This window comes from Anaerocolumna sp. (assembly GCF_032079385.1).
Lineage (GTDB): Bacteria > Bacillota > Clostridia > Lachnospirales > Lachnospiraceae > Anaerocolumna.
This window is the reverse complement of record NZ_DAMAUC010000031.1, coordinates 1-52,361: the sequence shown is the minus strand read 5'-3', so window position 1 is coordinate 52,361 and position 52,361 is coordinate 1. Positions and strand designations below refer to the sequence as shown.

Annotated in this window: 45 protein-coding genes, 1 other RNA gene and 1 riboswitch; of the genes, 33 read left to right on the top strand and 13 right to left on the bottom strand. The window is 36.4% G+C overall.

The window, feature by feature from the left end:
- Positions 1 to 7: 7 nt before the first annotated feature.
- From RT261_RS18540 to RT261_RS18530, 3 genes are all read right to left on the bottom strand, one after another.
- On the bottom strand, positions 8 to 730 hold the full coding sequence (locus RT261_RS18540) for an NUDIX hydrolase (protein WP_313134605.1): 723 nt from the start codon (positions 728 to 730) through the stop codon (positions 8 to 10).
- Positions 731 to 1,336: 606 nt separating this feature from the next.
- Positions 1,337 to 2,011 (bottom strand): peptidoglycan recognition protein family protein, encoded by a 675-nt coding sequence (locus tag RT261_RS18535; protein WP_313134604.1) that lies wholly within the window; start codon positions 2,009 to 2,011, stop codon positions 1,337 to 1,339.
- Between the two features lie 140 nt (positions 2,012 to 2,151).
- Positions 2,152 to 2,631 carry a deoxycytidylate deaminase gene (locus RT261_RS18530; protein ID WP_313134603.1) on the bottom strand — a complete coding sequence of 160 codons (480 nt, stop codon included), beginning with the start codon at positions 2,629 to 2,631 and terminating at the stop codon, positions 2,152 to 2,154.
- 269 nt (positions 2,632 to 2,900) lie between these two features.
- On the opposite strand from RT261_RS18530, the gene RT261_RS18525 reads away from it, so the two are divergent.
- From RT261_RS18525 to pnpS, 7 genes are all read left to right on the top strand, one after another.
- Positions 2,901 to 3,824, top strand: a complete 924-nt coding sequence (locus tag RT261_RS18525; RefSeq protein WP_313134602.1) for a phosphate ABC transporter substrate-binding protein — start codon at positions 2,901 to 2,903, stop codon at positions 3,822 to 3,824.
- Positions 3,824 to 4,744, top strand: a complete 921-nt coding sequence (gene pstC / locus RT261_RS18520) for a phosphate ABC transporter permease subunit PstC (RefSeq protein WP_331665532.1) — start codon at positions 3,824 to 3,826, stop codon at positions 4,742 to 4,744. Before RT261_RS18525 ends, pstC begins: the two co-directional genes overlap by 1 nt.
- Positions 4,745 to 4,826: 82 nt before the next feature.
- Entirely contained in the window at positions 4,827 to 5,972 is a 1,146-nt protein-coding gene (pstA, locus tag RT261_RS18515) for a phosphate ABC transporter permease PstA (RefSeq protein ID WP_313134601.1), read from the top strand.
- 129 nt (positions 5,973 to 6,101) lie between these two features.
- Positions 6,102 to 6,860: a phosphate ABC transporter ATP-binding protein PstB gene (pstB, locus tag RT261_RS18510; RefSeq protein ID WP_313134600.1), complete on the top strand. Its 759-nt coding sequence runs from the start codon at positions 6,102 to 6,104 to the stop codon at positions 6,858 to 6,860.
- 214 nt (positions 6,861 to 7,074) lie between these two features.
- A complete protein-coding gene (phoU, locus tag RT261_RS18505; protein ID WP_313134599.1) occupies positions 7,075 to 7,734 on the top strand; it encodes a phosphate signaling complex protein PhoU in 660 nt (219 codons plus the stop codon).
- A 52-nt stretch (positions 7,735 to 7,786) separates the two neighbouring features.
- Entirely contained in the window at positions 7,787 to 8,485 is a 699-nt protein-coding gene (locus RT261_RS18500) for a response regulator transcription factor (protein WP_313134598.1), read from the top strand.
- Positions 8,486 to 8,517: 32 nt separating this feature from the next.
- Positions 8,518 to 10,269, top strand: a complete 1,752-nt coding sequence (gene pnpS, locus RT261_RS18495) for a two-component system histidine kinase PnpS (RefSeq protein ID WP_313134597.1) — start codon at positions 8,518 to 8,520, stop codon at positions 10,267 to 10,269.
- Between the two features lie 110 nt (positions 10,270 to 10,379).
- Here pnpS and RT261_RS18490 read toward each other — a convergent pair whose 3' ends face one another.
- Positions 10,380 to 11,048, bottom strand: coding sequence for a TIGR01906 family membrane protein (locus tag RT261_RS18490; RefSeq protein WP_313134596.1), 669 nt, complete (start codon positions 11,046 to 11,048; stop codon positions 10,380 to 10,382).
- Positions 11,049 to 11,311: 263 nt separating this feature from the next.
- On the opposite strand from RT261_RS18490, the gene RT261_RS18485 reads away from it, so the two are divergent.
- The 6 genes from RT261_RS18485 to purH all read left to right on the top strand — a co-directional run bounded on the left by RT261_RS18485 (position 11,312) and on the right by purH (position 18,535).
- Positions 11,312 to 12,007 (top strand): response regulator transcription factor, encoded by a 696-nt coding sequence (locus tag RT261_RS18485; protein ID WP_313134595.1) that lies wholly within the window; start codon positions 11,312 to 11,314, stop codon positions 12,005 to 12,007.
- A 31-nt stretch (positions 12,008 to 12,038) separates the two neighbouring features.
- Entirely contained in the window at positions 12,039 to 13,283 is a 1,245-nt protein-coding gene (locus tag RT261_RS18480) for a sensor histidine kinase (protein WP_313134594.1), read from the top strand.
- Positions 13,284 to 13,365: 82 nt separating this feature from the next.
- Positions 13,366 to 14,040, top strand: coding sequence for a polyphosphate polymerase domain-containing protein (locus tag RT261_RS18475; RefSeq protein WP_313134593.1), 675 nt, complete (start codon positions 13,366 to 13,368; stop codon positions 14,038 to 14,040).
- Complete coding sequence (locus RT261_RS18470) at positions 14,022 to 14,735, top strand: DUF4956 domain-containing protein (RefSeq protein ID WP_331665531.1); 714 nt, start codon at positions 14,022 to 14,024, stop codon at positions 14,733 to 14,735. The genes RT261_RS18475 and RT261_RS18470 overlap by 19 nt, the downstream gene beginning before the upstream one ends.
- A 36-nt stretch (positions 14,736 to 14,771) precedes the next feature.
- Complete coding sequence (locus tag RT261_RS18465; protein WP_313134592.1) at positions 14,772 to 16,625, top strand: CotH kinase family protein; 1,854 nt, start codon at positions 14,772 to 14,774, stop codon at positions 16,623 to 16,625.
- Positions 16,626 to 16,740: 115 nt separating this feature from the next.
- Positions 16,741 to 16,825, top strand: a riboswitch (ZMP/ZTP riboswitch).
- Between the two features lie 156 nt (positions 16,826 to 16,981).
- Positions 16,982 to 18,535: a bifunctional phosphoribosylaminoimidazolecarboxamide formyltransferase/IMP cyclohydrolase gene (gene purH, locus RT261_RS18460; protein WP_313134591.1), complete on the top strand. Its 1,554-nt coding sequence runs from the start codon at positions 16,982 to 16,984 to the stop codon at positions 18,533 to 18,535.
- Positions 18,536 to 18,599: 64 nt separating this feature from the next.
- Here the strand turns inward: purH and RT261_RS18455 are convergent, their stop codons facing one another.
- A complete protein-coding gene (locus RT261_RS18455) occupies positions 18,600 to 19,469 on the bottom strand; it encodes an acyltransferase domain-containing protein (protein WP_313134590.1) in 870 nt (289 codons plus the stop codon).
- Positions 19,470 to 19,727: 258 nt separating this feature from the next.
- Here RT261_RS18455 and RT261_RS18450 point away from each other — a divergent pair, with 258 nt between their 5' ends.
- The 6 genes from RT261_RS18450 to RT261_RS18425 all read left to right on the top strand — a co-directional run bounded on the left by RT261_RS18450 (position 19,728) and on the right by RT261_RS18425 (position 27,603).
- Positions 19,728 to 20,951 (top strand): Gfo/Idh/MocA family protein, encoded by a 1,224-nt coding sequence (locus RT261_RS18450; RefSeq protein ID WP_313134589.1) that lies wholly within the window; start codon positions 19,728 to 19,730, stop codon positions 20,949 to 20,951.
- Between the two features lie 17 nt (positions 20,952 to 20,968).
- Positions 20,969 to 22,957: an alpha/beta hydrolase family protein gene (locus RT261_RS18445; protein WP_313134588.1), complete on the top strand. Its 1,989-nt coding sequence runs from the start codon at positions 20,969 to 20,971 to the stop codon at positions 22,955 to 22,957.
- Between the two features lie 115 nt (positions 22,958 to 23,072).
- Positions 23,073 to 24,299 carry a Gfo/Idh/MocA family oxidoreductase gene (locus tag RT261_RS18440; protein ID WP_313134587.1) on the top strand — a complete coding sequence of 409 codons (1,227 nt, stop codon included), beginning with the start codon at positions 23,073 to 23,075 and terminating at the stop codon, positions 24,297 to 24,299.
- A gap of 48 nt (positions 24,300 to 24,347) precedes the next feature.
- Positions 24,348 to 25,721 (top strand): ABC transporter substrate-binding protein, encoded by a 1,374-nt coding sequence (locus RT261_RS18435; protein ID WP_313134586.1) that lies wholly within the window; start codon positions 24,348 to 24,350, stop codon positions 25,719 to 25,721.
- A 180-nt stretch (positions 25,722 to 25,901) separates the two neighbouring features.
- A complete protein-coding gene (locus tag RT261_RS18430) occupies positions 25,902 to 26,780 on the top strand; it encodes a carbohydrate ABC transporter permease (RefSeq protein ID WP_313134585.1) in 879 nt (292 codons plus the stop codon).
- Positions 26,770 to 27,603, top strand: coding sequence for a carbohydrate ABC transporter permease (locus tag RT261_RS18425; protein WP_313134584.1), 834 nt, complete (start codon positions 26,770 to 26,772; stop codon positions 27,601 to 27,603). The genes RT261_RS18430 and RT261_RS18425 overlap by 11 nt, the downstream gene beginning before the upstream one ends.
- Here the strand turns inward: RT261_RS18425 and RT261_RS18420 are convergent, their stop codons facing one another.
- Positions 27,604 to 28,482 carry an AraC family transcriptional regulator gene (locus RT261_RS18420; protein ID WP_313134583.1) on the bottom strand — a complete coding sequence of 293 codons (879 nt, stop codon included), beginning with the start codon at positions 28,480 to 28,482 and terminating at the stop codon, positions 27,604 to 27,606.
- 246 nt (positions 28,483 to 28,728) lie between these two features.
- Here RT261_RS18420 and RT261_RS18415 point away from each other — a divergent pair, with 246 nt between their 5' ends.
- A complete protein-coding gene (locus RT261_RS18415; protein WP_313134582.1) occupies positions 28,729 to 29,454 on the top strand; it encodes a glucosamine-6-phosphate deaminase in 726 nt (241 codons plus the stop codon).
- Positions 29,455 to 29,579: 125 nt separating this feature from the next.
- Positions 29,580 to 30,758 carry an N-acetylglucosamine-6-phosphate deacetylase gene (gene nagA, locus RT261_RS18410; protein WP_313134581.1) on the top strand — a complete coding sequence of 393 codons (1,179 nt, stop codon included), beginning with the start codon at positions 29,580 to 29,582 and terminating at the stop codon, positions 30,756 to 30,758.
- Between the two features lie 200 nt (positions 30,759 to 30,958).
- Here nagA and RT261_RS18405 read toward each other — a convergent pair whose 3' ends face one another.
- Entirely contained in the window at positions 30,959 to 31,816 is an 858-nt protein-coding gene (locus tag RT261_RS18405; protein WP_313134579.1) for a metallophosphoesterase family protein, read from the bottom strand.
- Positions 31,817 to 32,012: 196 nt separating this feature from the next.
- The gene (locus tag RT261_RS18400) at positions 32,013 to 32,213 is read right to left on the bottom strand and encodes a cold-shock protein (protein ID WP_313134577.1); all 201 of its coding nucleotides are present in this window, start codon (positions 32,211 to 32,213) and stop codon (positions 32,013 to 32,015) included.
- A gap of 322 nt (positions 32,214 to 32,535) precedes the next feature.
- Between RT261_RS18400 and RT261_RS18395 the strand changes: the two genes are divergently transcribed.
- Both RT261_RS18395 and RT261_RS18390 read left to right on the top strand, forming a co-directional pair.
- Complete coding sequence (locus RT261_RS18395; protein ID WP_313134575.1) at positions 32,536 to 33,075, top strand: hypothetical protein; 540 nt, start codon at positions 32,536 to 32,538, stop codon at positions 33,073 to 33,075.
- A 55-nt stretch (positions 33,076 to 33,130) separates the two neighbouring features.
- A complete protein-coding gene (locus RT261_RS18390) occupies positions 33,131 to 34,633 on the top strand; it encodes a flotillin family protein (protein WP_313134573.1) in 1,503 nt (500 codons plus the stop codon).
- 131 nt (positions 34,634 to 34,764) lie between these two features.
- On the opposite strand, the gene RT261_RS18385 is transcribed toward RT261_RS18390, so the two are convergent.
- Positions 34,765 to 35,469 (bottom strand): Ig-like domain-containing protein, encoded by a 705-nt coding sequence (locus RT261_RS18385; RefSeq protein ID WP_313134571.1) that lies wholly within the window; start codon positions 35,467 to 35,469, stop codon positions 34,765 to 34,767.
- Positions 35,470 to 35,851: 382 nt separating this feature from the next.
- Here RT261_RS18385 and RT261_RS18380 point away from each other — a divergent pair, with 382 nt between their 5' ends.
- The 4 genes from RT261_RS18380 to RT261_RS18365 all read left to right on the top strand — a co-directional run bounded on the left by RT261_RS18380 (position 35,852) and on the right by RT261_RS18365 (position 40,440).
- Positions 35,852 to 36,544, top strand: a complete 693-nt coding sequence (locus tag RT261_RS18380) for a response regulator transcription factor (RefSeq protein WP_313134569.1) — start codon at positions 35,852 to 35,854, stop codon at positions 36,542 to 36,544.
- Positions 36,545 to 36,556: 12 nt separating this feature from the next.
- On the top strand, positions 36,557 to 38,065 hold the full coding sequence (locus tag RT261_RS18375; RefSeq protein WP_313134567.1) for a sensor histidine kinase: 1,509 nt from the start codon (positions 36,557 to 36,559) through the stop codon (positions 38,063 to 38,065).
- A 185-nt stretch (positions 38,066 to 38,250) separates the two neighbouring features.
- A non-coding RNA gene (gene ssrS, locus RT261_RS18370) (6S RNA) lies at positions 38,251 to 38,430 on the top strand.
- 69 nt (positions 38,431 to 38,499) lie between these two features.
- Complete coding sequence (locus RT261_RS18365; RefSeq protein ID WP_313134565.1) at positions 38,500 to 40,440, top strand: NAD(+) synthase; 1,941 nt, start codon at positions 38,500 to 38,502, stop codon at positions 40,438 to 40,440.
- Positions 40,441 to 40,586: 146 nt separating this feature from the next.
- Here the strand turns inward: RT261_RS18365 and RT261_RS18360 are convergent, their stop codons facing one another.
- From RT261_RS18360 to RT261_RS18350, 3 genes are all read right to left on the bottom strand, one after another.
- On the bottom strand, positions 40,587 to 41,033 hold the full coding sequence (locus tag RT261_RS18360) for a hypothetical protein (RefSeq protein ID WP_313134563.1): 447 nt from the start codon (positions 41,031 to 41,033) through the stop codon (positions 40,587 to 40,589).
- Between the two features lie 257 nt (positions 41,034 to 41,290).
- On the bottom strand, positions 41,291 to 42,637 hold the full coding sequence (locus RT261_RS18355) for an MATE family efflux transporter (RefSeq protein ID WP_313134560.1): 1,347 nt from the start codon (positions 42,635 to 42,637) through the stop codon (positions 41,291 to 41,293).
- A 15-nt stretch (positions 42,638 to 42,652) separates the two neighbouring features.
- Complete coding sequence (locus RT261_RS18350) at positions 42,653 to 43,075, bottom strand: MarR family winged helix-turn-helix transcriptional regulator (RefSeq protein WP_313134558.1); 423 nt, start codon at positions 43,073 to 43,075, stop codon at positions 42,653 to 42,655.
- A gap of 302 nt (positions 43,076 to 43,377) precedes the next feature.
- Between RT261_RS18350 and RT261_RS18345 the strand changes: the two genes are divergently transcribed.
- From RT261_RS18345 to RT261_RS18330, 4 genes are all read left to right on the top strand, one after another.
- A complete protein-coding gene (locus RT261_RS18345; RefSeq protein WP_313134557.1) occupies positions 43,378 to 44,073 on the top strand; it encodes an MBL fold metallo-hydrolase in 696 nt (231 codons plus the stop codon).
- A gap of 70 nt (positions 44,074 to 44,143) precedes the next feature.
- Positions 44,144 to 44,926 (top strand): hypothetical protein, encoded by a 783-nt coding sequence (locus RT261_RS18340; protein WP_313134556.1) that lies wholly within the window; start codon positions 44,144 to 44,146, stop codon positions 44,924 to 44,926.
- 165 nt (positions 44,927 to 45,091) lie between these two features.
- Positions 45,092 to 45,874 carry a PHP domain-containing protein gene (locus RT261_RS18335; RefSeq protein WP_313134555.1) on the top strand — a complete coding sequence of 261 codons (783 nt, stop codon included), beginning with the start codon at positions 45,092 to 45,094 and terminating at the stop codon, positions 45,872 to 45,874.
- Positions 45,875 to 46,094: 220 nt separating this feature from the next.
- Positions 46,095 to 46,556, top strand: a complete 462-nt coding sequence (locus RT261_RS18330; RefSeq protein WP_313134554.1) for a hypothetical protein — start codon at positions 46,095 to 46,097, stop codon at positions 46,554 to 46,556.
- Positions 46,557 to 46,683: 127 nt separating this feature from the next.
- Here RT261_RS18330 and RT261_RS18325 read toward each other — a convergent pair whose 3' ends face one another.
- The gene (locus RT261_RS18325) at positions 46,684 to 46,875 is read right to left on the bottom strand and encodes a hypothetical protein (protein ID WP_313134553.1); all 192 of its coding nucleotides are present in this window, start codon (positions 46,873 to 46,875) and stop codon (positions 46,684 to 46,686) included.
- A gap of 304 nt (positions 46,876 to 47,179) precedes the next feature.
- Here RT261_RS18325 and addB point away from each other — a divergent pair, with 304 nt between their 5' ends.
- Complete coding sequence (addB, locus tag RT261_RS18320; protein ID WP_313134552.1) at positions 47,180 to 50,656, top strand: helicase-exonuclease AddAB subunit AddB; 3,477 nt, start codon at positions 47,180 to 47,182, stop codon at positions 50,654 to 50,656.
- On the top strand, positions 50,613 to 52,361 hold a 1,749-nt coding region (locus tag RT261_RS18315; protein WP_313134551.1), incomplete at its 3' end, for a UvrD-helicase domain-containing protein. The genes addB and RT261_RS18315, both read left to right, overlap by 44 nt.

The following is a 52,361-nucleotide window of genomic DNA, read 5'->3' as shown; positions in this document are numbered from 1 at the left end:
TGTAGTTTTATTTTACATCAGTTTGAAGGTTTACACAAACTTTGGGATACTCCCGCCCCTGCTTCTGATACTTTGTTAAAATAATTAAATCCTGTATGTAAATAATAGAATGACCGTCACCAACCACACGAATAATACCGATTAACTTATTATTATCCCAAAGAGATACTACTCTAAGAGAATTATCATAAGCAAGTTTTAGCATGTCAATATTATTAGTATAATTACTCCAGCCTGCATCCTTATATAAATCAATTAAATCAGAAATATCAGGAATAATATTATCCTTGATTTCTATATTATTTGCAAAGTCTTTTGACTTAATAAAAGATTCAATCTTGCCTAATAACATCGGCTGAATATTTGGATAAGTCCATTTATCCGGCAATTGCTCAAACAATTCGACTCTTTCTATCTCTGATTCAGGTAACTGACCAAACTCTGTTATATCTGCATAAAATAACATACCAAAAGATTCAGTGATTCCGTCAAAAAAAGAATAAACACATACTTCTTCTAAAGTATATGTAACTGCCCCGGTTTCTTCATATAATTCTCTTCTGGCTGTGGTTACAATATCCTCATTCAATTCTCTATGCCCACCAGGACATTCATATGTTGTACGTTCCCTATGTTTACAAAATACCCATTTACCATCCGATTTGGATACGATTACAGCAAACTTTAACAGTGAATCCTCTATATGATCATAAAAATTAACTTTTACCATCTTTTTCTCTCCTAACATTATTTTATAATTAAAAACGTTTAGAAGGAATCGAACTTTATCCTTCTATTATAAAGAAGAACATCGCAATTTTCCCATTATTTATACCCCCATGCTTATTCATGAATATATCATTTTACCATATATCTTAAAATGATATGAGCCACTAGTATTATACAATAAACGAGATAATATATACAATTAGCTCAGCAAACCTAGCTAATTTTCCAATTATCATTAAATTCCTATAAAAGAAAACATTAACCCATTTCATCACACAGCTTTGCCCCCATAAAATTAAATTGACCTTAGAGAGCAGGGGCGGCTAACTATTTATAGTGACTTTGCGAAATTCGTTATGGTTCTTATACTATAGGAATCGCGCCAATATTTAAAAATTGTGATGTTTGAGCCGGGAGAAGCCCGGCGAGTTCGCAATTTTTAAATATGCTTTAAGCGATTACTATAGTATTAGAACCATCGAATTTCACTACGGAACAATAAATAGTTAGCCGCCCCTGCTCTCTAAGGTCTGACTAACCTGAATTAGGCAAAGCGTCCTAAAGCGTCCTAAAGCGTCCTAAAGCGTCCTAAAGCGTCCTAAAATCTTTATTTACGCTTCATATAATCAGCAACATCCGTCTTTAATTTCTCCCAGGCATCCTCATGATCTACATAGTACAGCGGACAAAGCTTTCCGGAAACATCATAGTGCCGGATAATATCATCCGTCTTTAAGCGATATTCCGTACATATCCAACTCAGCAAAGCAACAAGAGATTTGTAAGTCTTATCATTGAATTTACCAGTTTCATCCGGATGGCAGCATTCAATGGAGATGGTATCTACATTTCTGTCGTTAGAGGCATAAGATATTTCATCTAAGGGTATACATTGAATGATTTCCCCTTCTAAGCCAATTACAAAGTGGCTGCTGGCAGAAGTGGTTTTATTAATTCTAAGATTTTCAAAGTAATTTCGGTTTGCTTCTCCCGATGTAGCAGGATTAGCTGTATAATGTACCACTACGCTATTGACTTCCTTTAAAGGAATTTGTGGTCTGGAATATTCATTTGGTGTTAATAACATTTGTTCCACTTTCCTATTGCCTATACTGGTTAATGTCTTTGGAATTTTTTTATAGTGAGCAAGATTTTGAAGTTTAATTCCATATAAAATGCCGATTCCCAATAGAAGCATTATTATAGAAGTAGTAAATACTAATTTTACTTTTCTACGGAGCCGTTTTCTCCGTAATGATTTTTTACTATATAATTTATTCATTGAAAAGATAACCTTTCTTTTGGAATATTAACTATGAAAATTCCATGAGTATACTTATTTTATATAAATATTAAAGTAAACTCATGGAATATGTATTCATTATACTTCTTTAAAGCTTATAAGCAATTACTAATTATGTTTTATAAAGATAATACAATATCCTGATTCAACGGTTCATATTGTCGATAACGAACTCCAGTAGAATTCAACATTCGTTTTGCAGCTTTTACTGCATCTGTTTCAGCATATTTATCACTCATGTATATAATTTCCGTAATTCCTTTTTGAATTAATGCCTTGGTACATTCGTTACAAGGAAACAAAGTAACATATATTTTGGCGCCTTTCATATGAATGCCTGTATAATTAAGAATTGCATTCATTTCTGCATGGCAGACATAAAAATATTTAGTATCTAATGCAGAGCCTTCTCGTTCCCAAGGGTACTCATCATCAGAACAACCGATGGGCATTCCGTTATAACCTACAGAAAGTATTTTATTATCTTCGCTGACAATACAAGCACCAACACAGGTACTGGGGTCTTTACTCCGTTTTGCAGATAACAGGGCAATGCCCATAAAATATTCATCCCATTTTAAGTAATTTGATCGTTTCATTTCTTCCTCTTTTCTGCAGTTGTAGTTAAAAACTATATAAAACATATTTTAACATAGGTATTGATAAATGTAAATTATTTATGCTATCAGAGCAGAACATGAATAGAATCCTGTCAATTCAAAGAATAATACCAATAAATATAATTTTACAAAAACTTTACATTACAAAAATAACATTATAACAATTCGGGTATAAAATTCGAATTGTAAGTTAGGAAAAGAAAATGAAATTAAAAAGAAATCAGGGGGAATCCCTAAGGAGGAAGAAAATGAAAAAATTCTTTAATATGAAAAAAATTATAAGTTTTATGTTAGTATTCACTATGATGTTTGTTCTGTCGGCTTGCGGTAAAAAAGAAAAACCGGATGAAAATAAAAATAATACAGAAGAACAAACGCCTGAAGCAACAGAAACACCTACTGCAACAGAGACACCGAAAGAAACAGAGACGGCAGCACTTGCAGGAACCGTTAGTATTACAGGTTCCACTTCAGTAGAAAAAATTCTCATGGATATGATTAATGATTTTACAGCATTTAATCCTGATGTGAAAATCAATTATACAGGAACAGGTTCTTCTGCCGGTATTACAGATGCTATGAATGGAGCAAACGACATTGGAGCATCTTCCAGAAACTTAAAAGATGAAGAAAAAGGATTGGAACAAGTAGTATTTGCATATGACGGAATTGCAGTAGTTTTACATCCTTCCAATAAAATAGCGGATTTATCCATTGATCAGATACTTAAAATCTATAGTGGCGAGATCACTAACTGGAGTGAATTAGGCGGTAATGATGCAGATATTATCGTAGTATCCAGAGAAGGTGCATCCGGTACCAAAGGAGCATTTGAAGAATTAATTAAACTTGAAGATGCCGGTGGCCTGGTAGAAAGTACCACAGTAGTAGAAGGTAATGGTAACGTACAGGCAACAGTAGCAGGAAATGAGAATGCAATCGGTTATGTTTCCTTCTCCTTCATTGATGAAACAGTAAAAGCAGTTACGGTAGATGGTGTAGCAGCTACACCGGAAAATGCAAAATCCGGAACCTATGTATTATCAAGACCATTTATACTGGTATATAATAAAGATACCGTATCATCGGAGGCAGCAGCATTCCTTGAATATGTAGTAGGAGCAGATGCACAGGAATTTGTAGAAGATCACGGAGGCATAAGAATAGACTAATGAAACAGGAAGGCAAAAAAGAGATGGTAGCAAAACAGCAAAAAGATTATAAAGAAAAAGTATTTCAATTTATATTCTTGTTCAGTGCGCTGATTAGTGTAGTAAGTGTTATAGCCATTATTGCCTTTGTATTCTCAAAAGGTTTAAAACCTTTCTTTGGAGAAAATGCATACAGTTTCTTAGATTTTATAACCGGATTAAAATGGGATCCCGGTGCAGAAAATTACGGAATATTTTATATGATCGTGGGATCAGTATTAGCAACCCTGGGTGCAATTGTACTCGGGGTTCCCATTGGTTTATTAACGGCTGTATTTATTGCTGAAATTGCTCCAAAGAAAATAGTGGCTATTATCAGACCGGCTATTGAATTGTTAGCCGGAATTCCTTCCGTTATATACGGAGCATTTGGACTTGGCGTCATTGTACAGCTAATTAAAAAAGTTTCCCCTACCGGTCAGGGTGAGTCTTTATTAGCTGTTATTTGTGTATTAACCATAATGATTTTACCAACTATAATTACCCTTAGTGAAAGTAGTCTGCGTGCAGTGCCTAAATCTTACAGAGAGGCCTCCTACGGACTTGGTGCCTCAAAGATTCAGACCATATTTAAAACAGTGGTACCTGCAGCCCGTTCCGGTATACTTTCTGCAACAGTACTTGGAATTGGCAGGGCTATGGGTGAGACGATGGCTGTTATGATGATTGCCGGTAATAATATCGGTGGGCTGCCAAATAGTATTTGGTCAAAAATCAGACCTTTAACTTCCAATATTTCTATGGAAATGAGCTATGCCTCCGGAAGACATCAGGATATGTTATTTGCGACAGGCGTTATATTATTCCTATTTATATTAGTAATAAATACAGTCTTAATTAAAATAACCAGCAAAATGGGTAATGCAAATTCAAAGAAATAAAAGAATTTGAATAGGTAATTAGTACTTTGTACAATTGCCATTAGTATTAAAAAGGTGCTAAAGCACCGGAATTGAGGATACTATGATGAAAAATAATAATACAAAATTAAAGGACGGCATATTGCAAGGCTTGATTTACCTTTCGGCTGCTGTTACAGTTACCATTCTTGTAGTTATTATAGGATTTGTTTTTTATAAAGGTCTGCCGGGTGTAAATCTTAAGTTTATGACCAGAATGTGGGATGATGAAACTACAGTTGTAGATGTTAATAGAAGAAAAAACAGTGACAGTGACGGGGAATCAGATTATGTGAAATCTCTGGGGATTCATATTGGGCTGGAGGATAAAAATATTGTAATTAAGTCCATCGACAGTAATTCTCCTGTAAAAGATGCCGTTAATATGAAAAAAGTTCCTTACAAACTGAAAACCGGGGATGTGATTGGAAAAGCGGGAAATACTAATTTTAAAAACATAACTTTAGAGGAAGCTAAGAAAGCTTTAGACGAAGGAACAGAGTCCATAAGAATGAAGGTAACAAGAACCGGCGGAGGCATACTTCCTATGCTGGTGTCTACGATTTATATTATAAGTTTGACCTTAGTAATTGCTGCACCTATTGGTATTTGTGCGGCTATTTATCTTAACGAATATGCCAAACCGGGAACAATGTTAAATATGATAAGATTTGCCATTCAGAATCTGGCAGGTATTCCTTCTATTGTATACGGATTATTTGGTATGCTTGTTTTTGTACAAACTTTAAAATTATCTTATTCCGTATTAGCTGGTGCATTAACATTAAGTATTATGTTACTGCCAACTATTATCTCAACAACTGAAGAAACCTTAAAAGAAGTTCCTATGACATACCGGGAATCCTCTATGGGGCTGGGTGCAACTAAATTGCAGACAATAAGTAAAATCATTATTCCCAGTGCTCTTCCGGGCATATTGGTAGCTATTATATTAAGTATCGGCAGAATTGTAGGTGAGTCAGCTGCATTAATATGGACAGCAGGAACTATTGCCCAGATTCCAAAATCCTTAGTAGGAAATGAGGCGTCAGCTGCAACATTAACGACAAAAATGTATTGGCTCATTAAAGAAACAGCAGATTTGGAACAGGCATCTTCTATCGCAGTAGTACTTATTGTTTTGGTAATTGCTCTGAATATGCTTTCTAAATTAATAACAAGAAAATTCCTGAAGAAGCGTACCAGTTAATAATAGATTGGAAAAATTAATTTTATAAAAGTATTGGATGTGATATGCAAATATATTCAAACAGACAATCATTCTATTTGAAAAAATAAAATAATTTTAATTGAGGATAAGTAAACAGGAGGAAACAAGGTGAAAGACGAAACTAAATTCTCAGTAAAGGATTTGAATTTGTATTATGGCAATTTTCAAGCCTTGAAGAATATAAATATGGATTTATACAAAGGCCAAATTACTGCCTTTATCGGACCATCCGGTTGTGGTAAATCTACATTTTTAAAAACAATTAACAGAATGAATGACTTAGTGGAGGGGGTCAAAATAACAGGCAATATTACTATGGATGGTGTTGATATCTATCAGGATATGGATGCCATTACGCTAAGAACCCGCGTGGGAATGGTATTTCAACAACCTAATCCATTTCCTATGAGTATTTATGACAATGTTGCTTATGGACCAAGAATTCATGGAATTCATAAAAAGAGTGTATTAGATGAAATAGTGGAAAAATCATTAAAGCAGGCTGCAATTTGGGATGAGGTAAAAGATAAATTAAAGAAAAGTGCTCTGGCTGTGTCCGGCGGACAGCAGCAAAGAATTTGTATTGCTAGAACTTTAGCTATTGAACCGGAAGTTATATTAATGGACGAACCTACTTCAGCACTGGATCCTATTTCAACTTTAAAAATAGAAGATTTGGCTACAGAATTAAAAAAGAATTATACAATTATTATTGTAACCCACAATATGCAGCAGGCCGGCAGAATATCTGATAAAACTGCCTTCTTCCTAACCGGTGAAGTTATTGAATACGATAGTACGGAACAAATTTTTAATTACCCTAAGAACAAAAAAACAGAAGATTATATTACTGGAAGATTTGGTTAAAATGTCTTTAAAACATATGTAGAAGATGGTAAAATATAAATAAGAAATAGTATTATCCATTATTGAGATGCCTATTAGCGGCATTATGATTGGAAGGCTGAAAGAAAATATAGATATAGAAAGGTTGCCACAAATTCATTCTTTCAACCGTTTATATGTGGCGGTATCGTATCTGTAAGACAGAGTATCACATCTGCAGACAGATGGATATGAAATGGGTATAAAAATGAGACAAAGCTTTATTGCACAACTAGAGGAATTAAATAATAAAGTAATAAAGATGGGAAGCATATTAGAATTATCCACTAATGAGATGATTGATGCTTTAGATGCTATAGATGTTGAAAAAGCAAAAAAAATCATTGCAAGGGATGATGAAATCGATTTATTAGAGCAACAAATCGAAAGGGAATGCATTAATATACTTGCGAAGCAACAACCCCTGGCAACGGATTTAAGAAAAATAACATCCATTATGAAAATCATTACGGATGTGGAACGAATTGCCGACCAATGTGCGGATATATCAGAATATATAATAAAATTAAGCAAAATGCCCAAGACAAAAGCCCCGGCAGATTTAGGGAAAATGATTGAAGCAATGAAGAAGATGGTTATCGATACCATTGACAGTTTTGTAGAAGCGGATATAGAAAAAGCATCAGCTGTTATGGAAGCAGACGATGAAGTGGATAAATATTTTGATAATATCTGTAAAGAGTTATCTGAAATAATGCAAAAAGACCCAAGTGTTGTTCCTCAAAGTATCTGTTACTTAATGGTAATAAAATATTTAGAAAGAATGGCTGACCATGCTACGAATATTGCTGAATGGATAACTTTTATTGTAACAGGTGATTTGGTGCTTGGCTGATTGTTAAATAAAAGGCCTAATGAGAAAATATTAGGCAGAGGAGATGGAACGAATGAAAACAATTTTAGCTGTGGATGACGAAGAACATATCTTAGAATTAGTTTCTTACAATTTAGAGCAGGAAGGTTATCACGTATTAAAGGCTGAAACCGGTGAAGATGCTCTTGCAATATTAGAGAATCAAAAAGTGGATCTGGTATTATTAGACTGGATGTTACCGGGAATTGACGGAATTGAAGTATTAAGAAGGATTCGAGGCAATAAACAGTTTCGTAAACTGCCGGTTATTCTTCTTACAGCAAAAAGTGATGAAATAAGCAAAGTAGTAGGCTTAGAAGTAGGTTCCGATGACTATTTGGTAAAGCCTTTTGGTGTTCACGAATTAAATGCAAGAATAAAAGCAGTTATGCGAAGAAGCGAAGGTAGTTTTGAGGAAGATGAAACCGGAAAAGAAGATAAAATAATCATTGATTATTTGGAGATTAACCGAACCAGAAGAAGCGTTATGGTGAATGGTAATTTGGTGGAACTATCTTATAAAGAATTTGAACTATTATATCTATTGGCAAAAAATCGTGGAATTGTATTTACAAGGGACAATCTTTTAGAAAAAGTATGGGGTTATGATTATATTGGTGAGACAAGAACCGTTGATGTTCATATCAGTAATTTACGTAAAAAGATAGAATTAGATGAAAGTCAGCCTGTATTCATAAAAACGGTTAGAGGCATGGGATATAAATTTGCTTAGAAAGGCACCAAAGTGCCGGAATCGAGGATATCATGCAGAGAAAGTTATTGGTTAGCTTTGTGGCTATTATATTTATTGCAATAGGTATCTCTATTGGTTCTTTTTGGATCAAGGGTTATCAGTTTATTGATATGCAGAGCCAGGAATTTCACCTGACACAGGCACAATTAATCGGAGACATATTTTCGAAAGAGCCCTTTGCTTCAACCAAAGATTTTCATGCCTTTGTAGAAGAATACAGTGAAAAATACAGTATAAGAATTACAATTATCTCAAAATCAGGCGAAGTACTTGCAGATTCCAGCACATCTGAACATTTGGAAAATCATAAGGACAGAGAAGAAATTATAGGGGCTCTAAAGGGAGAAAGTGTAACGGTAAACCGGTATTCTCAAACCATGAAAAAGGGCTATTCCTATAGTGCGGTACCTGTCTCTAATGGAGAGTTTAATGGAGTACTGCGTGTGTCTTTGCCTTTATCTGCCTTATCTAAATTCGATAATGAGCTGTTTCAAGCGACAATCTATTCAATTATTATATGTTTCCTGATTGCTACTTTTGCAGCACTTGTGTTTACTAATTTTTTGTTAAAGCCTATAGATGAAGTAACCAAAGCGGCTGTAAGGATTTCAGAAGGAAATTATAAAACAAAAATCTATACAAGGGAAAAGCACCAGATTGGAAGATTGGCCGGTGCTTTTAATACTATGACAACCAACTTAAAAGAAACCATTGACAGTCTTACTCAAAGAAATATTGAGCTGGAGGCTATGTTAACTAGTATGGCAGGTGGTGTTGTCGCCATTGATGACTCCAATGAGATCTTATTTTTTAATAAAGCATTTGATGATATTGTAAAACCCATAAATAATAAAATGAAAGGGCAGTCTTTATATAATGTATTAAGAAATGCTGCTATATTTGATGCCATAGATGAGGTACGAAAAACCAATGCCAATGTTACCATGGAAGGAATGCTGCTGTCCGATACCAATAAGAACATACGGGTTACAGCAACGCCACTGGGAAGAGAAGATAAAAAGTGGTTTGGAGTATTGCTTATTATTGAGGATATAACACAGATCAAGAAGTTAGAACGTATGCGAAGCGACTTTGTTTCCAATGTAACCCACGAATTAAAGACACCCCTTACTTCCATTCGGGGATTTATCGATACCTTAAAAAATGGTGCAATCAAAGATGAAAAGGTTGCAACTAAATTTATTGATATTATAGATATTGAAGCGGAACGTTTGTCTGGTTTGATACAGGACATTTTACTGCTATCAGAGATTGAATCTAAAAAAGATTATGATACGGAACCAGTTGATATAAACCAATGTGCTTTAGCCGTTATTGATCTATTGGAACCAAAACTTAACGGTAAAGTTGAAATCATATTTGAACCACAATCAAAATTAAGACCATTTATTTGTAACCCGGGACGAATGAAACAATTGCTTATTAATTTATTGGATAATGCAATCAAGTATACGGAAAAAGGTACGGTTTCCTTAAGCTGTAAAGACGAGGCGGGCAAACTTTTAATTAAGGTTAAAGATACAGGAATCGGTATGGAAAAAGAACATTTATCCAGAATATTTGAAAGATTCTACAGAGTAGATAAAGGAAGAGCCAGAAAACAGGGTGGAACCGGTTTGGGCTTATCTATTGTAAAACATATTGTAGAATTATATAACGGAACTATTTATGTAGACAGCCAATTAGGCGAGGGAACGGAATTTGTGATTTTATTACCTTATAGTTCCGAGAATGAATCATAACTGTATAAAATTAAAGAACTGGCATGTGACAAAACTGTCATTTCGGGTATAGAAATCAGTCGGGCTGATTTTATACTCAAAATGACAGTTTTTATGGAAGCTCATTTTAGTTATCTGTAATGAACCGTTCTGCGTCTGCGGTATTGAATTTTACTGTTTGTCCAAAAGTAGGATAGAAGTAATAGGATACTGCCCAGAAGAACAATGGCAACAATTACCAGTAAACTGTGTAAAAAGAATGTTTCCGGCAGGAGGGTAATTACCGGATCTTTGGCGGGATCAAAAATCCAGAAATTATTTCGGAAAAATATTTTATGGAATAATAGGAATATGGCATCAAAGTTTATCATACTTCCTAAGACCGCTATAAAAGGTATTACTAAAACAGTAATGGAAGACACTAAAAGGTAGCTGTTCTCTTTTTTTCGATGTTTATAAAATATAATCAGTAAACTGATTACAAGGGATATGGCAGCGATATAATAAAAAGCAGTAAATATAGTTTTAACCTCTGCAAAATGCTGTAATCCACCAGGAGAAGAAGGAAGATTGGGAAGTTCTAAGTTCCCTTTATAAAAGGGAGAGTTATAGCGGATTAAAGCATCATAATTTTTAATGATCACTTCTTTTTCCAACCCGGATGTTTGGCTGATATTCAAATGATCTATATCCCGATAATATATAAATCTGAAATTAACAGCTGCTATAACACCTAAGGATATTAATAATAAGGTGAAAACGAAACCGATTAATATATCTGTGAGTTTAAACTTTTTCATAAACGCTCCTATCTGCAGTTTTATATACCTGTAATTCTACATAATAAATTTTACATATAATCTGAGTAGAATTATACAACATTATTTTTACAAATTCAATGAAGTTATATGTTAAAATATATGTTATAACCCAGATATCTCATTGGTACAAAGCACAAGGGAAATAGATTATAAAAGTATAAAATTAAAGGCAAATTAAAGGTTCATAGTTTAGTTTTACTATTAAAAGCACCGCTATGCATGCTTTCGGAAAGGAGCGGCATATGAAAATTCTTTATGTTGAAGATGAAAAATATATGGCCCGTGCTGTAGCGCAAGTATTACGAAAAAATAATTACAGCGTGGATTTAGCTTATGACGGGGAGAGTGGACTTGATTTAGCTGTTTCCGGCATATACGATATTGTAATACTAGACATTATGCTTCCCAAACTGGACGGAATCGGCGTCCTCCGTGAAATGAGGAAGCGCAGTGTTCTGATTCCTGTAATACTGTTAACTGCAAAAGGTGAAACGGAAGATAAAGTAAAAGGTCTTGACAGCGGAGCAGACGATTATTTAGCAAAGCCATTTCAGACAGAGGAATTAATGGCTAGGCTTCGGGCACTGGGACGGCGTCGGGGACAGTTTACCGCTGACAATGTTCTTTGTTACGGAGATATTGAACTAAACTACAATACCCTGGATTTATTTGGGAATGGGCAGACGTTTCATCTGACACTGAAAGAAAGCCAGCTTCTCGAATTGCTGATTACCAACAAGGGACAAGCAATTACCACCGAAACAATTATTGAAAAATTATGGGGCTGGAATTCTGATACGGAAGACAGTCACGTTCAGGTACAGGTGGCGTTTTTACGTAAGAAATTGTCTCTGATAACGAAGCGGGTAAAAATCAAAACAGTGCGGGGAATCGGATATATGCTCACACTGGACGAGGAAGTGATTATTGATGTTTAAGAAGCTTCGCAACAATATGATGTTATTCAATATGCTGACGGCTTCACTTGTTATGTTAGCCGCATTTACTGTGATTTACCTTGTAACCTACGGTAATATTGAACGGGAGAACCAGCAGCGGTTGAAATCTGTATCGGCTATGTTCTTCGTACCCAACCACATACCTCCCGCTGGTGCAATGAACGGAGATTTCCAACCGCCTACTATACCGGAGCGTTTTTCTGTAGACTACGGTGTTTCTTTTGTACTATTTGTTAAAGATGGCAGACTTGAAAACGTTAATAGCCAGCTTAATTTTGAATACAGTGTCTATAGGGAAGCTTTTGAAAAAGTAGGGACGGCAGATAAGGGAAAAATAATCCTTGCGGATAGAAAGTGGCTCTTCACGGTTGTGCCCACACCCCCCAAGGTGGAAAGTTTAAACAGGCAGCCAATTGATATGCAATACACCCGTATTGTTTTTCTTGACATAACAAATGGTATTAAGATTTTACAGACCCTTATGCTCACCCTTACCGGTGTGGGGGCTGGGGTACTGTTAGCTTTGTTTTGGCTTTCTTACCATTTCGCCCTTCGGGCAGTCCGACCTATTGAGGAAAGCTATAATAAACAAAAGCGTTTTATTGCGGATGCCTCCCATGAACTGCGGACTCCCCTTGCTATTATCGGTGCAAATGTGGAAGCCATCGAAACAAATGGTGAGGAATCGGTTGAAAGTCAAAAGGAGTGGTTTGGTTATATTCATGCTGCGCTCAATCGAACAGGCAAATTATTAGAAGACTTATTATATCTGGCGAAGTCTGAGGGACTAAAAAACGAGGACAATCTGCCATTTGACTTGAGTGTGATTTGTGAAAGGGTCTGCGCCTCTATGGAGGCTGTACTCTATGATAACGGTGTATCTATGGAAACGGATCTTGAGAAAAACGTAATCGCCATTGGGGATAGTGAAAAAATCGCGCAAGTCTTCTATATCCTGCTGGACAATGCCGGTAAGTACACGCCTCAGGGTGGTAAAATCCAGTTTACCCTTAGCCGTGCAAATGACAGGGCCATTGCTCGTGTAACAAATTCCGGTGATGGCATTGGGGCGGAAGATTTAGCGAAAATCTTTGACCGGTTTTATCGTACCGATGCTTCCCGTTCCACTGAAACAGGAGGGTTTGGATTGGGTCTGTCTATTGCCAAGACCATTGTTGACCGTTCCGGCGGAATAATAACTGCCGAGAGTACAGGCGGCTTGACCACCTTTACTGTAAAATTGAAACCAGGCTAAAAAGTTTTCGCCCATTAAAGGTAAATTAAAGAACCAAATATTATAATCGCTCTCAGATAAAGCAAAGGGGGCGATTTTTATTATGCAATGGCGGCATGAATATAAACACAGCCTAAACTATGGTGATTATATTATCCTAAGGGATAGATTGAGGCATGTTATGCTTCGGGATGCACATGTGGATGAAAACGGCGAATACAAAGTCCGAAGCTTATACTTCGATACACCAGGTGATAAGGCTCTGCGAGAGAAAATCGACGGTGTGGACAGACGGGAAAAATTCAGGATACGCCGCTATCTTGGTAATGCAGATTACATAAGAGTCGAAAAGAAGAGTAAAGTGCACGGAATGTGCTACAAGCAGTCAGAAAGGATTCTTGCTGAGGAAGTTACTGCGCTGCAAAACGGAGATTTGACGTGGATGGCAGAGGATCAACGGGAACTTATCCGGGAGCTGTACTCCAAAATACGGAGCCAACAATTAAAGCCAAAAACGGTAATTGATTATATTAGAGAGCCGTTCATCTGTATGGCGGGAAACGTACGTATTACCTTTGACAGGGACATTCGGACGGGATTGTTTTCTACAGATTTTATGAAAGATGATTTACCTACCATAAAGGCAGGAGATGAGATCGTTCTGTTGGAAGTAAAGTACGATCAGTTTATTCCAGAACATATCGTAAAAGTACTTCAACTGGAAGCCAGACGTGCTTCAGCTGTTTCAAAATACGCGCTGTGCAGAATGTACGGCTAATAAATTATAAGGAGAAAATCACAATGACTTTTAAAGATATTTTCAAATCCAGCTTTCTGGAGAACATCAACAGCGTAACTATATTGGATATGGTACTTGCACTGACCCTGGCCTTTGGTATCGGAGTTTTTATCTTTCTGGTTTATAAAAAGACCTTTAAGGGCGTGATGTACTCCTCCAGTTTTGGTGTAACTCTTATCGCTTTAACAATGATAAGCACACTAGTAATTCTTGCGGTGACCAGCAACGTGGTACTTTCCCTTGGTATGGTGGGAGCACTGTCAATCGTGCGTTTCCGTACGGCAATAAAGGAACCCCTTGATATAGCATTTCTGTTCTGGTCAATTGCTGTAGGAATTGTTCTGGCGGCGGGAATGATTCCCCTTGCTGTGTTTGGCAGTGTTGTAATCGGCATAATGCTGATAGTGTTCGTTAACAAAAAACCACACGACAATCCGTACATTGTTGTGATCCATTGCTCCGATGGAGAAGCAGAGGGAAAAGTTATATCTTCACTAAAAGAATATGTACAAAAATATGTAGTCAAAAGTAAAACAGTCACTGCTGATTCCGTTGAACTTCACTATGAGGTACGGCTGAAATCTGAGGATACGTCCTTTGTAAATGCATTATCTTCAACACAGGGTGTTTCCGACGTCGTACTGGTAAGCTACAACGGCGATTATATGGGGTAACGCAAGAGGAGCTAAAACGCTAGAATCGAGGATACTATGTCAAAACATAAATTCACTACAAGTTTTTGCGTTGCGATTGTTATCGCGATGCTTGCTATTACTATAACATTTATGGCAAGTCCGAATTTCGGCGTAGCCATAGCCCATATACAGCCTGCCTATGCTGAAAAATTATTTAGTACGGACAGGGTTCATACAATTGATATTGTGGTAAAAGAATCCGATTGGGAGGACATGATTGCAAATGCAATAAAAGAGGAGTACATACAGTGCTCCGTTGTGATTGACAATGAATCCGTCAAAAACATAGGAATACGTCCCAAAGGCAATTCATCTCTGTCTATGATAGCAAATTCGGATTCGGACAGGTATAGTTTCAAACTCGAGTTCGACCACTATGAGAAAGGCAAAAATTATTTCGGTTTAGACAAACTGGCATTAAATAATATCGCTCAGGACAACACCTATATGAAAGATTATGTGACTTATCAGATGATGAACGCTATGGGTGCAGATGCGCCCCTTTCCAGCTTCATATGGGTGACGGTCAATGGTGAGGACTGGGGACTATATCTGGCCGCCGAGGGTGTTGAAGAATCTTTCGCACAGCGTGTGTATGGTAACAATTACGGTGAAATTTACAAACCCGACAGTATGGATATGGGTGATAAGTTAGGTGGTGAAGTCGGTGAGGGCTTCCCTGGGAGGGGACAAATGCCTGAATGGAGCGGTGAAATGCCTCAATTGCCGGAGACCACCAATGGGCAGGAGGGAAACCCGATGCAACAAAGAAGTCAAATGCCTAATTTCAGAGGTAATGGTTTTGGAACGGACAGTGCAACTTCCCTAATCTATTCGGATGATGATCCGGACAGTTACGCTGCTATTTTCGATAATGCTGTATTTGATACGTCAAGTGCAGACAAAGCACGTTTGATTTCCTCATTAAAACAGTTAAATGCTGGTGAGAATATTGACCAGATCGTTGATGTAGACGAAGTTATCCGCTATTTTGTGGTACATAATTTCGTACTGAACTCCGACAGTTATACAGGCAGTATGATCCATAACTATTATCTTGCTGAAAATGACGGTAAACTTAGTATGATTGCATGGGACTACAATCTTGCGTTTGGAGGAATGGGAGGCTTCGGAGGTGGAATGGGCGGAAGGTTCGGAAATACCAATAATGAGAAAACAGATGCAGCCGCAGATAGTGTCACCTCCCTTGTTAATTATCCGATAGATTCACCTATGCTTTCCGGTTCTACCGAGGATAAGCCCATGATTGGGTGGATTTTTGACAACGAGGAATACCGGGCTAAGTATCATGAAGTTTTCGCTGAATATATGGAGTATTTCAACAGCGGTAAATTTTCCAAAATGTATGATAATGCCATTGCACTTATTTCTCCTTACATAGAAAAAGACCCGTCCGCTTTTTGCACCTATGAGGAATTTCAGAAAGGCAGTACTGCTTTACGGGAATTTTGCCTGCGTAGATCCGAGAGCATAAACGGCCAGCTAAACGGTACAATCGCCGCGACAAGCCAGGAACAGACGGCCACAGCAAAGGCCGGATTCATCGATGCTTCGGATATTGATATGGAAAGTATGGGGTCAAATTCCATGGGATTTGGCGGTGCCCGGGGAGGAGAATTTTTTGGTGGCAGTCTCCCTGCTGCAATTGAAAGTACTGGGCAGGAGACACCAGACACAGCACCACAGAACAAGGGGGACATTAAAGGACGTAAAATGGCCAATACGGGTATACCCTTAGAATCTTCGGTACTTCCCATATCCGCAAATGAAGGGATGCTAATGCTGATATGTATGGTATTGCTGATTGCCGGTATACTATTTGTAAAAAGATGGAGGCGCAATCTGTGATACATTTTTCCATGATTATCTTTAAGGAGTGTTAGAACTTACATAAGCTGTTATTATATTGTTTATTAATAAATAATAATTGAAAATTATTAAATTATCAGTTACACTTAATTAAGATGAATTGTATGACTGGCGGAAGTGAGAATGAACTCACGGGGAGTACAATGTTTAAAAATATGCCGACCGCCTGGGCAACCTAAGATAACCTGACATATAAAGTGGTTTATATACATTCTATATGTAGGATTACTGGGTTACCTGGGTGGTTATTTTTATTGATTAGAAAAGTGTGAAGAAAAGCTTAACACTTGAAAGAATTTATTCTTTTAACCTATGAAAGGAGCATAGTTATAAAAATGAGAGCATTGGTTAGTGTATCAGACAAAACCGGCATTGTAGAATTTGCAAAGGAATTAGTGGGACTTGGAATTGAGATTATATCAACCGGAGGAACCTATAACAAATTAAAAGAAGAAGGTGTGCCTGCCATTGAAATTTCTGAATTAACAGGATTCCCAGAATGTTTGGACGGTCGTGTGAAAACACTGCATCCTATAGTTCATGCAGGTTTATTAGCTATGAGAAGTAAACCAGAACACATGAAACAACTGGCTGATCTAGAGATTCAAACTATTGATATGGTAGTTGTTAATTTGTATCCCTTTAAAGCAACCATTCTAAAAGAAGGTGTCACTAGAGAGGAAGCTGTTGAAAATATTGATATAGGAGGTCCGACTATGCTTCGTTCTGCGGCGAAGAATTATCAGGACGTAGCAGTTGTGGTAGATCCAAGAGATTACGAAACGGTACTGAAGGAACTTAAAGAGAAGAAAGAGGTATCTTTGGATACCAAGTTCTATTTGATGCAAAAAGTATTTATGCACACTTCCCATTATGACACTATGATTGCGGATTATTTAAAGAAGCAAAGAGATGACCATGAACTTCCGGAAACCTTAACTATGACCTTTGAGAAAGTTCAGGATATGCGCTATGGTGAAAACCCTCACCAAAAAGCGGCATTTTATAGAGAGATTGGAAAGAAACGAGGTTCTATTACTGATGCAGTACAACTAAATGGTAAAGAGTTATCTTTCAATAATATAAATGATACAAACGGTGCTCTTGAACTATTAAAAGAATTCACAGAACCTACCATTGTAGCCTGTAAACATGGAAATCCATGCGGTGTAGGCAGCGGGGATACTATATTAGATGCCTGGAAGAAAGCTTTTGAGGCAGATAAAGTATCCATATATGGCGGAATTGTAGTGGTAAACCGGGAAGTTACCCTTGCACTTGCAGAAGAAATGAAAAAAGTATTCTTAGAAGTAGTAGTGGCACCTAAGTTTGAAAGAGAAGCTTTGGAATTATTACAAACAAAAAAGAATGTACGTTTATTGGAATTAAAAGACATTGATGTACCACAAGATGAAAATGCTTATGATTTAAAGAAAGTAAATGGGGGATTAATCGTTCAGACCATAGACAGCAAATTGCTAGTGGAAGAGGAATTAAAAGTAGTAACCCACCGGACTCCTACGGACAAAGAAATGGAGGATTTAAGATTTGCCTGGAAGGTTGTTAAATTCGTTAAGTCCAATGGTATTGCTCTGGCAAAAGACAAACAGACAGTTGGAATCGGACCGGGTCAGGTAAATCGTGTATGGGCAGCCAAACAAAGCATAGAACATGCAGAAGAATTAATGAATCCGGATGCAACAAAAGGTGCAGTACTTGCTTCCGACGCGTTCTTCCCGTTTGATGACTGTGTTGAAGCAGCACATGAGGCGGGTATTACGGCAATTATCCAGCCGGGAGGTTCTATTCGTGATGAAGATTCAATTAAAAAATGCAACGAATATGGAATCGCCATGGTATTTACCGGAATGAGACATTTTAAACATTAAAAAATAAATAGGCGTACTATACTATAACTTAAAAGTTATTTTATGGTACGCCTTTGTTGCAAATTTACGTTATAATCCCAGTTTCATCTAATAAGAATACACCATATCCTTTTCCAGGTTTTCTGCCTTTCTCCAGATATTCTGCAAATATCTTCTGCAATGAGGTATCTCTTGGCAGGTCTTTCGGAGGTTTACTGGCATCCTTGCCAAAGATGCGCCAGGCATCATGGAATTCTTCTTCTGTGTATGCACGTATATATGTGAAGTCGTTCATAAAACCCCGTATGTTGGAATGTGCCGGAAGTATATCTTTAAGTGCAGGATCTAAAAGCCAGGAACTGCAAACTACAGGTATTGGTCTGCCTTCAAAGTCCTTTTTGTAAAATTCATAAGCCTTATGATAGGAATCCATACGCTTTTCCACTGTAAAGGAGCCGGAAGCAGGAATATGCATATTGATTACCTTATCACCTTTTTTTACAGTAAATCCGCCTATGGAATATTCCTCTAATTTAAATATAGAATATTCGTATTGCATACGACCTAAAGCGAACCGGGCCATCTGATAAAACCGGGGAAACCATTCCCGCACAAAGGTTCCCCAGATACCGTATAACTGGTAACATTCCTTTAATTTACAGGTAAGATCTTCCGCTGTATTCCAGTAAATCTCTTCCGATATATTTCTTTCATGGTAAAGCTTTAATAATGGCTTACTGCTTAATACTAGTAATAGCATGGATATCATGTAACTGTGAATATTCATGTCTTTTGCTAATATATCTATTTGTTCGAAGGCTTGTGTAGTAAAATTACTCATAAACATACTGATTAGGGAGTCCATTCGGTTCTTATAATCAGAATTCATTAATATTTTCCCATACAGTTCTTGAAAGATTTCTTGTGCTTCTTTCGGAAAATTATCTTTTTTCATAAAGTATATTAAAAATTCCTGTTCATTCATCTGATATTCACACATCCTATCCTATTTGTCTGACAATTGAATTGTACAATCTGTCTTCACATTATTTTATATAGAACCAGTGAATTGTCAATATTTATTTATGAAATAGCAATATTGAGTAATTTTTTATCTCTTTTTCGACAAGATTGCGTTAGTAATAGTGATAGATATTTGTTAAAATCAAAATAGATTTAATACATTATTGCTAAAAGGAAAGGAGACGGTGTTATGAAAGTAATTATTTTAGGAGCCGGAGGCAGAGGAAGAAATTATACAAGATTCTGCAGGCAATATGGTGCTGAAATTGTTGGTATTGCTGATCCGGATACCAAAAAGTTAGAAAAACTGGCGCTAGATTTTAATGTAAGTGAAGATAGACTGTATCACGATTGGGCAGAAGTTTTGGACAGAGAGAAATTTGCAGATGCCGTTATTAATGCTACACCTGACAAGGTTCATTATGCATCTACAATGGAGGCTTTGGAGAAAGGATATCATGTTTTATTAGAAAAGCCTATGTCCGATAATGAGCAGGAATGTATCAATATGGTTGAAAAGGCAGAAGAGAAAAATTTAATTCTCATGGTATGTCATGTATTACGTTATGCTCCTTTTTTTGAAAAATTAAAGGAAATTATTGATGAAGAGCGAATCGGACAGCTTGTTAACATAGAAATGACTGAAAATTGTGCTTATTGGCATTTTGTACATTCTTATGTAAGAGGAGTTTTTCGGAACGAAACAATATCAAGTCCTTTTATATTGGCAAAATCATGCCATGATTTAGATTTAATCGGTTACCTGACCGGTAAGAAATGTTTGTCCGTAGTCTCTGAAGGAAATCTGAAGTATTACAGGAAAGAGAATGCACCGGAAGGTTCACCTGATTATTGCCTTGATGGATGTCCTCATGAAACTACATGCCCCTATTTTGCACCAAGGCTGTATTTGAAACAGATATCTTTGGTTGGCTGGCCAACCCAAAGTATATCCCCGGATACTTCCTTTGCAGCCAGATATGAGGCATTAAAAAAGGGACAATATGGGCGTTGTGTATTTCATTGCGATAATGATGTGTGTGATCATCAAAGTGCAATTTTTAATATGGAGGATGGATTAACAGCTACTTTTCATATGACAGGCTTTTCAAGTGAAAATACCAGGACATTACGGTTTTATGGCACCAAAGGAGATATTCGGGGACATTTGGAACGGGGAGAGTTGGAAGTATTTGACTTCTTAACAAAAGAAAAAGAGGTGATTCAAATCCAGTATGAAACCATTCAATCAGGCCACGGTGGGGGAGATTCAAGACTTTTATATGACTTCCTTGATGGAGTAGACAAAAAAGGAGGAAATTTAAAAACTCTGGCCCGTCTATCCCTGCAAAGCCATTTAATGGCATTTGCCGCTGAAAAATCGAGAAAAGAAGGCAAACGGATTTATTTATAAGAAGAAAGGGTTTCGCTATGACTATAAGAAAACTTGAAGACTATGATCCCTCTCATTTTTATGATATGAAAAGCCAGCTTAAGGATTTTATCTATGAGAGAACCCGTAAGGCTTTGGAAAAGGGAAAAACGGACCGTTCTCAGATAAACACAAAAGAACAGCTTAAAAAGCGGCAAACCTATATCAGAAGATTGTTTTTAGATTCCCTGGGAGGCCTTCCATCCTGTGAAACACCTTTGGAGCCTCAAATTACGGGCATTATTAAAGGCCATGGATTTCATATTGAAAAAGTGATTTACCAGTCAAGGCCGGATTGTTTTGTAACAGCTAACCTGTACATACCTAACGGATTGCAAAAGCCTTCCGGGGCAGTTTTATTCCTTTGCGGCCATGACCCGTTGGCTAAACATAGTGAGGAGTATCAGATGGTATGCCAATGCCTTACTAAAAGAGGACTCATTGTGTTAGCTTTGGACCCTATTGGACAGGGGGAACGGCTTAGCTATTATGACAATGGAATGGAAGTAATAAGCAGGGGAACTACAGAGCATACCCATGCAGGCTTTCAATGCCTCATGACAGGATATCCTTCTGCCAGATATTTTCTCCATGATGCTTTGCGGGGAATTGATTATCTGCTGACCCGCCCTGAAGTAGATCCGGAAAATATCGGAGTAACTGGCAATTCAGGAGGAGGAACCCAGACCAGTATGCTTATGCTGTATGATGACAGAATTAAAGCATTTGCTCCCGGAACATTTGTTACAGGTTATGAAGAAAATATGCTGACAGGAGTACCTCAGGATTCCGAGCAAAATTGGCCGGGATTAATTCAACATGGTTTTGATCATGAAGATATATTATTAAGTGCTGCACCAAAGCCTGTTGCAGTTTTGGCTGCATCCTATGATTTCTTCCCGGTAGAAGGAGCCAGAAAAACCCTGGAATCGGCGAAGAAATACTGGGAGATATGGGGTAAGGAAGAAGATTTGTACTATATAGAAGATGCTTCAAAACATAGCTATTCTTTTCGGCTTGCACAGGCAGCTGGGGAATTTTTTGCAAAGACATTGGGAGTTACTGACAGGGAGGCAATTTCTTTTGAAGATATAAAACTTTTTAAACCGTCAGAACTGTGGTGTACCGTTAAGGGGCAAATCAGAGAGGAAAGAAAGAATACAAGGTTCATTTTTGAAGAAAATCTAACATTGTTAACCCGGCTTAAAGCGGAAAGAGATATTCAGGGGGATGATAGAAAAAAGGACAGCGTATATAACTGGATAAAAGAACAAGTTTTTTATCAGCGTGTCCCATGTCCCGTAAATTTAAGAGATATTGCGGAATTTGACTATTATGATCTGTCGGTAAAGTCTTATATATGGAGATCTCAGGAAAAAGTAATGAATCATTGCCTTGCTTTTAAAGATCATACCTTTCATAATACGGCCACCTCTCCCGTGATTGCTGTTTGGGACGGAGGAACCGGCAGATTAGAGGAGCATATAGAATGGATTAAAGAACAGTGCCAAAAAGGGAAAACTGTATTTGTTTTAAATACTTCCGGTGTTGGAGGCATTTCGCCATATCCTATAGGAATCCGCGATATGGGGGACATGTTTGGGACCATGTATAAACTTGCAGATGATCTGATCCGGTATGGAGATAGTTTATGTGCACTGCGTATATATGATGTAATTCGAATGGTGGATATGCTGCAGGAGTTTGAAGGTACGGATCATGGGAACATCCATGTATATGCCCATGGCAAACAAGGGGTATATGGTGTTTTGGCAGCTTTTATTGACAAAAGAATAAAAACCCTGTCCGTAGAACAGCCTATGCCAAGTTATGCAAGCTGGGCAGGTGACCGTTATTATACTATGGAAGAGGCTATGAGTATTATTTTACCTCAGGCTCTTAAAATATTTGACCTGGATGAAATATATGAATGGCTGATAAAAGAAAAACGACTGAAACAGACTGTTAAGAAAAGAATGAGGCGCTAAAGCGCCGGAATAGAGGTTAGGTCGAAAAACAAAGTTTTTTCAACCGGCAATTTGTGCAAGGCACAAAATTGCTATTATTATTAAAAGGTGCTAAAGCGCCGGAATAGAGGTTAAAATGAAAAAGTATGTTATAGCAGGTGCAGGTATGAGAGGCTATTACATGTTTGGAAAGCGTATTGTGGCAGAAGAATATAAGGATTATGCTTCTATCGAAGGAATCTATGATATAAATCCTGTACGAGCACGTGAGTTTGCAAAGGATTGCGGAGGCATTCCGGTATATGATGATTTTGACAAAATGCTGAAAGAAGCGAAGCCGGACTATGTAATTGTAACGACGGTAGATTGTTATCACCATGAATACATTATAAAGGCTTTGGAAGCGGGATGTAATGTGATTTCAGAAAAACCCATGACCATTGACCATGAAAAATGCAATGCAATATTAGAAGCAGAGAAAAGAACAGGAATGCATGTACAAGTTACATTTAATATGCGTTTTATGCCATATATGCAAAAGATTAAGGAACTGATACAAAGTGGGATTATTGGTAAAGTTCTTACCGTTGATCTGGAATGGCATCTGGATACCAGACATGGTGCGGATTACTTTAGAAGATGGCACAGATATATTGAAAAAAGCGGCGGACTGCTATTGCATAAATCAACACACCATTTTGACATTATTAATTGGTGGCTGAATTCTTATCCGGAGCAAGTAAGTGCAATGGGAACAAGGAACTTTTATGGGCCTGTCCGGGAGGAAAGGGGTACCAGATGTTTGACCTGCCAGTATAAAGATACCTGTGAATTTTACTGGAATATAGAAGACGGGGGGGATCCTTTTTACAAGAGATTCTATCTAGAAGCAGAACATGAGGATGGGTACATCCGAGATTCCTGTGTTTTTGATGAAAGCATTAATATTTATGATAATATGGCAGTGAACGTAAAGTATGAATCAGGAGCATTATTAGCCTATTCCTTAATCGCTCACAGTCCCTATGAGGGATGGAATGCTTCCATTAATGGAACAGGGGGAAGGCTTGAGGTTGGAGAAATCTATTCCGGACATGGTGAGGAAGACAGCTGCAATCATATAAAGTTTTACAATAGAAAAGGGGAACTAATTACCTATGATATTCCCAAATTAAAAGGCAGCCACGGCGGAGGAGATGATAAACTGATACAAATGCTGATTAAGAATGACATTAAGGATGAACTGGGTGTTTTTGCTGCTTCTATGGATGGGGCAATGTCCTTGCTTATAGGTGCTGCAGCAAATATCTCCATTACGAAAAAGCAAGTTGTTAGCATTGAAGATTTGTTGAAACACCCATGATAAATATTAGGGTTTTCATATATGAATATTTTAAAAGGAGAGGTAAACATGAAGAAAAGATTAATTAGTGTAATACTTATTATGGTGATGGCAATATCACTATTAAGTGGATGTGGTTCTTCATCCGAGAAAGAAGAGACGAAAACCACAACAGATCAATCCGATTCGGGTACAAAAGAAGATAAGACAGAAGAAGAGAAGAAGGAAGAACCCAAACCAGTTACTTTAACCATTGGATTACCGGGAGGTTATGATGTAACCAGCAAAGAAATTATTGACGGCTTTAAAACTGCATACCCTCATATTACTCTTGTAATTGATGAAGCACCCTGGGGTGACTTTACAAAGAAAATAACAACACAAATAGCCGGCGGTAATGCACCTGATATTTGGTTCCAGGAAAATGCGGCTGTATTAGGCTATGGTGATATGGGTGCAGCAGAAGATTTGATGCCTTATATTAAGAGAGATTTAAAGTTAGAGGAATATGCAACAAATCTTTTCTCGGCTCAGGAAGGGGAAAAGGTTTGGGGTGTACCTCATGGGGGCAATCCTATTGCATTGGCTTATAACAAAGATTTATTTGATGCCGCAGATGTTCCTTATCCTACCGATGACTGGACCTATGAAGATATGATTGAAGCCGCAAAACTTCTTACCAAGGATACAAATGGGGATGGAACAGCAGATGTTTATGGACTGCTTACAGCAGGAGGAATTACAGACGGATGGTTTCCATGGATTAATTCTGCCGGCGGTCAGGCTTTAGATGAAGCAAAGAGAAATGCAGTTTTTGATGATGCAAAATCCCTGAAAGGTATAACAGAATGGGTTAATACAATTCATACCTACAAAATAAGTCCATCCCGTTCAACGATTAATGAGCTTGGAGGAACCGCCCAGATGTTTGGCAACGGAATGGGAGCCATGGTGTTCTTACAATACAGCTTAGGAAGTGCTGTGTTAAATACAAACTTCCCAGATTTAAATTATGATACCGCTAAGATTCCTCTAACCTTCGACGGAACTGAAAGAGTTGTTCCTAATGTCAGCAACACCTGGCTGATATTCTCAAAAGCAAAGGAAGAAAACAAAGAGGCAGCATGGACATTCTTAAAATATTACTTAGGTACGGATGTGCAGAAGCTTATTGCTGAAAGCGGCTCTACTATTCCGGTTAACAAAGAAGCCCTTGCATATGTGGATACGTTGCAGTCCAAACCCTTAAATAAAAAGGCTTATACGGAAGGTGTTGATGTGGCCGGTGTAACTTTAGATGAGAATAAATGCTGGAATGAATGGAGAACAGCTGCACAGCCAATTTTTAATGACATAATGGACGGGAAAACCGATCCCCAGACAGGATTAACACAAATAAAAACAGATGTTCAAAAGATATTGGATGAAAATTTTAATGAATAGCAGAATAATGGGAATGGTCCCTGAGTGTTGTAATAATTAACACTATCATAAAATGTGTTGGTATTATTCTGAGCATCGGGAAGAATCCGGGAAAGGGTAAATTTCTAAGATGCTCAGAAACAGGGATTCTTAATTTATGAGTTTAGAAAGAATATTAAAATTTTAGTAAAGGAGGTTGCAATGAGAAAAAGCAATTTTTGGGGCTTATTATTTGTTTCACCATTTATTATAGGAATTATTGTTTTTTTTATATTTCCTGTTTTATTTTCAGGATATATTTCTTTTACTAAATGGGATATGTTTAACCCGCCTAAATTTGTGGGATTGAAGAATTGGATTGATTCTATAACAAATCCGGTTTTTTGGATTTCTTTTCGGAATGTTTTTTATTTTGCATTAATATTTGTACCCCTTCAAACCATCTTTGCTCTTATTATTGCCCATATGCTGAATCACAAGATAAGATTAAAGGGATTTTTCAGAGCATGCTATTTTCTGCCCAACATAACTCCCTGGGTAGCAGGAGCTATTGTATGGAAATTCTTATATGGCTATGATTTTGGATTGATTAACCATATTTTGAGATCGTTGGGTTTAAACGGTTCTTATTGGTATGATAGTGAAAAGTGGTGGGTAGCTATTGGAAGTCTTGCTTTGATGAATGTATGGAAGGGCATGGGACAGACCATGGTAATATTACTGGCTGCCATGCAGAATGTACCCACAGAGATTGTAGAAGCGGCAAAAACAGAAGGAGCAGGCAGAGGTACTATATTCAGAAAAATCACAGTTCCCATGATATCGCCAATGGTATTTTTAACAATGATTTTATCAACTATTTCTGCATTTACAGCTTTTGATGTATTTTTAACTATGTTTGATGTATATTCTTTACCTGACAGAAATAGCGTTGTTAACCTGATGGTTTACCGGGAAGCATTTATGTACGGTAAAATGGGTCCGGCCTCTACTCTGGCATGGATGCTGTTTATTATCATATTAATTATTACGGTGGTACAAAGAAAGTTTGAAAAGAGGTGGGTGCATTATGAAAACTAAACATATAAAAAGATGCCTCTATTATATTATATTAGCAATAGGTGCTTTCATAATGCTGATACCTTTCTTATGGGTGTTTTCTAACTCATTGAAGACAGCGGAAAATGTTTTAAGAATACCGCCTCAGTACATACCAAATCCATTTACTCTGGATAACTTCAAAATTGTATTAAAAGAACTTTCCTTTATGAGGTATATGGCCAATAGCTTTTTTGTTGTAATCATGAATTTAATCGGCACTGTATTTTCTTCGGCACTTATTGGTTTTGGCTTTGCCATGTTTGATTTTAAAGGGAAAAAATTATTATTTACACTAATGCTGGCAACACTTATGATGCCTTCTCAGGTAACGATGATTCCTACTTATTTTATATGGTCTAAAGCAGGATTTTTAGATTCGTATGCCCCTTTAATTATTCCGGGTTTTTTGGGCCAGGCCACGGGCATATTTTTATTTCATCAAAACTACAAAAGTATGCCTAATGTACTGTATGAATCAGCTTTGATAGACGGATGTAATCCCTTGGGGATTTTATTCAGAATATACTTTCCCTTATCTAAGCCCACTGTAATGACTTTGGTGATTCTTACCTTTATTGGTGCATGGAATAATACCATGGGACCTTTATTATATTTACAAACAAGAGAAAAGTATACATTAACTATGGGGCTGCTGACCTTGAATTCATCCCCCATAGCAGGTGCCAATATGGGTGTAAGAATGGCAGGCGCAGTAATAACCATGGCACCGGTTATCCTTATTTTCCTGTTTGCACAAAAGTATTTTGTACAGGGAAATATCAGTTCAGGAGTTAAGGGATAACTACCGGATGCTTTTTCGAAAAGCACTGGGAGTACAGTTGTAATTCTTGGAGAAAAGATTAATAAAGTGACCTACACTGTTAAAGCCTACGGAATGGCATACTTCTGTTATGCTTAATGTAGAATAGCGAAGTAACCGTTCCGCTTCAGAAAGACGTTTCTTATTTATAAAATGAATAACGGTAACTCCTGTAATTTCTTTAAAGGTATGGCATAAGTGATATTTACTTACAAATAATTTCTCGCAGATGGTTTCGAGGGTAATATCCAATGTATAGTTTTCATTTATATATTTTATAACATTATAGACCAGCTTTTCCTTTGGAGAGAGCATAGGAGTGGAATTTTCCACTATTTCATCAGAAGACAGGTCACAGATAGTAGTAAACAATTCTATTAAAGCACATTGCATATTAATGGTTTTATAAGAAGAATTCATAATGGAAGCATTATAAAGATGGATAACCGCATCATAAAGTAACTTTTTACTTTTTTCACTTTGTAAAGAAAGCTTTTTTTTCGTTAAGAAAAATTCTCTTACTTTATTGGAGAACTCATTGTTTTCCAATATACTTATCTGCTGCAGTAATTTAGGATGAAACATTATTAAGATACGGCTTTTTTCACTGCCGGGCTTATAGACTGTACGATGAAACAGATATGGCTGAATGAATACCATATCATTTTTACTAATGGAATACACTTTATTATCAATAAAGTAATTCATTTCATTTCCCAGATAATAATATATTTCATAAAAGTCGTGATAGTGATCCCACCTTTTGGAAGTATTGGATAAATCATTGGTTCTGTTAACTAATAGATTTTCATCAAAAGTTTTAAAAATATAGGGATCATGCATACTAACACCGCCTTTCATGTAATAAGAGTTGCTACATGTATTATATGTTATACCTAATATATTGTAAAGAAGTGAAAAATTTTTAACATATGTACCTGTAGCAGTTCACATAGTCATAAAGCGAAAGCTTTATTATATAAAAAGTACCTTGTAATATGGTAAAAATAGAAAAGATTAATGAAAACAGAAAAGATTAATGAAAACAGAAAAAATTAATGAAAACAGGTTTAAAAGAAACATATTAAGAAAGGATAGATTGCTAAGATGAACATTAAAATACTAAAAGACTCAATTGAATTAGGACAGGAGGCTGCAGCGTATTCTGCCCATATTATTAACAGAGCCATAGCTGAGAAAGGAAAGGCAAGAATTATTCTTTCTACTGGTGCTTCCCAATTTGACACACTAAAAGCACTGATTGAGTCAGACATTGATTGGAGTAAAGTGGAAATGTTTCATTTAGATGAATACATAAATTTGCCCATCAGTCATCCGGCAAGTTTCAGAAAATATTTAAAGGAACGTTTTATTGACAAAATTAATCTGAAATCTGCTTACCTGGTAAATGGAGAGGGAAACATAAAAGAAACCATAGAAGAATTGACCAAAGAAATCAGAAAGGAACCTATTGATTTAGGACTTATTGGAATAGGAGAAAATGCACATATTGCATTTAATGATCCACCGGCAGACTTTGGGACAGAAGAGGCTTATATTGTAGTAAATCTGGATGAAGCCTGCAAAAAGCAACAGGTTTCTGAAGGCTGGTTCCCATCGATTAATGAAGTACCTGGCCAGGCAATTTCCATGACGGTATATCAAATCATGCAGTGCAAGAATATAGTTTCCAGTGTTCCTTTTAAAGTAAAGGCCAATGCTATTAAAAATATGATGGAGAATCCGGTTACCGACCGTATACCTGCAACAATACTTAAAATGCATAACAGCATGTCGCTTTTCCTGGATAAGGATTCCGCGTCTTATTTATAGAATAAAAGTTTTGGTATAAAATGTATAAAATAAAAATATAAAGTATAATGATTGTGAAGCAATTCGCTTTGCAAATAGTATGCTGATGCCTTAATATAGGGTGCTTCAGCAGAATGGAGATTTTTATGAAAAGAATCTTATTTAAAAATGCCAGAATTATAACAACCACAGGTATTAAGCAGGGAGAACTTTTGACGGCAGGAAACATAATTCACAAAGTTGTATATAACGATGCTATTCAAGAACCATATGATGAAATTATAGATGTAGAGGGAAAATACCTTTCTCCCGGATTTATTGATATCCATACCCACGGAGGAGGGGGATACGATTTTATGGATGGGAGCTTAGAAGCTATTTATAACGCTTCTAAGTTACATATGCAGTATGGAACCACTTCCATTGTACCAACTACTATTACAGGTACTCATAAATCCTTACTTGATTTTACTGACTTATTTAATCAAGTAGATTTAAGCAGAGAAGGCTGCCCAAATATTTTAGGGTTACACCTGGAAGGACCCTATTTTTCATATAATCAAAGAGGAGCCCAAGATCCAAAATATCTAAGAAATCCGGACAAAAAGGAATATCTGGAGGTGCTGGCTAAAACAAACCGAATTATCCGCTGGTCTTTTGCAGTAGAATTAGAAGGTGCCAAAGAATTTCTTCGTGTACTTAGAGAACAGGGGATTGTTAGTTCCCTTGCACATTCGGATGCCACTTGCGAAGAAGTATATGAAAGTTTTGAAAATGGTCTGAGTGCATTGACTCACTTTTACTCTGCAATGTCCACAGTAACCAGAAAGAATTCTTATCGGGTGGCGGGGGCTATTGAAGCAGGTTATCTTCTGGATGAATTATATGTGGAAGTAATTGCAGACGGAAAGCATTTGCCGAAAGAATTACTTCAATTAATTTATAAAATAAAAGGTCCGGATAAAATATGCCTTGTTACAGATTCTATGCGGGGGGCAGGTATGCCTGACGGCAGCTATGTCTTAGGTAATAAGGATACCGGATTGGATGTAATAGTAGAGGATGAGGTAGCAAAACTACCGGACAGAAGTTCCTTTGCAGGAAGCGTGGCAACCGCAGACAGGCTTGTACGAACCTTTTACAGATTAACGGAGGCTCCTTTATATCAGGTTGTGAAGATGATGACTTTTAACCCCGCAAGACTCCTTAAAATAGATTCTTCCAAAGGCTCTATTGGAGAAGGTAAAGATGCAGATTTAATTATTTTCGATGAGAATATTCAGGTTGATTTTGTTATGGTAAAGGGAAAGATTAATAAAAATTAAATGAAATAGATTTATTATAAATGAAGAAAAAAAGAAGAAAAATCTTGCCAGTTAAGCCCAAGCAGCTACTGTAGTAACATGGATATTTATTTGAATTATGGACTGGGAATCAGAAAACTGATTAACAGAATTTTTATAAAAAGAACCCCGATTAACCACTCCTCGTCAATGAGACAGTGAGTGATTAATCAGGGTTCATATTATCTTATTCCTACCTCTTTAGCAGCTTGTTCCCAATACTTATCGGGAATATCAGGCCAGTTAGCTGTACCGGTTTCTTCCTTACATAATTCTGTAGCACGTAACAATACAGGCATTGTTCGGTCTTTTCCTGTTCTCAATACTTCCAGTGTAAGAACAGTCCACATAGGAGCCTTCCAATCAAGTCCACATTCCTTGTATCCTTCCAATACTTTTTCTACATTATATTCTAATTGGACAAATTCTTCTTCCCAAACGCCATATTTACCATGTAAAATTGCATATTGTGTTCTGCCGTTATAGTACCAGGGGACGCCAACAGAGCCGGGGTTGATTAATTTTTTATTACCGTACTGAAAAGTACTTTGAACGTGAGTATGTCCACATAGGAGTAAATCGGTATCCAGATTTTTTAAAGCAGTAATGGTATTTTCTTTACCTTTCTGAAGTAATTCTCTTGTTGAAGTCAAGGAGCCATGACAGAAAGAAATAGAAGGATATCCGGCAATCTGTAATTCCCCTTTATTATCCAATCTTTCAAAAAAGTCAAGATCTCGTCCCGTAAGATTTTCATAAGTATATTGAAGAGATCCGCAGCAGGAACTGTAATACCAGCCTTTTTCTCCAGCTTTTCGATAATCAAGCATATATTCTTCTCTATTACCCCGAATAAACCAGCAATTGTATTTATCCTGTAATTCATATAGCAGGCTCATTGTTTTTTGTGGATATGGACAATCACTAATATAATCGCCTAAAAAGATAAAGTGTATAATTTCTCTGTGTAAAGCATGCTGGATGCATCTTTTTAAGGCAGTATGGTTACTGTGTATATCACTTAAAATAGCTATGTTCATTTTATTCCTCTTATAATATCATTTTGTAATTTCTTAATATAATGGACGGTTTTAATTATTAAGGCAGTAAAATTATCCGATTTATTATTATAATGTAAATGACCTTCAAGAGTATAGAATGATTATGATTTACACTAACTCATATAATCCTATACTCTTGAAGGTCACGTTTACTATTTTCAAGGGAAAGCACCAATTAAAGCTTTGTTACATTTGCTGCTTGAGGTCCTTTTTCGCCGTCTACTACTTCAAATTCAACTTCTTGTCCTTCTTCTAAGGCTTTGAAGCCTTCCATATTAAGCGCTGAAAAGTGAACGAATACGTCATTGCCTTCTTCGTCAGTAACGAAACCAAAACCCTTTTTTGCATTAAACCATTTAACTATACCCTTTTTCATAAAAACCCTCCTAAAACATAAAAAATATTCTATCGATACAAAAATATAACGATATAAATAATTTATCACATAGAAAGAAAAATGTCAAATTATTCTTAAAATAGAAAAATTTACACATATAAAGGCATGAATCAAGAAACAAATTTTAAAGTAATTTTTAATCAATTTCTTAACTGTTATTAAAATGCTTTTAATAGAGTATGTATATATTAGTACTATCAAAATCTTATCCAGTATTGTATAATAAATACAAAATACAAATCTTTACCATGTAAAACATAGAAAAGTTTATGCATGTTCCTGAAAGTAAGGAGGAGTTCTTTTGTTAACAGTATTTCAAGTATGTTTTTTTGTGGGTATAGGGCTAATGCTGCTATCCCTGATATTCGGTAATATTTTTGAAGTAATTGGTATTGATGGTCTGGACTTGGATTTTGATATTGGACTTGGTATTTTTATTCCAATCAGCCCAATTTTACTGATATTTTTTGTAACCGTATTTGGAGGAGTAGGGTGGCTTATATTGTATAACTTTCCGACGTTGAGCGTAATTTTAATTGTACTTTTTGCTCTTGCTGCCGGAATAGCAATGTCCACATTAATGAATCTATTTGTTATCAGGCCTTTAAAGAAAGCACAAAATACAAGTACACCTGATTTAGAGGACCTTGTGGGGCTTCGTGCTACGGTTAGGGAAGCAATATTAGAAAATGGCTTTGGAGAAATATCCTATGTGATAAATGGAAACAGCTACACATCTCCTGCCAAAGGTATTCACGGAGAGGCGTTTAAAGCGGGACAGGAAGTGGTAATATGCTGGATAACAGATTATATATTTTATGTGTCACTTTTTGATATTTAGTGTAGGTCTTTTGGAATCTGCATGAATATAAATAATTAAACAAGGAGGATAAAGTATGGAAGCAATTTATATTGCAGGAATTGTTATTGGGGTCATCTTGCTTTTTATTATTCTGATTACCACCATGTGGAAAAGGGTTCCCCAAGACAAAGCACTTGTTGTAACCGGTTTAAAGAAAAGGGTCATATCCGGTGGAGGCGGATTTGTTGTACCTTTACTGGAGCGTACCGATAAAATCTCGTTGGAAAACATGAAGATTGAGGTTAGAACGGAAAGTGCAATGACGGAACAGGGGGTTGATATCCGTGCAGATGGTGTTGCAGTTATCAAAGTTAAGAGTGATAAAGAAAGTATTCTAAGTGCCATCGAGCAGTTTAATACGGGCAGAGAGCAACAAACCATCGACATTATTAAAGATACTTCCAAAGACGTACTGGAAGGAAAGCTTCGCGAAATTATTTCCAAAATGTCCGTTGAAGAGATTTATAAGGACAGAGAAAAATTTGCTTCCCAGGTTCAGGAGGTTGCAGCAGTTGGACTTGCAACTATGGGATTGGAATTAAAGGCATTTACCATCCGTGATATATCTGATAAAAACGGATATCTGGAAGCACTGGGTAAACCAAGAATTGCAGAAGTTAAAAGAGATGCAGCAGTAGCAGAGGCAGAAGCAAAAAGAGAAACACAGGTTAAAACCTCCGAATCCGAAAGGCGGGGAGCGGAAGCCAAGATTTTAGCAGATACCCACGTTGCAGAAGCTAGTAAAGAAAAAGAATTAAAGGTTCAGGCTTATCGTGAAGAACAAGAAACAGCAAAGGCTAGGGCGGACTTGGCTTACGAAATTGAGAAAAACAAAGTAGCCAAGGAAGTAACTGAAACGGCCATGTTAGTTGAGTTAACCAGGAAGGAAAAAGAAAGCGAGATTCAGGATAAAGAAGCTGTCAGACGTGAAAAAGAACTTCTTGCCACTGTTAATAAGCAAGCAGATGCTGATGCTTACAGAATCAGCAAAGAAGCAGACGCGAGAAAATACTCTGAATTAAAAGAAGCAGAAGCATATAGTATGGCTATTAAGGTAAAAGCAGAGGCAGAAGCGGAAGCCATTCGTATCAAAGGTGAAGCAGAAGCAGCAGCTATCCGTGCCAAAGGTATTGCAGAAGCAGAGACTATGGAAAAGAAAGCGGAAGCATATAAATTATACAACAATGCAGCGGTTACCCAGATGATTGTTGAAAAACTTCCTGAAATTGCAGCCTCAGTTGCTGAGCCATTAACAAAAACTGAAAAAATTGTTATTATTGACAATGGAAGTGGTTCCGACTCCCAAGGTGCTGCAAAGGTATCCGGATATGTTACGGAAATCATCAGCCAGTTACCGGAGACAATAGAAGCCATGACGGGATTTAACTTTATGGAGGCTTTAAAATCTAAGGTATCCCGAGAAAAAGAAACAGTAGGTAGTGAAGATAATGATACAGAAGATAACAATACAGAAGCTGTTTCAGAAGCTGAAAATATAGAGGTAGTTCAAACAGAGGTATTTAATGAGGTAGAATAGCTAATGAAAAATGTCATTCTAAGAGAGAGTTCTCTCAAAGAATGACATTTTTAATATGATCTTAAATTGTTTGCTTATTATAATAGTACTTTTCACTAAGCTTACGTACAAGCTGATTTTATTAGCCTTGTTTATTCTTTTTTATCTGCTTTTTTACTTTCTTTGGCTTCATTATTGCTTTGACTTTTACTATCCTGACTTGTTTGCTCACTAGCTTCTTCTTCTGTTACAGTAACTTTGCATACATCATATTTACCATTATCAATGGATGCAAAAATATAGGTTACACCTGCTGATTTTGCTGTAATACGTCCGCCTACACTAACAGTTGCGATGGAAGTATCATTACTGGAGAATTTAGCTTCTTCTACCGTATTATTTGGTTTTAAAATAACTGTTAATGTAGTATTGCGTCCAACAGTTAATGTGATTTCTGACTTAGTTAATTTTACGCTAAGTGCAGGCGGTCCCACCGTAACTTCACATTCTAAGGTTGTAACGGTTTTAAAACCATCTTTTACAGTAACAGTAATTGTTGCATCACCAAAATCAACACCTGTTATGACTCCATCTCCATCAACCTTTGCAATGGAATCAGAACTGGATTTAAAAGTTACCTTGTGATTGTCAGTTATATTATATACTTTTAATGCATAAGTACGTTCTTTTATAATAGATACTTTCTTAACATTAAGTTTGATGTCGCTTTGCTCTGTTTGGGTATCAGAGGCTTTTGCGACTATAATATTACCGGCAACCGGAATAGGAACGAATAAAGTGAAGAATAAAAACAAGCCCAGTATAATGAAACACTTTTTAAATAAGTTATTTCTCATGGCTGTATCCTCTCCAATATATGAAATATTTAGTAAATTAAAATATTTCACTCCTCTGATCCTATGGTAAATCATAGAATCTTTTGATTATAGAGTGATTATATATTCAATTTTTGTCAGAATGATGGCAAATCTTAAAAAAAACGTAAGAATTTAATAAAGGTTTAAAGCATATTCTTTGTTTTTACTCTTGTTTTTAAACATGAACTTACGATATAATAAATACTATAGTTTTTTAGAAGAAAAGGTTTTATGATACAATTTATCTGCCTTTTCTTTTTGGATTGCATAAAAGGCAATTAGAAGCATTTATCAAAATGATTGCTGAATAAATATAGAAGTATACATTTCATGTATAAAGTAATAATAAGGAGGATGTGCTATGCAATATATACTAATAGCAGATGATAATCATGATATTACCGATGTATTATCTACTTATACGAAAAAAGAAGGATATGAGCCGGTGGTTGCTTATGATGGAGAAGAAGCCTTAAGGTTATTTGAACATTATAATCCGGCAGCCGTGCTTTTAGATGTTATGATGCCGAAAGAAGATGGCTATGAGGTCTGCCGGAAGATCAGAGCTAAATCCAATGTTCCTGTTATTTTAATTACAGCCAGAGGGGAAGACTTTGAAAGAATTATGGGATTGGACATAGGGGCAGATGATTATATAGTAAAACCTTTCAGCCCAAGTGAGGTTATGGCAAGAATCAGAGCAGTATTAAGAAGAATGACCAGAACCGAAAAAGACATAAAATCCGGCAATACCATAACAATAAGCAATTTGATAATTAATCTGGATGAATATACATTACATATCGGAGAAAAAAAGGTATCCCTTACAAAGAAAGAAATAGAAACTATGTGGACCCTTGTTAAGAATCCGAATAAGGTATTTACTAGAGATAATTTATTAGACAGCCTGTGGGGATTTGATTATTTTGGAGACAGCAGAACCGTGGATTCCCACATCAAACGTTTAAGAGCGAAGTTGGATAAAGTAGAACATCCGAATTGGGAAATCAAAACAATCTGGGGAGTAGGATACAAATTCGAAGTGGAAGAATAAACGCCTGTGACTATGAAGGAAAAAGTAGATATGCAAAAAATGAATAAGGTAAAAGCAAAAAATAGACTTTTTGTAAAAGTGTATTTTAATTATGCTGTTATGCTGACCGTTTTTGCAGTTTTAATCGGTATTATTTTCATGAAATTATATGAAACCAATACCATGAATGATTATAAAGAGAAACTGGAAAAACAAGCAAAAAGTATTACCCGACGTCTGCAGCAGGCCATTATTAATGATGAGGAAAAAAGTTATCTGGAATATCTTGTAATACTTGGTGAATTAGATGATGAAGAGCCGGATGTTTGGACAATATCTAATCCAAATGCTGCAAAGCCCATGGATAAAAGTCTGGAGAATGTAGTAATGGATGATATAGACCTGCCGGGAGATGCCATAGAAGTTATTGAAGGTGTATTTCGTCTGAATCAGACCATGTCCAGGAATGGCTATTATGAGCAGTTTGGCGGTGTTTCTGCAATTGTAGGGGAACCCATTCGCGTCAATGGCGAAGTAGTGGGAATTGTTATGCTGGTTTCTCAGGTAGCTGGGCAGAATAAAATAATTAAAGATAGTATGTCTTTGATTATCCTCAGTATTTTAGTGGCACTGTTTATATCTTTTATTATTGCTATAGTATTTGCTAAAGGATTATCCAATCCTATATCAAAAATGCGCATTACTGCTTTAGAACTGGCTAATGGGAAATACCAAAGTAAAACGGATATTGACAGACAGGATGAAATAGGAGATTTGGCAAGATCTATTGATATTCTGGCGGGCGAATTGTCGGAAAATGAAAAGGAAAGACAAAACAGGGATCAAATGCGTATAGATTTCTTCGCAAATGTATCTCATGAACTTCGTACGCCCATAACTGTTATTCGTGCATATACGGAAACTTTAGTGGATGGGGTGGTAACTGACCCGGAGAAAGTAGCCCAGTATTATGACAGAATGTTAAAGGAATGCAAGGGTATGGAACGCCTGGTAGGGGATTTGCTATTGCTTTCTAAAATGCAGAACCCTGATTTTATAATAGAAAAAGAACCTGTAAATGTGGTTCAGATATTCGATGATTTAATCAGAAGTGTCTCTGCCATCAGCAGTGAAAAGAATATTGCCGTTGAAATGAACCGTGACCGGAATGTTTATATGATGATGGGTGACTACGACCGATTGAGACAAATGTTTCTTATTATTTTGGATAATGCCATTAAGTTTACACCGGAAAATTCCTCCATACACATAAATTTATCAATAAAGGATAAACTAAGAGTATCCATTCAGGATGAAGGAATTGGAATACCGGAAGAAGATTTAAAGAGTATATTTAATAAGTTCTATAAATCAAAATTAAAGCAAAATGAAAAAGGCTCTGGCCTTGGCCTTGCAATTGCCAGACAAATAGCAATAAAACATGGCGGTACCATTGAAGTTTATAGTGAAGTTGGGGACGGAACGGAGTTTGTATTCTATTTTCAATGTTTAGAGGATTACGTTGGGGAACTTGATATCTGACCTTTATGATATATTTTTCATGAAGAAGGAATGGATAAGCTGTTCGTTTCACTGTATTTAATTAAAGAAAGAAATTGACTTGTTTTGTCTCAAATTATTGTATTTAGACAGGTTCTGTATTGTACATTTTTTGACATAAATACTTGAACATTACATTTAAATGAGATATAATAAATACAAAGATAAGGTTCCTGGAATGTTCGACAACTCTCGTTATTTTGAACCTACATGATTTAAAAAGGGACTCCTACATTAGTAAGATTATGTCAGGCCACCGTTTGCAGTGGAAGACAGAGGCTTATTTGCGGAAACCCACCTAGCTTGGCTAGGAGTCAAAATACGAGAAACGGCGTTTCGGGTACCTTAACCAAAGAGAAAGGGCAGCAGTAGCTGCCTTTTTTAGAATTCAAAATCTGAAAGGCATTGGTGCTGATATGAAAGATGGATTTATTAAGGTTGCAGCCGCTACCCCTAAGATTCAGGTAGCAGGATGTAATTTCAATGGAGACAGAATAAAAGAAATTATTGATATTGCAGAAGATAATCAGGTGAAGGTCTTAGTTTTTCCTGAATTATGTATTACAGGCTATACCTGCGGTGATTTATTTTTACAGGACACTTTACTTAATAGTGCAAAAGAACAGCTTATGAGCATTGTGGATTATACGAAAGGTTTGGACGTAGTTGCAGCAGTAGGGCTTCCTATATGTAAAGATGGAAAGCTGTATAATGTAGCAGCAGTGATACAGAATGGAGAACTACTGGGCTTGGTTCCGAAGAAACATCTTCCTAACTATTCTGAATTTTATGAAGCAAGACATTTTAATCCGGGTAATATTAACCCTGAATATATAAAGGTAAGAGAGAAAGAGGTGCCCTTTGGAACTAATATATTGTTTCGCTGCATGAACCTGCCTGCTCTTACTATTGGTATAGAGATATGTGAAGATTTATGGGTACCTAATCCGCCAAGTGTAGGACATACTTTAGCAGGTGCAAGTTTAATTCTTAATTTATCTGCCAGTGATGAAACTACCGGAAAAGATATTTATAGACGGGACTTAGTAAAAAATCAATCAGCCAGATTAGTATGCGGATACATTTATGCAGATGCAGGAGAAGGAGAATCCACTACGGACCTGGTATTTGCAGGGCATAACTTAATTGCCGAGAATGGCACTGTATTAAGTGAGTCAATGCGGTTCGAGAATCAGTTTATAACATCCGAAATAGATATTCAAAGGTTAATGAATGAACGCCGCAGAATGTCAACCTTTATTCCAGTGGGACAGCAGGAACATGTTGTGGTGGAGTTTCAGTTTAATAAAATTATGGATTTGCACGAAATTGCTTTATCAAGACACATTGATAAAGCACCCTTTGTACCGGGCATAAAGGCTGACAGAGATAGACGATGTGAGGAAATCAGTAATATTCAGGCATATGGATTGAAGAAAAGGATGGAACATACGGGCTTAAAATCAGCGGTAATTGGATTATCCGGTGGTCTTGATTCTACTTTGGCTTTGCTTATTGTTTGTAAAGCTTTTGATTTATTGGGATTAGACCGAAAAGGTATCATTGCAGTAACTATGCCTTGTTTTGGAACAACGGACAGAACTTATCAAAATGCTTTGTCACTGGCAAAACACCTTGGAGCTACCTTAAAGGAAATTCCGATTAAAGAGGCAGTTACCCTTCACTTTAGAGATATTGGACACGACAGCAAAGTTCATGATATAACTTATGAGAATTCCCAGGCAAGAGAGCGCACCCAGATACTTATGGATATCTCCAACCAATGCAATGGTTTGGTAATTGGAACCGGAGATATGTCAGAACTTGCACTTGGGTGGGCTACCTATAACGGTGACCACATGTCCATGTATGGAGTAAACGCCTCCGTACCAAAAACTTTAGTACGGTATCTGGTATCCTACTTTGCGGAGACGGCAAATGCTGCAAAAGAAGATTCTTTAAAAGATGTACTTCTGGATATATTAGATACGCCGGTAAGTCCTGAGCTATTACCGCCGGTAGATGGAAAGATAGCACAAAAAACAGAGGATTTGGTTGGCCCTTATGAACTCCATGACTTTTTCCTGTATTATATATTACGCTTTGGTTTCACGCCGTCAAAAATATTCCGGTTAGCGGTTGCTGCTTTTCAAGATGAATATGAGAAAGAGATAATATACAAATGGCTTACGACCTTTTACCGCCGATTTTTTTCACAACAATTTAAACGCTCTTGTTTACCGGATGGACCCAAAGTTGGTTCCGTAGCCCTTTCGCCCAGAGGTGATCTTCGTATGCCAAGCGATGCAAGTGCAGCATTATGGCTGGAGGATTTGCAAAAGATAAATTTAGAATAGGGTTGTCCATTGTAAAACTGTCATTCTGAGCGTAAATTCAGCATAGATGAATTAAGCGAAGAATCTCCTTATAAAGGTAAGATTCTTCGTATATAGAATTCAGCCATGCTGAATTTACGCCCAGAATTACAATTTATTTTTATGTACTACTTATCCGAAACAACTTTTTCTGCTTTGGCTATAGTTGCTTTTACTGCATCAAGAAGCAATTGCTGGGTATATTTGTGATTATCGGATATGGTAATGGAATCAAGGCTAACACCATCTTCTAATTGTTCAATAATGTCGTTTAAAGCAGGCTCTAATAGTGGATACATAGTAGTGACAGCCTCATCAATGTTTACAACACGTATCGAATTAATGTGTTCTTCATCCAGTACAACTTCTATGTTAAGTGATGTGTCGTTCATAAGAATAGATGAAGTCCATACGCCGGGGGTATATTGGGTAGATGCCATGGTAGGTGCAGTATCCTCCTTCTTGTTCAGGAACATTATAATAAGTAAAAGGATTAGAAGAATGCCCAAACCAGCAAATATTGCCGTATATATAATTTCTTTTAAGTGAATTACGAAAATCTTCGTTTTTGACATATGATGCACCATGCCTTTCTGGTATAAGTTCAGTTATGCTTTATATATCTTATTAAAGAAAAAGAAAAATTATGATTACTTTTTCCCCGGTAATTCAAATCAAAACATATTAAAATAATCCATAAAAACTACGAAAGATAAGACAAAAAGAGATTCTCCGCTATGATGAAAGGGTAGAATCTCTTATTAAAATATTTATGGATGACAGCCTTATTTTAAGAAGTTATATTGCAGTCAATATTTGACCAAATCACAGGTCAAGATAAGGCTTTTAATTTCTTTAAACTGTAGAATAATAAACAGCCGGAAGTGGATGCAGAAATAAGATCTGCAATAGGCTCAGAGTAGAATACACCTATAACTCCAAAAAAGTTAGGTAATATAATTGCTAAAGGAATTAAAAGGATTACCTTACGTAAAAGAGCAATAAATAAGGATTTTCCCGCTTGGCCGGTTCCTACAAAGAACATTTGAGAGGACATTTGCACTCCAAATAACCACATACCACCCATAAATATCGGAAGAATCTTAGTGACTAAGTTTAATAATTCATGTTCCGAAGTAAAGATTCTTGCAAATAAATGGGGGAAGAAGAATACCAGCACATAATATCCGGCAGTAGCACCAACAGTGATTTTTAAAGACAATTTCATAGTCTCTTTTAAACGATCATATTTACCTGCCCCATAATTGTAACTAACAATTGGCTGTGTTCCCTGAATGAATCCCTGAATTGGAATTGTTAATAATTGCATAACACTTTGCATAATGGTCATGGCACCTACGTACATATCACCACCATATTTTAATAAACCATTATTAAATACAATTAATATAGCAGACTCGGTAACCTGCATGGTAAAAGAGGAAATCCCCAAGGAAATTGTTTTTATCGTATAATTTAAATTTAACTTAAGATATTTTAATCTTATACGAATAATGGACTTTTTGGAGATTAAAAAGAATACAACATAAGCTGCACTTAAACCTTGTGAAAATACGGTAGCAATAGCGGCTCCTTTAACGCCCATACCGAAGCCATAGATAAGGATTGGATCTAATACAATATTTGTAATGGCTCCGATTAATACCGTAAGCATAGCAATCTTGGTTTGTCCTTGGCAGGTAATAAACAGGTTTAGTCCTAAAGCAAACTGTACAAAGATAGTACCATATAGATAAATAGTAGTATATTCGTTAGCATAGGAATACGTAATATCACTTGCACCAAACAGATAAAGTAAAGGTTCTTTAAATATTAATACACTTATAGTTAAGGCAATGGATAAGATGGTTAATATAACCGTTCCGGTACCTAATATTTTTTCTGCTTCTTCTTTATCATTTTTACCTAAGGCAATAGCAGCTAAAGGTGCCCCGCCTCCCCCTACCAACATGCTAAATGCGGATACAATAAGTATTAAAGGTGCACTAACACCCAAGCCGGTTAGAGCATCTGCGCCAACCTCCGGAATATGGCCAACATACATACGGTCAACAATATTGTATAAAACATTAATTACCTGGGCAATGATGGTAGGAAGAGACAAACGAAACATTAGCTTGCCGATTTTTTCAGTACCCATACTTGAATTTTGTTCCAAAACTAATTCATCCTTTCACTTTAGAATATTTTGTTTCATCTTTTCTAAGATTTCCTGAAAGGCGAGAAACTCTTCTTCCGATATGTTACCTGCTAATTCTTTCATAAAATTACTTCGTAAAGTTCTAAGATTCAAAGCAATTTCTTCGCCTTTTTCAGTTAGCTTTAAATGGGTGAAACGTCTATCTTCCTGATCCGGTTCTTTTCTTATGTAACCCTGATCTGTCAGAGAATCCACGGAACGGGTTAAAAGCGACTTTGAAGCACCGGTTTCTTTTACAAAATCAATAGCGGTATCCGCTTTGTTATTGGCAAGAAAAAGCATTAAGTTCATTTCATTAGGTGAAAATGAAGAATCTTTCATGGATTCTTGAATAAACTGCCAATATGTTTTTGCAATATAAGAAAAATGAATAAGAATGTTAATATTTTCTTTCATAAGAACCTCCATTCTGACGCTTTAGCGCCTTGGGATAAGGATAATAATTTGTGCGCAGGCATAAATTGCCGGCTGAAAAAACAATGTTTTTCAACCTAACCTCCTTCCGAATAAAAACATTATATAATATAATAGTTCAAAAGTAAACTATTATATTAGAATTAAATAAAGTATACTTTTATAAAAGGAGAGATAATCATTGATTTAAATAATAACTTGTATTATATTATAAATAGGAATTTTTGGTATATAAAATAGAGACTAGAAATGAATGAAACCTAAGAAATGGAAGGTAAATATATATGGAAGAAATTATTGTATTAAATATAAATTTTAAGTTTGGTGATACGGAAGATGTAATTTATCCGGTTATTTTAAAGGATAATAAGGAAATGGTACTGGTTGACTGCGGATATACAGGATTTATGCCTGTTATAGAAGAGGCCATGAAAGAAAAAGGCTTGGATTGTAACCAGCTTACCAAGATATTCATAACTCATCACGATCATGATCATATGGGGACATTGGCAGATTTTAAATCAAAATATCCTAATATTAAGGTTGTCGCAAGTGAAACTGAAGCACCTTATATTGGAGGGGAAAAGAAATACCTGCGTTTGGAACAGGCTGAAGCAATGCAAAGCACCTTAAGCGGAGAGCAGAAGGCATTTGGAGAGGCATTTTGTGAAATTTTAAGAAAAGTAAAACCGGTTAAGGTGGATATTCTTGTACACGGAGGTGAAAATATGGACTGGTGCGGAGGTTGCGAAATCATTGAAACTCCAGGACATACCCCTGGTCACCTATCTTTGTATATAAAGAATCAAAAGACTATGATAACCGGAGATGCTGCCGTATTAGAAAATAATCAGTTGGTTATTGCTAATCCTCAATATACCTTAAACCTGGATCATGCAAAAGAATCACTTGCAAAACTAATGAATTGTGATGTGGAGACATTCATTTGCTATCATGGGGGAATATTAAGAAAGTCTTAGAAAGAATAATCACTATACAATTAATGATATAAATGATGTTATCTCAGTATACAGGAGGTGTCAAAGTTATATGACCATTCCGGAAATTAAAGTTAAGATATCAGATATAGAATACAATACTCAGTCAATTGCGGAATTACTATATCCTGATTTTTCTGAGAAGAATAATACTCTGCCCTTTAAGGAAAGGGTATTTCGTGCATTTCCTCAATTAGCTGCAGCCATAAAACTTGGTATGACCAAGGAAGATATTTATGATGTAGTTAAGAAAATGATGTGCAGTGAGTACGAAAAAAATAATAAGGAAATGAAGGAAAGAGAAAAAGAAATTTTTTATAAGCTTTCAGTATTTCAATCTGCTATTATTCCTAAGATGTTAGATTTGTTTGAGGTTGAATGGCCCAAGGAACATCCGGAGATTACATGTTATTTGGGGCTGTATGCAGTTTTCCCAAGAAATGTGCTTACCAAGGAATATTGGATACATTATAAGACTGCAGAAGAAGTTATTATGCGGGCATCCGTACATGAGATAAATCATTTTATATTATTTGAAAAGTGGAAGGCAATGCATGGGTACACATTATTGGAGCAGCCCTCTTATCCAGATGTGTTATGGTTCTTGGAGGAAATGGCCGTTGATCCTACTTTAAATATAAAAGAAATGCAGGAAGTGGCACCATATCCCCAAAAAGCTTATGAAGTTTTTTATAGTAACACTATAAATGATAATCCTATCGAAGAGTATATTATAAAATTATTTAAAGAACGAGAAAATATGGCTGACTTTTTAAATAAGGCATATCTATTTATTGAGGATAATCATAAAGATATCATTACTAAATGTGGATAGATTTAGTTTAGAGTGTATGCATTTTAGTGACTTGATAGTTGATAGTATAGTAAGCTATGAGGAATTTAAATAATACATGGATAAGGGGAAATAGTATGAAGTCGTAAAACGTGTCCCAATTATTCGGAGAACATTTGGTATAAATATAACCAGGGGGATAAAATAATGATGGATTGCCACATTCATATTGAGAGGGGACCATATACTTTTGAATGGCTAAATGAATTTATTCAAACAGCAGTAAAACAGGGCCTTGATGAAATTTATTTATTGGAACATAGTCATAGATTTATTGAATTTATGGACATGTATGAGTCTATATGTAATTATAATGATTATCAACGAGAGTGGTTCAAGCGGAAAAATCACGGGAACTTATCTATCCAAAGTTATATTGATCTGATTAATCAGGCAAAGCAAATAACGTATCCAATTAAAGTAAGGTTTGGATTGGAAGTTTGTTATTTTAAAGATTATGAAAATCTGATTAAGGAAGTTACAAGTAGTTACCCATACGATTTTATTACCGGCTCTGTTCATTGGATTGACGAATTCGGATTTGACCACAGGAAAGAACTTTGGAATTCTATAGACGTTGATAAAGCTTATAGAAGATATTACGAAATAATGGAAAGTTTAATTTCAAGTGGTTTATTTACCGGTGTTGCTCATCCCGATAGTATTAAAGTTTTTGGTCATAAACCTTCCTATGATCTTTTAGATACTTATAACAAATTGGCTCATTTATTAAATAAATATCATCTATATGCAGAACAGAGCGGAGGGTTGCATTTAAATTACAGTAAGGATTGTGAATGTGGAATGAACAGAGGGATGCTGGAAGTATTCAAAAGTAAAGGAGTCAGGATTCTGACTGCATCAGATGCTCATAGTCCCAAAGATGTTGGAGCAAATATTGTAGAATTGCAAAGTCTGTTGGAAGCATAGAGAAAAGCATATCTATTCGGCGAAGTTTGCACTTCGGGATTATTATGGTAAATCAAATGGCTAAATAGAAAAAAATGTTAGAGTATATGGAACATACATGAGATTAAAAAATGAAGAAATACTTATTTATAATACTTATTTTCACAATACCATTGTCATTGAGCATATAATATATTGTATCAATTATGTGGAGTATGTATAAATCTTGGCAAACAATTATATGCCTATAACAATAATATCGAAATACATTCCGGTAATGTATATTTATTATATAATCGATGATAAACCTATTACAGTTTGTGTAGAAGGCAATTATGCAAGCTGGAAATATATGGATGAGCATGGTATGGAATCACATACAATAGCAGAAAATCTGAGTCATCCTTTAGATATAGTAGATTTGCTTACAAAAATAAAGATACCTTATAGTGTTAGGACATTAAAACTAAGTTTCTCATTTAGACCAACTTCTTATAAGGTACTATATTGGCCGGAGTGCTATGCGGGAATAAGGGAAAATTATTATACAAATTACAAATATTCGGATGTAATGAAAGACAATTTGATTATACCTTTAGGAGAATCAGGGTATATATTTCAGGTTCAGGCAACTTGGCCTCAGGGTGAGGCGTATTATGATTTTTATGTATCAAAATATAATACGTATTCTATAATGGTTTAAGGTGTTGCTAGTCGTTCATCATAAAACGACAATACATTAAGGAGCCTTCAGTCTGAAGTGCTCCTTTACTTAGAAGAAAAATATAATTATCTATAAACTTTATATTGTTAACTAATATGGTTTTGAATTAACCATACAGCGAATTGTAAATTAAAGGAATTGCTATTAGATATGCACTTATTATTGCTAATCCAGTATAAAATTTTGAATCTTTGCCTTCACTTTTGATTGCCTTAATAATACCAATTATTAAGGTTACTGGGGTAATAAAAACTCCATACATTCCAATCATGGAAATTACTCTTAATATCTGGTCCATTTAATCCCCTCTCACAAATAAATTATATAATTTTACGGCAGCAGTTGTATTGGAATATTGTACTGTAATTCTGATAGAATAGTAAAATACACGACCATTGGGAAAAAGCAACATTTTAAGTATATATTTTCACTTTATGCCAATAGGCTAGTATCTGTAAGATACTGTATATGGTTGTTATTTTTAAAAAGAAATGTTAGTATTATCGTAATAGAAAAAAGATATTTGATTATTTATAGATAAACATTACTTATGAAATAAGTTTATATAAACTTAAATGTACGATGTAAGGAGGCTAAGAAACATGTCATTACAGCTGATTCTAGGAAGTTCCGGAGCAGGAAAATCTTATCAACTATATAAGGAAGTAATAGCAAAATCCATGGATAATCCAGACACCAATTACCTGGTTATCGTACCGGAACAGTTTACACTACAGACACAGAAAGATATTGTTTCCATGCATCCAAAGAGCGGTACTATGAATATAGATATTTTAAGTTTTCTTCGCCTTGCTTACCGGATATTTGATGAGGTGGGTGGAAATGATGTACCAGTTCTTGAAGATACCGGTAAAAGCATGGTACTTCGTAAGATTGTGGCCAATAAGAAGAGAGAATTAGAACTATTTAATCATGATGTTCAAAAGCAGGGTTTTATTGATGAACTAAAATCACTGATTTCTGAAATTTATCAGTATAGCATTGGGATAGAGCAGCTTCAGGAGATGGAAGAGTTGGCTAAGAATAAACCAATGCTTCGGGCAAAGCTCCATGATATTGTTGTTATTTATAATGGCTTTAAAGAATATATGAATGAGAAATACATAACAGCGGAAGAAATTCTGGATGTTCTATGTAATGTGATAGATCAATCACAGATGATATCCAACAGTATAATATGTCTGGATGGGTTTACGGGATTTACGCCGGCGCAGTATAAACTATTGACCATTTTAATGAAGAGAGCCAAAAAGGTTCTTATTACGGTAACGATTGATCCAAGAGAAGATATCCGTAAAGTAGATGAAGAATTTAAGCTGTTTCATTTAAGTAAGAAAACAATTAAGCGATTAATGGATATGGCGAAGGAGGAAGATACTCACATAGATAATCCAGTCTATGCAGAAGAGTTGTCTTCTAAAGTACCTTACCGTTATCTTAATAGTCCGCCATTGGCTGCCCTGGAGCGAAATATTTTCAGATATCCAAGTGTAAGTTATGATAAGGAACAGGACAGCATTCGTATTCATGCTGCCCATGAAGGTAAGAAAGAGATTGGATATGTGATTCGGGAAATCAAACATTTAATCCGAACAGAGAATTATAGATATCAGGATATTGCACTGATTACCGGAGATATTGCAGTTTATGGAAGAATCGCGGAACAGGAATTTGAAAAGGCAGGCATTCCTTGTTTTATTGACCAGAAAAAAGATATTTTATCCAATCCTTTTGTGGAACTGATCCGTTCCGTATTAGATATTGCAAAGAAGGATTTTGATTATGAAAGTGTATTCCGTTATCTAAGGTGCGGAATGGGAAATATAGACCGGGAAGATGCAGATATTCTGGAGAATTATGTAATTGCCCTGGGAGTTCGTGGAAGGAAGCGCTGGAATACCCAGTGGACAAGAACTTATCGGGGACAACAGGAAGGGGAACTAAACCGGATTAATGAGTTAAGGCTCCAGCTTTGTGAGGAGCTTATGCCTCTTTATGAGGTGTTGTCAGACCGTAGTAAGAATGTGGCGGAATATACAGCTGCCCTTTATGAATTTGGAGTAAAAATGGATGCAGCAGGTAAGCTTGAGAGTTACCGGAGGTATTTTGGGGAACAAAATATGTTATCTACTGCAAAGGAATATCAGCAAATCTATGGTATTGTTATAGAATTATATGAAAAATTAGTAGAACTGTTAGGGGAGGAAAAGTTATCTCTAAAGGAATATACGGAAGTTTTAGAAGCCGGACTGGCAGAAGCAAAAGTGGGCTTAATTCCTCCTGGCCTGGATCAGGTAGTGATAGGTGATATAGAGCGTACCAGGTTAAAGGATATTAAGGCCTTATTCTTTGTAGGTGTCAATGACGGTATTATTCCAAAAAGTAATACAGGGGGAGGGATCCTCTCGGATTTGGAAAGAGAGATGCTTGCAGAACACGAAATTGAAATGGCTCCTACCAGAAGACAGGCTGCATATACAGAACAATTTTATTTATATCTGAACATGACAAAACCTCAGGAGAAATTGTATGTTACCTTTAGTAAGGTCAGCGAAGACGGTAAGGCATTAAGGCCTTCTTACCTGATTGGGGTGCTTCAGAAGTTATTCCCTGAGATTACTATTGAAGAAGAGGAAGAATCTACAGAAGCATTAGAACAAATCATAGGTAATGATGGCGGCGTGGATTATTTAATTGATGGATTAAGACGGTTTCCTTATGAAGATGTATCCGATACCTGGAGGGAATTATTCCGTTATTATAATTCCAGGGAGGAGTATCAGCAGACCATACATAATCTAATTGATGCAGTATTTTATGTAAATACGGATATGGGATTGTCCAAACGGATTGCAAAGGAACTATACGGAAGCCAGCTTATGGGCAGTGTTACCAGATTTGAACAGTTTGCAGCATGTGCATTTGCCCATTATATTAGTTTTGGACTGGAGTTAAGGGAGAGGCAGGAATATCGTCTGGCGGTACCGGATATGGGGAATATTTTTCATAATGCCATTGAAGGCTTTTCCAGAAAATTAGCCTCCAGTGAATATAACTGGCATACCATTCCCGATGATATTAGGGATAAATGGGGAGAAGAATGTGTACGTGAAGCAGCAGAAGGGTATGGAAATGCCATTTTAACCAGTTCAAAGCGTCTGGAATATATCATTAAGAGAGTGGAGCGTATTACCAAGCGGACTCTTTGGGCATTGTGCCAGCAGATAAAAAAAGGAGATTTTGAGCCAGCTGCCTTTGAATTGTTTTTCTCGGACCGGAATCAATTAAATAGCCTTACTTTAGATTTATCAGGAGAAGAACGTATCCGGTTACAGGGAAGAATTGACCGTCTGGATACTTATGAAGAAAAAGACAAGCTGATGGTTAAAGTAATTGACTATAAGTCAGGAAATACCACCTTTGACCTTTTATCTGTTTATTATGGCTTGCAGCTGCAATTAGCAATTTATCTGAATGCAGCTATGGAATTATTAGAAAGGGAGAATCCGGATAAAGAGGTTATTCCCGGAGCTATTCTCTATTATAATATTGACGATCCCATTGTGGAGAAAAGCAGCCAGATAGAGGCAAGTATATTAAAAGAACTTAAGATGAATGGTATTGTAAATAGTAATAAAGACGTGGTAAAACACTTAGATCATAGTTTTAAATCCGAAGATGATGGAATTATGCCATCGGTGAAATCGGATACCATTCCCGTAGAATCCAGTAAGGACGGTTCCTTTACAAAACGCTCCAGCGTGGCAGAGATAGGACAATTAAAGAGCATGGAGGATTTTGTGAAGAAAACCGTATCTAAGTTTGGGCGAAAGATTTTAGACGGTGATACGGGAATTAAGCCATACCGGATGGGAAAACGCACTGCTTGTGATTATTGTCCTTATAGCAGTATATGCGGCTTTGATATCAGAATCGAAGGAAATAGTTACCGTAACTTACATTCCCTATCTAAGGAGGAAGTGTGGGAGGAAATGATGGAAAGGAGGAACAGGAATGGCAGGGATGAAGTGGACAGAGGAACAGAAGAAAGTAATTGATCTTAGAAACCGTAATATATTAGTTTCCGCCGCAGCAGGTTCTGGTAAGACGGCTGTGTTGGTAGAGCGTATTATATCCATGATTTCTGAGGGAGAACATCCTGTGGATATAGACAGGCTGTTAATTGTTACCTTTACCAATAAAGCAGCTGCGGAAATGCGTGAAAGAATCGGAAAAGCTATTGATAAGAAAATCCAGGAAATGCCTGAAAGTGCACATTTGCAAAAGCAAATGACTTTAATTCACAGTGCCCAGATTACCACTATTCATAGTTTCTGCCTGAATGTCATTCGAAATCATTTTAATACCATTGATTTAGACCCCTCCTTTCGAATTGCAGACGAAGCAGAGCTTACGCTGTTAAAATCCGATGTTTTAGAAGAATTACTAGAGGATTATTATGAGGAAGGTGGAGAAGACTTTCTGGATTTTATAGAAAGTTTTTCAACCGGAAAATCCGATGATGAAATAGAAGATCTGGTTTTAAAACTATATCATTTCTCTATGAGTTACCCTTGGCCGGATGAGTGGTTAGAGGAGAAAAAGAGTACATTCAACCTTAGTTCGGTAGAAGATATGAAGAAAACGGACTGGATGATAGCTTTACTTGATAATATCCATTCTATGGTTAGGGATATGATGGATAGATGCAGGGAAGCTTTAAGCATATGTAATGAAGCCGATGGTCCCGCTGCATATATTCCTGCTCTTCAATGTGATATGGGATTATTGGAGGATCTAATAAAGCTTCAGGACTATGAGGATTATGGTACCGCCCTTTCGGACTTTAAATTTGTAAGGCTTTCCGGTAAAAAGGAAGAAGGGGTAAGTGAAGATAAGAAAAGTCAGGTAAAAGCCATCCGGGATGATATTAAGAAGGTAATCACTGATCTGAAAAAGAATTATTTCTTTCAATCACCGGAGGATATGCTTGCAGACCTTCAGGCTATGAGTAGACAGGTAGAAGTGCTGATAAATTTAACTAAGGATTTTGCCGCTGCATTTGCTGATAAAAAAGCGGACAAAAACCTGGTGGATTTTAATGATTTGGAACATTTTGCTCTGAATATTCTGGTACAAAGAGAAAATGGAGTAGAGAAACCCTCTCATGCAGCAGATGAGTTAAGTGAATACTATGAAGAAATATTAATCGATGAGTATCAGGATAGTAACTTTGTTCAGGAAAAAATTCTAAACAGTATATCAAAAGAACGTATTGGAAAACCGAATCTATTTATGGTTGGTGATGTAAAGCAGAGCATTTATAAGTTCAGACTGGCAAGACCGGAATTATTTATGGAAAAATATATGGAATATAGCACAGAAGATAATCTTTATCAACGAATTGACCTTCATAAGAATTTTCGAAGCAGAGCAGTGGTATTAAACAGCATAAACTTTCTGTTTGAGCAGATTATGACCAGGAAACTGGGTAACATTGAGTATGACCATAAGGTGGCCTTGTATCCGGGAGCTGACTTTGGAACTGAAGAAATGGGAATCTCAAAGGATACCGAGCTTATGCTGATAGATATAGAGCCCAAGGAAGAAAGGGAGAATGAAGAAGAGTTTGTAGTTGATTTTAAAGAGGAAGAGGTCAGCCAGGAGGAAGAAGAATATACGGCAAAAGAAATTGAGGCAAAAGCCATTGCCAGACGGATTAAAGAGTTAACCAATCCGGAAACAGGGCTGGTTATTAAGGAT

Bases quoted from the DNA above. Each gene is read 5' to 3' on its own strand.
- RT261_RS18400 (WP_313134577.1), bottom strand. From the start codon at position 32,213: ATGAAAAAGGGTATAGTTAAATGGTTTAATGCAAAAAAGGGTTTTGGT.
- purH (WP_313134591.1), top strand. From the start codon at position 16,982: ATGAGAGCATTGGTTAGTGTATCAGACAAAACCGGCATTGTAGAATTT.
- RT261_RS18375 (WP_313134567.1), top strand. From the start codon at position 36,557: ATGAAGGAAAAAGTAGATATGCAAAAAATGAATAAGGTAAAAGCAAAA.
- RT261_RS18360 (WP_313134563.1), bottom strand. From the start codon at position 41,033: ATGTCAAAAACGAAGATTTTCGTAATTCACTTAAAAGAAATTATATAT.
- RT261_RS18490 (WP_313134596.1), bottom strand. From the start codon at position 11,048: ATGAAAAAGTTTAAACTCACAGATATATTAATCGGTTTCGTTTTCACC.
- RT261_RS18425 (WP_313134584.1), top strand. From the start codon at position 26,770: ATGAAAACTAAACATATAAAAAGATGCCTCTATTATATTATATTAGCA.
- RT261_RS18340 (WP_313134556.1), top strand. From the start codon at position 44,144: ATGACCATTCCGGAAATTAAAGTTAAGATATCAGATATAGAATACAAT.
- RT261_RS18365 (WP_313134565.1), top strand. From the start codon at position 38,500: ATGAAAGATGGATTTATTAAGGTTGCAGCCGCTACCCCTAAGATTCAG.
- RT261_RS18325 (WP_313134553.1), bottom strand. From the start codon at position 46,875: ATGGACCAGATATTAAGAGTAATTTCCATGATTGGAATGTATGGAGTT.
- RT261_RS18540 (WP_313134605.1), bottom strand. From the start codon at position 730: ATGGTAAAAGTTAATTTTTATGATCATATAGAGGATTCACTGTTAAAG.
- pnpS (WP_313134597.1), top strand. From the start codon at position 8,518: ATGCAGAGAAAGTTATTGGTTAGCTTTGTGGCTATTATATTTATTGCA.
- RT261_RS18335 (WP_313134555.1), top strand. From the start codon at position 45,092: ATGATGGATTGCCACATTCATATTGAGAGGGGACCATATACTTTTGAA.
- RT261_RS18415 (WP_313134582.1), top strand. From the start codon at position 28,729: ATGAACATTAAAATACTAAAAGACTCAATTGAATTAGGACAGGAGGCT.
- RT261_RS18485 (WP_313134595.1), top strand. From the start codon at position 11,312: ATGAAAATTCTTTATGTTGAAGATGAAAAATATATGGCCCGTGCTGTA.
- RT261_RS18525 (WP_313134602.1), top strand. From the start codon at position 2,901: ATGAAAAAATTCTTTAATATGAAAAAAATTATAAGTTTTATGTTAGTA.
- RT261_RS18435 (WP_313134586.1), top strand. From the start codon at position 24,348: ATGAAGAAAAGATTAATTAGTGTAATACTTATTATGGTGATGGCAATA.
- pstA (WP_313134601.1), top strand. From the start codon at position 4,827: ATGATGAAAAATAATAATACAAAATTAAAGGACGGCATATTGCAAGGC.
- RT261_RS18440 (WP_313134587.1), top strand. From the start codon at position 23,073: ATGAAAAAGTATGTTATAGCAGGTGCAGGTATGAGAGGCTATTACATG.
- RT261_RS18405 (WP_313134579.1), bottom strand. From the start codon at position 31,816: ATGAACATAGCTATTTTAAGTGATATACACAGTAACCATACTGCCTTA.
- RT261_RS18530 (WP_313134603.1), bottom strand. From the start codon at position 2,631: ATGAAACGATCAAATTACTTAAAATGGGATGAATATTTTATGGGCATT.
- RT261_RS18430 (WP_313134585.1), top strand. From the start codon at position 25,902: ATGAGAAAAAGCAATTTTTGGGGCTTATTATTTGTTTCACCATTTATT.
- RT261_RS18445 (WP_313134588.1), top strand. From the start codon at position 20,969: ATGACTATAAGAAAACTTGAAGACTATGATCCCTCTCATTTTTATGAT.
- RT261_RS18535 (WP_313134604.1), bottom strand. From the start codon at position 2,011: ATGAATAAATTATATAGTAAAAAATCATTACGGAGAAAACGGCTCCGT.
- RT261_RS18480 (WP_313134594.1), top strand. From the start codon at position 12,039: ATGCTGACGGCTTCACTTGTTATGTTAGCCGCATTTACTGTGATTTAC.
- nagA (WP_313134581.1), top strand. From the start codon at position 29,580: ATGAAAAGAATCTTATTTAAAAATGCCAGAATTATAACAACCACAGGT.
- addB (WP_313134552.1), top strand. From the start codon at position 47,180: ATGTCATTACAGCTGATTCTAGGAAGTTCCGGAGCAGGAAAATCTTAT.
- RT261_RS18390 (WP_313134573.1), top strand. From the start codon at position 33,131: ATGGAAGCAATTTATATTGCAGGAATTGTTATTGGGGTCATCTTGCTT.
- RT261_RS18330 (WP_313134554.1), top strand. From the start codon at position 46,095: ATGCCTATAACAATAATATCGAAATACATTCCGGTAATGTATATTTAT.
- RT261_RS18350 (WP_313134558.1), bottom strand. From the start codon at position 43,075: ATGAAAGAAAATATTAACATTCTTATTCATTTTTCTTATATTGCAAAA.
- RT261_RS18345 (WP_313134557.1), top strand. From the start codon at position 43,378: ATGGAAGAAATTATTGTATTAAATATAAATTTTAAGTTTGGTGATACG.
- RT261_RS18450 (WP_313134589.1), top strand. From the start codon at position 19,728: ATGAAAGTAATTATTTTAGGAGCCGGAGGCAGAGGAAGAAATTATACA.
- RT261_RS18475 (WP_313134593.1), top strand. From the start codon at position 13,366: ATGCAATGGCGGCATGAATATAAACACAGCCTAAACTATGGTGATTAT.
- RT261_RS18385 (WP_313134571.1), bottom strand. From the start codon at position 35,469: ATGAGAAATAACTTATTTAAAAAGTGTTTCATTATACTGGGCTTGTTT.
- RT261_RS18420 (WP_313134583.1), bottom strand. From the start codon at position 28,482: ATGAAAGGCGGTGTTAGTATGCATGATCCCTATATTTTTAAAACTTTT.
- RT261_RS18455 (WP_313134590.1), bottom strand. From the start codon at position 19,469: ATGAAAAAAGATAATTTTCCGAAAGAAGCACAAGAAATCTTTCAAGAA.
- RT261_RS18380 (WP_313134569.1), top strand. From the start codon at position 35,852: ATGCAATATATACTAATAGCAGATGATAATCATGATATTACCGATGTA.
- RT261_RS18465 (WP_313134592.1), top strand. From the start codon at position 14,772: ATGTCAAAACATAAATTCACTACAAGTTTTTGCGTTGCGATTGTTATC.
- RT261_RS18500 (WP_313134598.1), top strand. From the start codon at position 7,787: ATGAAAACAATTTTAGCTGTGGATGACGAAGAACATATCTTAGAATTA.
- pstC (WP_331665532.1), top strand. From the start codon at position 3,824: ATGAAACAGGAAGGCAAAAAAGAGATGGTAGCAAAACAGCAAAAAGAT.
- phoU (WP_313134599.1), top strand. From the start codon at position 7,075: ATGGGTATAAAAATGAGACAAAGCTTTATTGCACAACTAGAGGAATTA.